Source organism: Corynebacterium sp. HMSC05C01 (assembly GCF_001807155.1).
GTDB lineage: Bacteria > Actinomycetota > Actinomycetes > Mycobacteriales > Mycobacteriaceae > Corynebacterium > Corynebacterium coyleae.
The window spans coordinates 51,235-108,464 of the sequence record NZ_KV787954.1 but is presented as its reverse complement, the minus strand read 5'-3'; the positions used below and the strand labels follow the sequence as shown (position 1 = coordinate 108,464).

53 protein-coding genes and 1 riboswitch (1 of these 54 running past the window's edge) are annotated in these 57,230 nt (G+C 61.4%); of the genes, 12 read left to right on the top strand and 41 right to left on the bottom strand.

Annotation, left to right across the window (positions count from 1 at the left end):
* On the top strand, positions 1-123 hold the 3' end of the coding sequence (locus HMPREF3145_RS05310) for an asparaginase (protein WP_070422379.1). It extends 771 nt beyond the left edge of the window; 123 of the gene's 894 nt are visible here — the last part of the coding sequence; its start codon lies beyond the left edge, outside the window; the stop codon is at positions 121-123.
* Here HMPREF3145_RS05310 and HMPREF3145_RS05305 read toward each other — a convergent pair.
* Together HMPREF3145_RS05305 and HMPREF3145_RS05300 are read right to left on the bottom strand one after the other, a co-directional pair.
* Positions 112-1,494: a DNA polymerase IV gene (locus HMPREF3145_RS05305; protein ID WP_070422206.1), complete on the bottom strand. Its 1,383-nt coding sequence runs from the start codon at positions 1,492-1,494 to the stop codon at positions 112-114. The two genes, HMPREF3145_RS05310 and HMPREF3145_RS05305, sit on opposite strands and share 12 nt — an antisense overlap.
* Positions 1,495-1,536: 42 nt before the next feature.
* Complete coding sequence (locus tag HMPREF3145_RS05300; RefSeq protein ID WP_070422205.1) at positions 1,537-2,835, bottom strand: HNH endonuclease signature motif containing protein; 1,299 nt, start codon at positions 2,833-2,835, stop codon at positions 1,537-1,539.
* A 217-nt stretch (positions 2,836-3,052) separates the two neighbouring features.
* Between HMPREF3145_RS05300 and HMPREF3145_RS05295 the strand changes: the two genes are divergently transcribed.
* Positions 3,053-4,216: a S1 family peptidase gene (locus HMPREF3145_RS05295; protein WP_070422204.1), complete on the top strand. Its 1,164-nt coding sequence runs from the start codon at positions 3,053-3,055 to the stop codon at positions 4,214-4,216.
* Between the two features lie 74 nt (positions 4,217-4,290).
* Here the strand turns inward: HMPREF3145_RS05295 and ileS are convergent, their stop codons facing one another.
* The 21 genes from ileS to HMPREF3145_RS05190 all read right to left on the bottom strand — a co-directional run bounded on the left by ileS (position 4,291) and on the right by HMPREF3145_RS05190 (position 28,383).
* The gene (ileS, locus tag HMPREF3145_RS05290) at positions 4,291-7,455 is read right to left on the bottom strand and encodes an isoleucine--tRNA ligase (RefSeq protein ID WP_070422203.1); all 3,165 of its coding nucleotides are present in this window, start codon (positions 7,453-7,455) and stop codon (positions 4,291-4,293) included.
* 218 nt (positions 7,456-7,673) lie between these two features.
* Positions 7,674-8,633 carry a DivIVA domain-containing protein gene (locus HMPREF3145_RS05285; protein ID WP_070422202.1) on the bottom strand — a complete coding sequence of 320 codons (960 nt, stop codon included), beginning with the start codon at positions 8,631-8,633 and terminating at the stop codon, positions 7,674-7,676.
* A gap of 131 nt (positions 8,634-8,764) precedes the next feature.
* Positions 8,765-9,073 (bottom strand): YggT family protein, encoded by a 309-nt coding sequence (locus HMPREF3145_RS05280; protein WP_070422201.1) that lies wholly within the window; start codon positions 9,071-9,073, stop codon positions 8,765-8,767.
* A gap of 22 nt (positions 9,074-9,095) precedes the next feature.
* Positions 9,096-9,578 (bottom strand): cell division protein SepF, encoded by a 483-nt coding sequence (locus tag HMPREF3145_RS05275; protein ID WP_070422200.1) that lies wholly within the window; start codon positions 9,576-9,578, stop codon positions 9,096-9,098.
* 35 nt (positions 9,579-9,613) lie between these two features.
* Entirely contained in the window at positions 9,614-10,300 is a 687-nt protein-coding gene (locus tag HMPREF3145_RS05270; protein WP_070422199.1) for a YggS family pyridoxal phosphate-dependent enzyme, read from the bottom strand.
* Complete coding sequence (pgeF, locus tag HMPREF3145_RS05265; protein WP_070422198.1) at positions 10,293-11,018, bottom strand: peptidoglycan editing factor PgeF; 726 nt, start codon at positions 11,016-11,018, stop codon at positions 10,293-10,295. Before pgeF ends, HMPREF3145_RS05270 begins: the two co-directional genes overlap by 8 nt.
* Before the next feature lie 14 nt (positions 11,019-11,032).
* Positions 11,033-12,247 (bottom strand): cell division protein FtsZ, encoded by a 1,215-nt coding sequence (gene ftsZ, locus HMPREF3145_RS05260; RefSeq protein ID WP_070422197.1) that lies wholly within the window; start codon positions 12,245-12,247, stop codon positions 11,033-11,035.
* Positions 12,248-12,379: 132 nt separating this feature from the next.
* Entirely contained in the window at positions 12,380-13,057 is a 678-nt protein-coding gene (locus tag HMPREF3145_RS05255; protein ID WP_070422196.1) for a cell division protein FtsQ/DivIB, read from the bottom strand.
* Positions 13,058-13,074: 17 nt separating this feature from the next.
* Positions 13,075-14,496: a UDP-N-acetylmuramate--L-alanine ligase gene (gene murC / locus HMPREF3145_RS05250; protein WP_070422195.1), complete on the bottom strand. Its 1,422-nt coding sequence runs from the start codon at positions 14,494-14,496 to the stop codon at positions 13,075-13,077.
* Positions 14,496-15,572: an undecaprenyldiphospho-muramoylpentapeptide beta-N-acetylglucosaminyltransferase gene (gene murG / locus HMPREF3145_RS05245; protein ID WP_070422194.1), complete on the bottom strand. Its 1,077-nt coding sequence runs from the start codon at positions 15,570-15,572 to the stop codon at positions 14,496-14,498. Before murG ends, murC begins: the two co-directional genes overlap by 1 nt.
* Positions 15,573-15,584: 12 nt before the next feature.
* Positions 15,585-16,979 (bottom strand): FtsW/RodA/SpoVE family cell cycle protein, encoded by a 1,395-nt coding sequence (locus HMPREF3145_RS05240; RefSeq protein ID WP_070422193.1) that lies wholly within the window; start codon positions 16,977-16,979, stop codon positions 15,585-15,587.
* Positions 16,980-17,022: 43 nt separating this feature from the next.
* A complete protein-coding gene (murD, locus tag HMPREF3145_RS05235) occupies positions 17,023-18,417 on the bottom strand; it encodes a UDP-N-acetylmuramoyl-L-alanine--D-glutamate ligase (RefSeq protein WP_210384153.1) in 1,395 nt (464 codons plus the stop codon).
* Positions 18,414-19,520, bottom strand: a complete 1,107-nt coding sequence (gene mraY / locus HMPREF3145_RS05230; protein WP_070422191.1) for a phospho-N-acetylmuramoyl-pentapeptide-transferase — start codon at positions 19,518-19,520, stop codon at positions 18,414-18,416. Before mraY ends, murD begins: the two co-directional genes overlap by 4 nt.
* A 39-nt stretch (positions 19,521-19,559) precedes the next feature.
* Complete coding sequence (gene murF, locus HMPREF3145_RS05225) at positions 19,560-21,080, bottom strand: UDP-N-acetylmuramoyl-tripeptide--D-alanyl-D-alanine ligase (protein ID WP_070422190.1); 1,521 nt, start codon at positions 21,078-21,080, stop codon at positions 19,560-19,562.
* Complete coding sequence (locus HMPREF3145_RS05220; RefSeq protein ID WP_070422189.1) at positions 21,077-22,582, bottom strand: UDP-N-acetylmuramoyl-L-alanyl-D-glutamate--2,6-diaminopimelate ligase; 1,506 nt, start codon at positions 22,580-22,582, stop codon at positions 21,077-21,079. Before HMPREF3145_RS05220 ends, murF begins: the two co-directional genes overlap by 4 nt.
* A 24-nt stretch (positions 22,583-22,606) precedes the next feature.
* Positions 22,607-24,559, bottom strand: coding sequence for a peptidoglycan D,D-transpeptidase FtsI family protein (locus HMPREF3145_RS05215; RefSeq protein WP_083279395.1), 1,953 nt, complete (start codon positions 24,557-24,559; stop codon positions 22,607-22,609).
* A 109-nt stretch (positions 24,560-24,668) separates the two neighbouring features.
* The gene (locus HMPREF3145_RS05210) at positions 24,669-25,376 is read right to left on the bottom strand and encodes a cell division protein FtsL (RefSeq protein ID WP_141739360.1); all 708 of its coding nucleotides are present in this window, start codon (positions 25,374-25,376) and stop codon (positions 24,669-24,671) included.
* 47 nt (positions 25,377-25,423) lie between these two features.
* Positions 25,424-26,437: a 16S rRNA (cytosine(1402)-N(4))-methyltransferase RsmH gene (gene rsmH / locus HMPREF3145_RS05205; RefSeq protein WP_070422187.1), complete on the bottom strand. Its 1,014-nt coding sequence runs from the start codon at positions 26,435-26,437 to the stop codon at positions 25,424-25,426.
* 175 nt (positions 26,438-26,612) lie between these two features.
* Positions 26,613-27,047 carry a division/cell wall cluster transcriptional repressor MraZ gene (gene mraZ / locus HMPREF3145_RS05200; RefSeq protein WP_070422186.1) on the bottom strand — a complete coding sequence of 145 codons (435 nt, stop codon included), beginning with the start codon at positions 27,045-27,047 and terminating at the stop codon, positions 26,613-26,615.
* Positions 27,048-27,474: 427 nt separating this feature from the next.
* On the bottom strand, positions 27,475-27,867 hold the full coding sequence (locus HMPREF3145_RS05195; RefSeq protein WP_070422185.1) for a DUF3040 domain-containing protein: 393 nt from the start codon (positions 27,865-27,867) through the stop codon (positions 27,475-27,477).
* Between the two features lie 81 nt (positions 27,868-27,948).
* Positions 27,949-28,383, bottom strand: a complete 435-nt coding sequence (locus HMPREF3145_RS05190) for an SAV_6107 family HEPN domain-containing protein (protein WP_070422184.1) — start codon at positions 28,381-28,383, stop codon at positions 27,949-27,951.
* 167 nt (positions 28,384-28,550) lie between these two features.
* On the opposite strand from HMPREF3145_RS05190, the gene HMPREF3145_RS05185 reads away from it, so the two are divergent.
* The 3 genes from HMPREF3145_RS05185 to HMPREF3145_RS05175 are packed head-to-tail and all read left to right on the top strand — an operon-like array spanning position 28,551 to position 31,719.
* Complete coding sequence (locus HMPREF3145_RS05185) at positions 28,551-29,138, top strand: GNAT family N-acetyltransferase (protein WP_070422377.1); 588 nt, start codon at positions 28,551-28,553, stop codon at positions 29,136-29,138.
* A gap of 44 nt (positions 29,139-29,182) precedes the next feature.
* Positions 29,183-30,274, top strand: a complete 1,092-nt coding sequence (locus tag HMPREF3145_RS05180; RefSeq protein WP_070422183.1) for a polyprenyl synthetase family protein — start codon at positions 29,183-29,185, stop codon at positions 30,272-30,274.
* Positions 30,274-31,719: an alpha-(1->6)-mannopyranosyltransferase A gene (locus HMPREF3145_RS05175; RefSeq protein ID WP_070422182.1), complete on the top strand. Its 1,446-nt coding sequence runs from the start codon at positions 30,274-30,276 to the stop codon at positions 31,717-31,719. The genes HMPREF3145_RS05180 and HMPREF3145_RS05175 overlap by 1 nt, the downstream gene beginning before the upstream one ends.
* Here the strand turns inward: HMPREF3145_RS05175 and HMPREF3145_RS05170 are convergent.
* Positions 31,688-32,077: an Rv2175c family DNA-binding protein gene (locus HMPREF3145_RS05170; protein ID WP_070422181.1), complete on the bottom strand. Its 390-nt coding sequence runs from the start codon at positions 32,075-32,077 to the stop codon at positions 31,688-31,690. The two genes, HMPREF3145_RS05175 and HMPREF3145_RS05170, sit on opposite strands and share 32 nt — an antisense overlap.
* On the opposite strand from HMPREF3145_RS05170, the gene HMPREF3145_RS05165 reads away from it, so the two are divergent.
* Positions 32,076-33,377, top strand: a complete 1,302-nt coding sequence (locus tag HMPREF3145_RS05165) for a protein kinase domain-containing protein (RefSeq protein ID WP_070422180.1) — start codon at positions 32,076-32,078, stop codon at positions 33,375-33,377. The genes HMPREF3145_RS05170 and HMPREF3145_RS05165 overlap by 2 nt on opposite strands.
* Positions 33,378-33,412: 35 nt before the next feature.
* Here the strand turns inward: HMPREF3145_RS05165 and HMPREF3145_RS05160 are convergent, their stop codons facing one another.
* The 14 genes from HMPREF3145_RS05160 to HMPREF3145_RS05090 form a co-directional block, all read right to left on the bottom strand.
* On the bottom strand, positions 33,413-34,801 hold the full coding sequence (locus tag HMPREF3145_RS05160) for a class II 3-deoxy-7-phosphoheptulonate synthase (protein ID WP_070422179.1): 1,389 nt from the start codon (positions 34,799-34,801) through the stop codon (positions 33,413-33,415).
* 78 nt (positions 34,802-34,879) lie between these two features.
* Positions 34,880-35,392 carry a polyadenylate-specific 3'-exoribonuclease AS gene (locus HMPREF3145_RS05155; protein WP_070422178.1) on the bottom strand — a complete coding sequence of 171 codons (513 nt, stop codon included), beginning with the start codon at positions 35,390-35,392 and terminating at the stop codon, positions 34,880-34,882.
* Positions 35,393-35,401: 9 nt separating this feature from the next.
* Positions 35,402-35,617 carry a hypothetical protein gene (locus HMPREF3145_RS05150; RefSeq protein WP_070422177.1) on the bottom strand — a complete coding sequence of 72 codons (216 nt, stop codon included), beginning with the start codon at positions 35,615-35,617 and terminating at the stop codon, positions 35,402-35,404.
* A complete protein-coding gene (locus HMPREF3145_RS05145; RefSeq protein WP_070422176.1) occupies positions 35,617-36,369 on the bottom strand; it encodes a lysophospholipid acyltransferase family protein in 753 nt (250 codons plus the stop codon). Before HMPREF3145_RS05145 ends, HMPREF3145_RS05150 begins: the two co-directional genes overlap by 1 nt.
* A 14-nt stretch (positions 36,370-36,383) precedes the next feature.
* Positions 36,384-37,346, bottom strand: a complete 963-nt coding sequence (locus HMPREF3145_RS05140; protein ID WP_070422175.1) for an ROK family protein — start codon at positions 37,344-37,346, stop codon at positions 36,384-36,386.
* Between the two features lie 35 nt (positions 37,347-37,381).
* Positions 37,382-38,509, bottom strand: coding sequence for a glycosyltransferase family 4 protein (locus HMPREF3145_RS05135; protein ID WP_070422174.1), 1,128 nt, complete (start codon positions 38,507-38,509; stop codon positions 37,382-37,384).
* Between the two features lie 7 nt (positions 38,510-38,516).
* Positions 38,517-39,545 (bottom strand): C40 family peptidase, encoded by a 1,029-nt coding sequence (locus HMPREF3145_RS05130; RefSeq protein ID WP_246817513.1) that lies wholly within the window; start codon positions 39,543-39,545, stop codon positions 38,517-38,519.
* 194 nt (positions 39,546-39,739) lie between these two features.
* Positions 39,740-40,486, bottom strand: coding sequence for a C40 family peptidase (locus tag HMPREF3145_RS05125; RefSeq protein WP_070422172.1), 747 nt, complete (start codon positions 40,484-40,486; stop codon positions 39,740-39,742).
* 14 nt (positions 40,487-40,500) lie between these two features.
* Positions 40,501-40,643, bottom strand: a riboswitch (cyclic di-AMP (ydaO/yuaA leader).
* A gap of 391 nt (positions 40,644-41,034) precedes the next feature.
* A complete protein-coding gene (locus tag HMPREF3145_RS05120) occupies positions 41,035-42,657 on the bottom strand; it encodes a cytochrome bc1 complex cytochrome b subunit (protein ID WP_070422171.1) in 1,623 nt (540 codons plus the stop codon).
* Positions 42,657-43,877 carry a cytochrome bc1 complex Rieske iron-sulfur subunit gene (locus HMPREF3145_RS05115; protein ID WP_070422170.1) on the bottom strand — a complete coding sequence of 407 codons (1,221 nt, stop codon included), beginning with the start codon at positions 43,875-43,877 and terminating at the stop codon, positions 42,657-42,659. The genes HMPREF3145_RS05120 and HMPREF3145_RS05115 overlap by 1 nt, the downstream gene beginning before the upstream one ends.
* On the bottom strand, positions 43,874-44,722 hold the full coding sequence (locus HMPREF3145_RS05110; RefSeq protein WP_070422169.1) for a cytochrome bc1 complex diheme cytochrome c subunit: 849 nt from the start codon (positions 44,720-44,722) through the stop codon (positions 43,874-43,876). Before HMPREF3145_RS05110 ends, HMPREF3145_RS05115 begins: the two co-directional genes overlap by 4 nt.
* A 62-nt stretch (positions 44,723-44,784) precedes the next feature.
* Entirely contained in the window at positions 44,785-45,405 is a 621-nt protein-coding gene (locus tag HMPREF3145_RS05105; RefSeq protein ID WP_180950032.1) for an aa3-type cytochrome oxidase subunit III, read from the bottom strand.
* A gap of 417 nt (positions 45,406-45,822) precedes the next feature.
* Positions 45,823-46,254, bottom strand: a complete 432-nt coding sequence (locus tag HMPREF3145_RS05095) for an aa3-type cytochrome oxidase subunit IV (RefSeq protein ID WP_070422166.1) — start codon at positions 46,252-46,254, stop codon at positions 45,823-45,825.
* A gap of 18 nt (positions 46,255-46,272) precedes the next feature.
* Positions 46,273-47,367, bottom strand: a complete 1,095-nt coding sequence (locus HMPREF3145_RS05090; RefSeq protein ID WP_070422165.1) for an aa3-type cytochrome oxidase subunit II — start codon at positions 47,365-47,367, stop codon at positions 46,273-46,275.
* A gap of 405 nt (positions 47,368-47,772) precedes the next feature.
* Between HMPREF3145_RS05090 and asnB the strand changes: the two genes are divergently transcribed.
* Positions 47,773-49,695: an asparagine synthase (glutamine-hydrolyzing) gene (gene asnB / locus HMPREF3145_RS05085; RefSeq protein WP_070422164.1), complete on the top strand. Its 1,923-nt coding sequence runs from the start codon at positions 47,773-47,775 to the stop codon at positions 49,693-49,695.
* 74 nt (positions 49,696-49,769) lie between these two features.
* Positions 49,770-50,756 (top strand): S41 family peptidase, encoded by a 987-nt coding sequence (locus HMPREF3145_RS05080; protein WP_070422163.1) that lies wholly within the window; start codon positions 49,770-49,772, stop codon positions 50,754-50,756.
* A 72-nt stretch (positions 50,757-50,828) separates the two neighbouring features.
* Here the strand turns inward: HMPREF3145_RS05080 and HMPREF3145_RS05075 are convergent, their stop codons facing one another.
* Complete coding sequence (locus HMPREF3145_RS05075; protein ID WP_070422162.1) at positions 50,829-51,173, bottom strand: HesB/IscA family protein; 345 nt, start codon at positions 51,171-51,173, stop codon at positions 50,829-50,831.
* Between the two features lie 137 nt (positions 51,174-51,310).
* Between HMPREF3145_RS05075 and HMPREF3145_RS05070 the strand changes: the two genes are divergently transcribed.
* Both HMPREF3145_RS05070 and HMPREF3145_RS05065 read left to right on the top strand, forming a co-directional pair.
* On the top strand, positions 51,311-52,027 hold the full coding sequence (locus HMPREF3145_RS05070) for a DUF3043 domain-containing protein (protein ID WP_070422161.1): 717 nt from the start codon (positions 51,311-51,313) through the stop codon (positions 52,025-52,027).
* A 3-nt stretch (positions 52,028-52,030) separates the two neighbouring features.
* A complete protein-coding gene (locus HMPREF3145_RS05065; RefSeq protein ID WP_070422160.1) occupies positions 52,031-53,017 on the top strand; it encodes a nicotinate-nucleotide--dimethylbenzimidazole phosphoribosyltransferase in 987 nt (328 codons plus the stop codon).
* Here HMPREF3145_RS05065 and HMPREF3145_RS05060 read toward each other — a convergent pair.
* Positions 53,014-54,120, bottom strand: coding sequence for a branched-chain amino acid aminotransferase (locus HMPREF3145_RS05060; protein WP_070422159.1), 1,107 nt, complete (start codon positions 54,118-54,120; stop codon positions 53,014-53,016). The genes HMPREF3145_RS05065 and HMPREF3145_RS05060 overlap by 4 nt on opposite strands.
* A gap of 72 nt (positions 54,121-54,192) precedes the next feature.
* On the opposite strand from HMPREF3145_RS05060, the gene HMPREF3145_RS05055 reads away from it, so the two are divergent.
* Positions 54,193-55,677 carry a leucyl aminopeptidase gene (locus tag HMPREF3145_RS05055; protein WP_070422158.1) on the top strand — a complete coding sequence of 495 codons (1,485 nt, stop codon included), beginning with the start codon at positions 54,193-54,195 and terminating at the stop codon, positions 55,675-55,677.
* A 200-nt stretch (positions 55,678-55,877) separates the two neighbouring features.
* Here HMPREF3145_RS05055 and HMPREF3145_RS05050 read toward each other — a convergent pair whose 3' ends face one another.
* Positions 55,878-56,273, bottom strand: coding sequence for an oxidoreductase (locus tag HMPREF3145_RS05050; RefSeq protein WP_070422376.1), 396 nt, complete (start codon positions 56,271-56,273; stop codon positions 55,878-55,880).
* A gap of 120 nt (positions 56,274-56,393) precedes the next feature.
* Between HMPREF3145_RS05050 and HMPREF3145_RS12010 the strand changes: the two genes are divergently transcribed.
* On the top strand, positions 56,394-57,230 hold an 837-nt coding region (locus HMPREF3145_RS12010; RefSeq protein ID WP_305764334.1), incomplete at its 3' end, for a biotin/lipoyl-containing protein.

Here is a 57,230-nt window from a genome sequence, read left to right as displayed (position 1 = left end):
GGTGGCGGTTTTACCCTCGGCGACCTCGGCGCGCTGCCCGCCGGCCATCTCTCCCCCGGCCAAGCTCGTATCGCACTGCTCACCGCCCTGGCCACCGGTGTGAATCCCAGCTCACTGCTCTGACAGCCAGTCCTCCCACGCCAACGAATCGACGGGGTCGGCCGGGACGAGCGCGGGATCGTCGCTACGCAAGCTCTTGACCCTGCCAGGCCCCGTCGCGCGAGTTTCAAACCGCACCGTGACCCACCCTTTGCCGGCCCCTTGCACCCAACCGTGCCCAAACTCAGGGTGAAACACGTCCTGGGTAGCCCGCCACTGCCCTGGCGTGTCTCCCATCTCTGAGACCACCTCGAGTCCAGCCGGTGCGGCATGATCACTCACCCCAGTTTCGTAGTCCTCCGCCACCGGCGCCGGCTTCACAATCTCCTGATCCAACTCCGGAAACAACACATCCTGCAGCGCATCCTCCAGGCCCGAATACGACACCCCCACAAGCCTGATTGGCCCGACTTCGTCCGGGTAACGCACCAGTCGAAACGCCGTTGCGAGCAGGGTTTCCGCATCGTCGGTTGCATACGGCAGGGTCGCCGAGCGGGATTCGATGCGAAAGTCCGCCATCCGCAGCTTCACTGTCACCGTGCGAGCCCCTCTCCCGTCCTTGAGCAACCGTCGATGCGAATCCGCTGCCGCACGTTCCAGCGCAGTGTCTACCTCCGACGGCTGGGTTAAATCGTTCGGGTAGGTGTGCTCGGAGGAGATCTGCTTCGCCACAGCACGCGGGGCAACCGGCCGCTCATCCACACCGCGAGCAAGCCACCACAGCTGCTTGCCCACCGCACCACCAATCGCGATATCGAGTTCTTTCTCGGTCAGCGCCGCCAAATCCCCAATCGTCTCGATCCCCGCCGACGCTAACTTCGCCTCCGTCACCGGCCCCACACCCCACAACTCATTGACCGGCATCGGATGCAGGATCTCTAACTGTTCTTCATGCGGGATGACAAACACTCCGTCCGGTTTCGCGCGGCCCGAACCAATCTTGGCGTATTGCTTGCCCGCCCCAGCTCCGATCGAGCTCGGCAAGCCAGTCTCCTCCTTGATCTCCGCGCGCAACTGGTTCGCCCACTCACGCACCTCGTCAGGGGTAGCACCAATGAGCTCAGCTGGCTCCATGAAGGCTTCATCGATGGACAGTTGCTCCACCACATCAACGTGCTTGCTAATCACCTCGAACACTCGCCTCGACGCGGTCGTGTACACCTCCCGCCGGGGTGCCACAAGAACTGCTTTTGGCCCCACCAGACGTGCCGCCCGGTGTGTTGGCATGGCGGAGCGCGCCCCATACTTTCTTGCCTCGTAACTGGCGCCCGCCACGACCCCGCGGCCGGTCACACCCGCAACGAGCACTGGCCGCCCTTTCAGCGTGGGACGGGTGAGCTGCTCACATGACGCGTAGAACGCGTCCATGTCGATATGCAGCACCCAGCGAGTCATGCCACCACTGTGCACCACCGCTACCGCCGAGTTCCAATTTCGTCATTCATCGAATGAGGTACCCGTGATGAAATCCAGGCGACGCGGCAACCCTCGCCCGCGGGAAACAAACCGCGCACCATCGTTAAACGTGAAGAACAGGTCGGTTCCCCTGCTTTCAATTGTGATCGTCCCGTGGCTAACCTGCGAGTGACAACTCGAGCACAGTGGAATGAGGTTATCCATGTTGGTCGAGCCACCATGCTCCCATTCTCGGATGTGGTGGATCTCAATAAACCGGCGATGCGAGCACCCAGGCATGGCACATTGATACCCCCACGTTGCTAGCAACGCCTGCACCTGGCCGTCAGTGGCGAACCGCTGTGCACGGCCGACGTTGATGGTCAGCCCATGTTTGTCCATCAAGTGCAACCGCACCACGGCGTTAGCAAGGTAGCTTCGCACATCCTCTGACCGTGCGGCACGGTTTTCGGGCATCCAACAGCCCCCGCCCTGATTCACCATGAGATTGACCTGCACACCGGGGCTACGAAGCGGACTAATCGGGTGAGCCCGCACCATATCCACCATGGCCAGCAACGCTGCGTAAACGTCCTGTTTCTCCGGAGGCCCGTAGCGCGAAACCGTCTTCGCGATGTCTTCGGCGGTGATCTTTGTCCGTTTCCGTGGTTCGCGATCCTGCTCAGAGGCGACAGCATCCTTGGCGTTGGTGGCGTCGTCGATAAGCAGTTGCACCTTTTCAGGATCGTTGAGATCCTCCGGATCGACGTCCTCCAGACCAAAACTGGCCAACTGCGCCATTTTCAGCGCGGTCAGAAGTTTCTGCCCAGCCACGGCGGGAAGACGGGCCTCGAACGCAAGCATGCCATCGTCGCACTCGCTGGCCCGGGCGAAGGGCTCGGTCGGCTCATCGTCTTTCGGCCCGGCACCGGCGAGCACAAGTTTCAGGTCCGAAAACGCCAGAGACAACGCAAGAGCGACAAGCTCCTCTTCGTTTTGCTCGTCCAGAAACTGCAGGACAAAACGAACCGTCGAATACGGCATCACCCCAGACTCAAACGCCTCGAATAACCGGCGATACCTGCGCAGGCCCCGGGCAACCCTCACATACTCAAAGGCCGTCGGTTCGGGCAGGTTGAGTTCCCTACGCAACCACGTCGCGGTCGACTTCTCCCCATACTGCGACGCGAGATCCTGCTCATCGAACTGCCCGACTGCTTCAAGCATCCGCGCACGATGGTGATTGGCCGAAAGGTGGTTGACCTTAATCCGGTCTTCGAGCACCTCTGCCGACAAATCATTCGTTCGATCAGCCACCCACTGGCTCACTGCAACTGTCATGTTCACACCCCTTGTTTACAAACATTGACACCTTTATATATCGTATAGGTGTTCGAGTCAATAGTTTTCCTCAAATCTACCCAAAGAGGCCATTCCCCCACCTTGGCTGCGCAGCTTTTTCACTATGCCGCTGCATAGTTTGGAGCAGACGGCGGTTCTTTGTTCGAAAAACTATGCCGCTGCATAGTCGACACATTCGTCGCCACGATGTGTCACCATGACATCTGTGAAGATCATCCAAACGTTAATCTCGGTAGCGCTCGCATCCGCGACCACGCTCACTGCGCTCACTGCCTGTTCCGGTGCAGAAGATATCGCCGCCGATGCTCCCGAGACCAAACTGACACCGACTGAGGTCGCCGAATTATGTCAGAACGCCGCCAGAAACGCGTCCACCGCCGACGGCGTTGCCTACGACGCCCTAACGGTCTATGCACACGAGGTGCCCACCGACGCAATCACGGGACAGTCGTTCGACAGCGAGATCTCCGGTTTTCTCAGCAATGACGAATACATCGGTGAATTCACATTCCGTTGCAGGATCGACGACTCCGACGCCCAAGTGAGCAATTTTTATTTCCCTCCCGAGAACTTTCTCGCCCCGCAATCGGAATCCAGCCCCACAAGGCAAGCACAGCGACAGCACGCACAGCCGCAGCAACCACAGGCGCAGGCCGTGGACCCGCAGCGCATCGACCCACGAAACAACGGCGCGGGAGTAACCGGCAGGGACGACAACCTGGGCATTTACTATCACAACAAACAGGACTGGCTGTTTCTCGAGGCTCCGGGCAAGGTTGTACCTGGCGCGAAGATTTACAACGTGAACAAAAGCTACTGCTCTACTGGTTTTATCGCGTCGCGGGAAAACCGCACATTCATCGTTACTGCCGGGCACTGCGGCGATGTGGGTGACCAGTTCTACGTCAATGACCAATACGGCGGGTCACTGGTTGTGGGCGAGATGGTCGAATCCTTCTACGAGCGCGACAACACGGGCTTTATCGGCACCGACATCGGACTGATTGAGATTTACGACGATGCCAAGCCGTACGTGGATTCCGCACTGCCCGTAAATTCCCGATTGAAGGGCTGGATCACCCCAGCCCAAGCGGGGCAAGGCAACATGACCATTTGCCGTCTCGGTGCCACCACTGGCTACTCCTGCGGCAAATTCGTCGAGGTAGATAGGGCCGGCCAATTCGTGTTTCGCAACATCGCTGACAGAGGCGATTCCGGAGGCGCGATCTTCGCGTTCGACGGCACGGACGCATGGGCACTAGGGGTGACGTCGAACGGCAGCGACTACAACAAGACGCTCACCAGCGGCATGGAAATCGCCGGCGCAATGCAGCACTGGGGCCTCACGCTTCACGGCTAGCCCCTAAAAACACTATGCCGCTGCATAGTGGTCCGGGTCAGGATCCACTATGCAGCGGCATAGTCCGTCAGCGCCTAATTCTTGCGAACGGTGGCGGTCACACCGTCGACAACATCATGGCCTTCGACTGGTTCGGTGACCACATCGAAGGAGGTTGCCAACGTTTCAGCGGCGATGTGCTCTGCGTGACGACGAGCCCACTCCTCCTTCTCAGCCGGCACCGCAAGCACAACCGCAATGCGATCGGAGACCTCAAGGCCCTCACGCTTGCGCGCATCCTGCAGGCCACGGATGACATCGGCGGCCCAGCCTTCAGCCTCGAGTTCCTCAGTGACGTTGGTGTCCAGGACGACGAGGCCGACGGCGGCGTCGGCGTCGACACGCGCAGTGCTCTCCGGGTTCTCGGCGACGAGACGCTCGGTGTAGAGCTCCGGAGTCAGCACGATGTCGCCGTCGACCACAACGTCGTCGCCACGACGCTCATAGTTGCCAGCCTTGACGTTCTTGATCGCGCGCTGGACATCCTTGCCCAGCTTCGGACCAGCAACCTTCGCATTAACGACGACCTCGAACGAACCAGCCGAGTCCACATCCGCGGTGAGCTCAACGTCCTTGACATTCACCTCGTCGCGAATGGTGGAGCGGAACGGCTCAAGTAGATCAGCCTCTGGCAGAGCAACAGTGAGCTTCGGCAGTGGAAGACGGTTACGCAGCTTGTTCGCCTTGCGTACCGACGACGCCGCCGAACACACCGCACGCGTCGCATCCATCGCAGCGACCAGGTCAGCATCCGCCGGCAGGTTGTCTGCCTTCGGGAAGTCAGTCAGGTGCACGGAACGGCCACCGGTCAGGCCACGCCAGATCACCTCAGAGATGTACGGCAGCAACGGCGCGACGGTACGGGTCACGACTTCAAGCACCGTGTAAAGCGTATTGAACGCCTCCGGGTGCGCCTCCTGGCCTTCCCAGAAACGATCACGGGAGCGACGCACGTACCAGTTGGTCAGGGTGTCCGCGAAGCGACGCACCTCATCGCAAGCATCGGCGATGCGCGTGTCGTCGAGAGCCTCGCCCACGGCCTCAACCAAGTCGTGGGTCTTGGCCAGGATGTAACGGTCGAGCACGTTGTCGGAATCCACCGACCACTGAGCGTCCTCAGAGGAGTACAGCTGCAGGAAGGTGTACGCGTTCCAGATCGGCAGCAGCGCCTGGCGCACGCCCTCGCGGATGCCCTGCTCAGTGACGATCAGGTTGCCACCACGCAGGATCGGCGAAGACATCAGGAACCAACGCATCGCGTCGGAACCGTCGCGGTCGAAAACCTCGTTGACGTTCGGGTAGTTGCCCTTGGACTTGGACATCTTCTGGCCGTCGGAACCAAGCACGATGCCGTGGGCGACGACCTTCTTGTACGCCACACGGTCGAACAGCGCGGTAGACAGCACGTGCTGGACGTAGAACCAGCCACGGGTCTGGCCCGAGTACTCGACGATGAAGTCAGCCGGCTGGCGAGCGTCGTGCTCCTCGCGGTTCTCAAACGGGTAGTGGTACTGCGCAAACGGCATAGAGCCGGATTCGAACCAGCAGTCGAGCACGTCCGGCACGCGGCGCATCATGGACTTACCGGTCGGGTCGTCCGGGTTCGGACGCACCAGTTCATCAATGTGCGGACGGTGCAGCGACTTGGGGCGCTCACCGAAGTCACGCTCGAGCTCATCGAGGGAACCGTAGACATCCACGCGCGGGTACTCCGGGTTATCGGATACCCACGCCGGCACCGGGGAGCCCCAGTAGCGGGTACGCGAAATGTTCCAATCGCGAGCGCCTTCGAGCCACTTGCCAAACTGGCCATCGCGGATGTGCGACGGGATCCAGTCGATCTCCTGGTTGAGCTCGACCATGCGGTCGCGGATGTCCGTGACCTTCACAAACCAAGCCGGCAGCGCCATGTAGATCAGTGGCTCGCCGGAGCGCCAGGAGTGCGGGTAAGAGTGGACGATGGTCTGGTCACGCACGACACGGCCCTTGGCGCGCAGGTCGCGGATGATGTCGCGGTTCGCGTCGAAGACCAACTTGCCTTCGTAGTCCGGAACCAGCGAGGTGAACTTGCCGTCGGCGTCGACGGGGATGACCAAATCGATGCCGTAGTCCTGGCAGGTGAACATATCGTCTTCACCGAAGGCGGGCGCCTGGTGGACGACACCGGTGCCGTCCTCGGTGGTGACGTAGTCCGCGTTAAGCACCATGAACGCGTTCTCATGATCGCGGAAGTAATCGAATACCGGCTCGTACTCCAGGCCCTCGAGCTGGGCGCCGGTGAACGTGGAGATGACCTCGTACTCGCCGAGTTCCTTCGCGTATGCGCCGAGCAGGTTCGTCGCCAAGAGCAATGGCGTATCGACGACACCCTCATCCCCCGGCTTCACCAACGAGTACTCAACCTCCGGGTGAACCGCCAACGCCAAGTTCGACGGCAGCGTCCACGGCGTAGTGGTCCAGGCGATCGCAGCCGCATCGTGCAGTTCAGGGTGCTCAGCCCACGTCTTCTCCGCAGCGTAGCCGGCGCGCCCGCCGGTGAACGGCATGGTGACGGTGACGGTAGGGTCCTGGCGGTCGCGGTAGGAATCGTCGAGACGCGTCTCCTGGTTGGACAGCGGCGTGTGCTCTGCCCAGGAGTACGGCAGCACACGGAAGCCCTGGTAGATCAAGCCCTTGTCGTAGAGCTCCTTGAACGCCCACATGACGGATTCCATGTACTCCGGGTCCATGGTCTTGTAGCCGTTCTCAAAGTCCACCCAACGAGCCTGACGGGTGACGTACTCTTCCCACTCGCCGGCGTAGTTCATGACGGACTTCGCGCAGTATTCGTTGAACTTCTCCAGGCCCATGTCCTCGATCTGAGCCTTGTCGGTGATACCGAGCTGCTTTTCCGCCTCAAGCTCCGCAGGCAGACCGTGGCAGTCCCAGCCGAACACACGCGGCACATGGAAGCCAGTCATCGTGCGGTAGCGCGGAACGATGTCCTTGACGTAGCCCGTCAGCAGGTGGCCGTAGTGAGGCAGACCGTTAGCAAACGGCGGGCCGTCATTGAACACGTATTCTTCGCAACCTTCACGCTGCTCAAGCGATGCCTGGAACGTTTCATCCTTGTTCCAGTAGTCGAGCACAGCGCGTTCCATCTCGGGAAACTTGTCGCTGCCTCCGGTCATATCGACCTTAGGGTAGACGTTGCCAACCATGACACTCCTCCACACACAATCTGCAGGGACGCATGTGCTGCGCGGTACCACCCTGCTTGGGGCGAAAGCCCCCACTTCATTTGTGGTGAAGGAAGTGACGTCTTCCCATTTAACGTCCGGTTCTAATAAGCGTAATGCCGTTCTTCCGGAATGCTCCCCGGTGATAGCCGGATCAAAGCGTTACGCCCGGAAGTGTAGCACTCCCGGGCGTTGAGGTTTTACTTCTCGTTCGGCGCCGTAGTTGAGCGGGCCTCGAGTTCCTCGAGCTGGGACTCAAGCAGCGTCTTCAGGCGAGTACGGTACTCGCGCTCGAAGGTGCGCAGCTCCGCAATGCGATTCTCCAGCGCAGTCTGCTGCTGCTTCACCGTGTTCATAATCTCGGTGTGCTTGCGCTCTGCATCTGCCTTGAGCTTGTTGGCCTTCTCCTCCGCTTGGCGGATCTGGGCCTCGGCGCGGGAAGCGGCCTCGCCAGTGGTCTCCTCGGCCTTCTTCTGGGCCTCGGCGACGAGCTGCTTGGCGCGAGTCTCCGCCTCCTGCAGCTGAGACTGGGAGCGGGTCTGAGCATCCTGCAGCTGCTTCTTCGACTTCGCCTCGGCGTCAGCCACCTCGCGCTCGGCAGCGCTGCGTGCGTCTGCCAGCATGGAGGTTGCCTCTGCCTGGGCATCGCTGGTCAGACGGTCTGCCATCTCCTGTGCAAGGCCGAGCACCTTGGCAGCCTGGATGTGCGAATCCTGCGAAGGCTCTGCCTTCTGCGGGGCGGTGTTGACCGCCTTGGACACGCCTTCAGCCGGACGCTTCGCAGCCTGTGCGCGAGCTTCCTCAGCCTGCTTGCGGGCTGCTGCCGCATCTTCCTTGGCAGCCTTAGCCTCAGCCTCAGCCTTGTCCTTGGCTTCCTTCGCGGAACGCAGCTGCGCCTCGTAGTCAGCGCGGATCTTCTGCTCCACCTCGCGGCGGATTGCAGCCTCGTCTGCGGAAGAACCGGCTGCTGCCGGTGCCGCTACGCCAGCGCCACCCTCTTCGAGTCGTGCGCGGAGCTCTTCGTTTTCATCCTGGAGCTGTGCAAGCGCGTCTTCAACCAGGTCGAGGAACTGATCAACTTCGTCCTCGTTGTAGCCCCGCTTGCCAATCGGGGGCTTGCTGAAAGCGACATTGTGCACGTCAGCTGGCGTCAACGGCATTTGCGTTCCCTTCATGTTCTTGTAACGGACCCGCGTCTGCGGGTCGCGAATGCGCCCCACGTTACGGGAACGTACTTAATTTGTCTGCTGAATTGTAACTGTTTCGTCTACACAACGCACATGACAGCGCGCTAATGCAGTGCCGGAACGATCATCGTCGCCCGGATAACCATCTGGAGCAGGGAAAGTGCCAGGAAAAGCACGATCACGCTCACATCGAGCCCTACTCCCCCGTTCAACCTCAACGGGGGGATGAGCTTGCGTAATGCAAACACTGGAGGGTCGGTAATTTTGAACAGTGGTTCCGCCACCATGATGAACCAGTGGGGCGGGTCGAAGTGCTTCGAAAATGCCTGAATCATCTCAATGATGATGCGCACGACGACAATCAGCGAGTAGATGCCGATGACGGCGTAAAGAATTGCTCCGATAAGTGCCACGCGTTCACACCCTACAGGTTGTCTAGCGCAGGCCCGCGGAGCGCTTCAGCGCTTCCTTGTCCACATTGCCGTGCTCCGGGACGATCGCGAACAGACGCTTGCGGGTCTCCTCGCCACGGGACAGGTTGTGCATGCTGCCACGCAAGCCAAAGCATAGGCCGGCGGCGAAGTCGACGATGCGCTTTGCATCGGCGGTGTCCAGATCGGTGAGGTCCATCACCACGGCGTCGCCATCGCGGAACGGCTCGCCGATCTCCTTGGCATCGTTGTAATTACGCGGAGACACGTTGACGATGCGCGGGGTCGGACGGTAGCTGGCGCGTGTCGACGACACCTCGCGGTGGTCACGCTCATAACGCGACGGACGCTCAGCACGGTCGTACGCGCCAGCGCCAGCAGTCGAGGAAGTTTCGGAGTAGCGCGAATCCTCAAAGTAGGCGTCGTCCTCGTTGTTCTCGATCGGACCGAGGCCGAAGAATTCCTTTGCGCTGCCAAAGAAGGACATAGTGGGGCTCCTTGGGGGTGGTTTTGCGATGAAGGTCAGCCTACGGGGCGGGGTCCAAGCAGCGCTGTTCCGACACGCACGAGATCGGATCCGCACGCGATTGCTGTCTCAAAGTCCCCGCTCATACCGGCCGACAAGATGAGGTCGCGGCCGAGGTGGGCGGAGGTCTCGTCGACAAGCGCACGTGCCCTGCGGAACACCGTCTCGGGGTCGGAGTTCAACGGGGGCACGACCATGAACCCGTCGAGGCGAAGATGCTCGGAGTTTTCGACTGCCTCGATGATTTCCGGCACGTCGTCGTAGGAGGCGCCGCCACGGGCGGTATCGCCGTCGTCGGAAAGCTGAATCAGGCACGGCAGGATGGCTGTGGTGCGGTCGCCGCGCTCGAGGGCAAGCGCCATGCCACGGTCAAGGCCGTGGGCGAGTTTGACCGAGTCGAGCGAGTGGACCTGAGCCGCCCAACGCGCGACGGCGTTAGCTTTCTTGGACTGGATCTGGCCGATCATGGCGATCTGGCACCGCCCATCCAGAGCTTCAGCCTTCGCGCGGGCCTCCTGCTCGCGGTTCTCACCGACGAGGGTGATGCCTGCCTCGGCGAGTTCAATAATGCGCTCAACGGGGTGGAATTTGGTCACGGGCAAGAGTTGCACGCTGCCTTCCGGGCGGCGGGCGGCGCGCTCAGCATCGTGAATCTGCTTGGTTACGGTTTCAAGGTTATGCATCTGGCATCCAAATCACGCCGGCCTGACGTCCGGTGACGCCCTCGCGGCGATGGGAGAAGAAATCGGTATCGGTGATGGTATCGCGCGGATCTGCGTCGATGTGGGTCACGCCCATGCTCATCAGTTGGCGCACAAGCCCGGCACGGACGTCGATGCCCGCGGTCCCCTGCTTGGTGGTTGTGCGCGAGCCGGGCAAATGCTTTTCGACGTCCGCAGCCATCTCGGCAGGCACCTCATAGGACTCACCTGCCGCCGCCGGCCCGAGCAGCACCTGGATACGCTCCGGGGCTGCGCCAAGCGCCACCATCTCCTCGACGGTGCGGTGCACAATGCCGTTGCGCGCTCCCATACGGCCCGCGTGGGCTGCGGCGATCACACCTGCGCTGTGGTCGGACAGCAGCACGGGGGTGCAGTCCGCAACCAGCACGCACAGTGCGAGGTTTTTCTCGCGAGTCACGATCGCGTCAGTGGCCGCAACCGGCTCATCCGCGGGCCCGTCGACCACGGTGACGGTGTTGGTGTGGAGTTGTTCCATCCACACGAAACGCTCGGCGGGAAGGCCCAAGATGTCGGCGAGACGCTGGCGGTTCGCAGCGACGTCGGCTGGGTCGTCGCCAACATGCGTTCCCAGGTTGAACGCATCGTACGGAGAACGCGAAACCCCGCCAGCACGGGAAGTAAACACCATGCGGACGGGGCGGTTGGAAAGATCTGGCATGCCAGCCAGTCTAACTAGCGCATGAAATCAGGCACATCCAAGTCGTCGAAGCCGCCGCCGAACTCCTCGTCGCGGCGCGGACGGGAGTCCTCACGGTCCGTAAACAGGCCACGGTTTGGCTCGTAGCGGTGACGAGCCTGGTAGCTCTCCGACGGCTGCTCGGCGCGGGTCTCGGTCCGGGTCTCAGTGCGTGGCTCGGCCGGCTTCTCCGGCTGGGACTCAAGCTCCTCGGCCGGAGCGACGACGCTTGCCTGCGGGGCGTCCTCGGCAGGACGAGCGTTGGCCTTCTCGTCGAAGCCGGTGGCGATGATGGTCACGCGGACCTCGTCGCCCAGGTTGTCGTCGATAATCGTGCCGAAGATGATGTTGGCATCGTCGTCGGCCTTCTCCTCCACGATGGAAGCAGCGTTGTTAACTTCCATCAGGCCGAGGTCGGAGCCACCGGCGACGGAGATGAGCACGCCCTTGGCGCCCTCCATGGTGGTCTCCAGCAGCGGGGAGTTGATGGCCTGCTCAGTTGCGGTCATCACACGGTTCTCGCCGCGCGCAGAGCCGACGCCCATGAGCGCGGAGCCAGCGTCAGCCATAACGGAGCGCACGTCCGCAAAGTCGACGTTGATCATGCCCGGGATGGTGATCAGATTGGTAATACCCTGAACACCGTTGTAGAGCACCTCGTCAGCCGCGCGGAACGCTTCCATCATGGAGAGCTCCGCGTCTCCCAGCTGCAGGAGGCGGTCGTTCGGGATCACGATGACGGTGTCGCAAACTTCCTTCAGGTTCTCAATGCCAGCCAGCGCCTGGCGGGTACGGCGCTTGCCCTCAAAGGTGAACGGGCGGGTCACAACACCAATAGTCAGTGCGCCCATCTTCTTTGCAATACCTGCGACGACCGGGGCCGCACCAGTACCGGTGCCGCCGCCTTCGCCTGCGGTAACGAAGACCATGTCGGAGCCCTTCAGGGACTCCTCAATCTCCTGCTTGTGGTCCTCGGCGGAAGTGCGGCCAACCTCGGGGTTCGCGCCTGCGCCCAGCCCACGGGTGGCTTCTCGACCAATGTCGAGCTTGGTGTCGGCATCGGTAAACAGCAGCGCCTGCGAGTCAGTGTTGATGGCGACGAATTCGACGCCCTTCAACCCCTCCTCAATCATTCGGTTCACAGCGTTGACGCCGCCCCCGCCGACACCGACGACGCGGATCATGGCGAGGTAGTTGGCGGGAGAAGTCATAGCGTAAGTCTCGCCTTTCAAAACTCGGGTGTTCAGTTGCGTCCCATCATGTTTGAAAGCGAAGCATTTTTTGTGTTCTCCCCCGGCGTGTCACAACCCTAAACCTGTACTTTAGGGTTGTGACCTGGGGTTTTAGCGCGAGGTCACCAACTCGGGGTTAGAAATATTGAACTCGTGGCCTTCCAACTGGAGCACGGTTTCGAGCGCCAGCGCCTTATTCGCATTGTCGGTTGCAGCTCCCCACTGGACTACGCGGTCGTCGTCAAGCACGAGCGTGTAGGTGTAGTCACCGTTGGCTTTGAGCGCGCGGACGCGAGGCCGGGCAACATCGCTAATCGACGACGCCACCTCCACCGCCTGCGCAAACCGCTCCTGGGCCACCCCCTGGATCTCCACAGCGCCTGCGGGCGGCGCCGCAACGATGAAATCGCGGCCCTCCCGGTCGATCAGGTGCGGCTGGCCATCAATGTCCACCCACGCCACCGGATCATGCTCTGTGATCTCCACACTGACACCGTTCGGCCACGCGCGCGACACTGTTGCGGAATCCACCCAGGGGTTTGCGGCAACATTCTCGGCGGCTCGGCGCGGCTTCACCTTGCCTATCGGCGTGCCGTAATCAATCCCGGTGAGGTTGCGTACTTCCTCCTCGGGCAGGTTCACGGACCCCTCGACGGCAATATCGTTCACGCTCATCAGCGGCGTGAACGGCACGGCCGCGCACACAGCCACAACAATGGCCACCGTTGCTGCGATCGCACCGTACGGGATCTTCCGGTGCTTCGGCTGCTCCTCGGTTGAGTCAGGCATGGGAACTTTTGTGGACATTACTTGCCCGCCAACGCATCCAGGATCTCGTCTGCCAGCATGGTCACACTGCCCGCCCCCATCGTGAGCACCAAGTCACCCGGCTCGGTCACGGACGCAACGGTTGCAGGAGCAGCAGAGAAGTCCGGTTCAAGGTGCACCGGGATGGTCATTTCGTCGCTAATAATGCGCGAAGTCACACCCTCAACCGGGGTTTCACGGGCACCGTAGATATCTAACAGCACGCACTCGTCTGCCAGCGACAATGCCTTAGCAAACTCGCTGGAGAACTCCTGGGTGCGCGAGTACAAGTGCGGCTGGAAGCACACGACCACACGCGCACCGTTGCCTTCTGCCTCCACCTTGTCGCGGGCCGCGGTAAGCACCGCCTCCACCTCGGTCGGGTGGTGGGCGTAGTCGTCGTACACGCGAGTCTCGCCGACGCTGCCTTTGTACTCGAAACGACGGCGCACGCCCGTGAACTCGCTGAGCCCCTGGGCGAGCTTCTCCGGATTCGCGCCGACGAGTACCCCACCGAGCAGCGCTGCTGCCGAGTTGAGCACCATGTGGCGGCCCGGGATAGCCATGCTGTAGGTGACCTCGCCGGAGACATCAGGCGTGCGCAAACGCACACCGACTGCGGTGTGCTCGCCTTCCTGGCGCTCTTCGGTAATCACCGCCGCTGCCGGCACGCTCGGGTGGCGCTTCGCGGCTTCTTCAGTGCCGTATCCGTAAACCGTCAGACCACGCTCGATTGCGCGCTCACCGCAAGCTGCGGCGTGTTCGTCATCAAGGCACACCACGATGTTCTTCGCAATGTCCGCAAAATCATCGAACACCTTGAAATACGCCTCACGCGTGCCGTAGAAGTCCAGGTGATCCGGCTCAATGTTCGTAATCACGGCGACATCTGGGGAGTAACGCAACAGCGACGCGTCCGACTCGTCGGCCTCCGCGACAAAAACCTCGCCCTGGCCGTGATGAGCGTTCGTGCCAGCACGGTTGAGTTGCCCGCCGATCGCGAACGACGGGTCTTGCCCTGCTGCTTGCAACGCCACGACCGCCATCGACGTCGTCGAAGTCTTGCCGTGCGTGCCAGCGAGCAACAGCTGAGTACGGCCCTCCATCAACTCGGCCAGCAGGTCCGAGCGGCGCAGCAGCGGAACACCCTCCCGCTTGGCGCGGACGAGTTCCGGGTTGTCCTGCGGGATAGCAGCAAAGCTCGTCACCACCGCGGTGGGCAGCTCGCCTGAGAGCTGCAGGTTGGCCTCGTCGTGGCCAAGCGCCACCTTCGCGCCCTTGGCCTTCAGCGCCCGAACCGGACGGGAGTCCTTCGCGTCAGAGCCAGTCACGGTTGCGCCTCGGTCCAACAAGATATGCGCCACGCCCGACATGCCGGCACCGCCGATGCCAATGAGGTGCACGCGTGAGAGATCCGTCATCAGTTTTCCTTTCCAGCCGCATCAGCAATGCGGCGCGCGAGGTCCTCGGCAACATTGCCGGCACCGGATTGAGCAATAGCGTGGCGCATCTCGGCGCGCACGTCGTCGTTATTCAACAAAGGCAGCAGCTTCTCGACGAGTACGTCGCCGGTCAGCTCCGCGTCGTCGATACGCAATGCCGCCCCTGTGGCCACCAAGTGTGCAGAGTTCAACCCCTGCTCACCGTTACCGTGCGGCAGCGGGATGTAAATCGCAGGCACACCGGCCGCAGAGTTCTCCGCAACCGTCATCGCCCCCGAGCGGCACACCACCACATCTGCGACCGCATAGGCCGCCTCCATGTCGTCGATGTACGGCACAGCCGTATAGCCATCGTGGGGTGCAGGTGCGTCGTTCTTGCGCCCGTAGGCGTGCAGCACCTGGTGGCCGGCAGCGGTGATGCGCTCCACTGCATCGGCGAGCGCCGTGTTGATGCTCACCGCACCCTGGGAACCACCAGTGACGAGGACAGTCGTCTTCTCCGGATCCAGCCCCCACGTGCGTAGGCCACGCTCACGCTTTGCCCCATCCGGGTCGACCCCGACACCGGGACGCACCGGAATGCCGACGACGTCGCCGGCCATGCCCGAGTTCGCCACCGCATTCAAGCCCACGCCGCCGAGCTTGACCCCAAGCTTGTTCGCCATCCCCGCAAGCGCGTTTGTTTCCAGCACGAAAAACGGCAGCCGCAGCGACTTCGCCGCCAAGTATGCCGGCGCCGACACATACCCTCCGGTACCGAGCACCACCTGAGCATCCGAAGATTTCATCGCTTGCTTCGCCTGATTCACGGAACGAAGCAACTTCGCCGGCACCGTGGCCAGCTTCCACGGCTTCTTGCGCGGGATGGGAACCGGGTCAATCAACGCCAGCTCGAACCCGCGGGCGGGAACGATTGTGGTTTCCAAACCACGCTCGGTGCCTAACGCAACGACGTTCGCGCCAAACTGATCGCGCAACACCTCCCCCACGGCGAGCGCCGGCTCAATATGGCCTGCGGTGCCGCCGCCTGCCAAGACGACGTTGAGTTCACTCATGTAATCCTCCTGCTATCTACGCACGCGGCGCGGCCCACCAGTGGCTTGACGCACCGGCGCCGTCGGGCGGTGATTGCGCTGTACCTGCTCACGTGGGTGCTCGCGAGGCTGGCGTTGCTGTGTGATCGGACGGGGCTCCTGGACGCCAAGCATGCGGTCGAACACTGGGCGGCCGTAGTTCTGCATCGCGGAAATCGCATCCGGCTCGTGGCGAGCCACGTTTGCCAACACACCCATCGCACCCAGGGTGATCACCGCCGAGGTACCGCCGGCAGAGAGCATCGGCAGCTGAATGCCGGTCACCGGCAGCAGACCGATGACGTAGCCGATGTTGACAAACGCCTGCGAAACAACCGCTGCCGTCAGCGCCGCCGCCATCAGCGTCTGGTACTGCGACTGCGCACGCCGAGCGGTACGGAAACCGAAAAAGCCGAGCAAGGCGAACAGGGAAATAACCAAGGTGCCGCCCCACAGGCCGAGCTCTTCGCCGATGATCGCGAAAATAAAGTCGTTGCGTGCCTCAGGCAGGTAGAACCACTTCGCGCGGGACTGGCCAAGACCGACACCGAAAATGTGACCGTCTGCGAGCGACAAAAAGCCTTGGTGGGACTGGAACGCAATACCTTGCGTGTCATCGAAGTGGCCGCGCAGTGCGTCGAAGTACACGTGGAAACGCGCAGAGCGGAAACCTCCGGACAAGAACGCCACAATCAGTGAGAACGCGCCACCAATTCCCAGGTAAACGATTGCCTTCTTTGGCACACCCGCGAAGATCAGGATGAAGGCGACCACAACCGCGAACGACAAAGCCATACCCATGTCGCCCTGTGCGGCAATCAGCGCGACACAGATTGCAGCCACGATAAAGAACGCGAGGAAACCGTTGTTGGCCTGGAACAAACGTTGCGGATTTCTGTGTTCGAGCACCTTCGCGCCCCACATCGCGATAGCCACACGGGCCACCTCCGATGGCTGCAGGCGCAGCGGGCCCAGCACAATCCACGACTGGGAACCTACCTCTTCGCGGCCGGTGCCCAAGGGCGTGAGCACCAAGATCAGCAAAATAACGGAAGCGGCCATCAGGACAGCGGAGAAGCTGCGCAGCCGCTCAGGCGGCGTTTTCAGCGCCACCCAAAACGCGATCAGGCCACCGATGACCATGACGGTTTGGCGGATGGCCACGCCCCAGACGCTCTCGGAATCTGCGAACGACGTCGCCATTGACGACGACATCACCATGACCACACCAAGACCTGCAAGCACCAGGACAATGCTGCGGATCATGGTGTAGTCGATGAGCGGCCGGGAATCCAGAAACTCCTCGAATTTGCGCACCTTAAGTGCCAATTTTGAGGTTGGCTCGGTCGATCGCGGGGCACGCCGCGTTGTCCCCTGTTGCACCGCCATGCAGCTGCCCTTTCATTCGAGAAGTCTCAACGTGAAGTTGAGCTTACTTGTTATCCGGGCTCCAGTGTCGCATCGCTGCCGCTGCGAAGGCGTCGCCACGCGCTGACATGCCCGAAAACATATCCAAGCTCGCAGCAGCCGGCGCCAACAGCACCGTATCGCCCGGCTGCGCCTGGGTCGCCGCCCACGCAACAACCTCATCCATGGCTTGTTCCGGATCCGTGGAGTCAGAGACAAACACCGGAACGTCCGGGGCGGCCGCGTTGACAGACGCGCGGATGAGCTCACGATCCACACCGAGCAGAGCAACGGCGCGGAACTGATCAGCGTGTGCTTTGACGACACCGTCGACGGCAGCGCCTTTGAGCTGTCCTCCCGCGACCCACACCACCGTGCCCGCACCGGTGAGCGCAGAATCCGCCGCGTGCGGGTTCGTGGCCTTGGAGTTATCCACCCAATCCACACCGCCGCCGGAGTGCACCACCGCCCCACGGTGACCGGCCACGCGGTACTTCTCCAGTGCCCGCTGGATGTGATGCGGCTTGGCCCCCTGGGTCAACGCCACCGCAGCGGCCGCGAGTGCGTCAAGCAGACCGGCGGCTCCGGCGGGCTCGATGCCGTCGGCACTTGCAACGTCGATAGTTTCGCCGCCGAGTTTGGCCACGATCCTGCCGCCCGAAACACCGACCTGGTTGTCGCCAGGCTCTTGAAGTGTGAACCCGATGATGTCGTCGCGACCAGTCTGCTCAGCTAAACGCTGCACCTCCGTATCGTCGATACCTGCAACCGCATGCGTTGCTTGCAATACCTTCGCCTTCGACGCGGCGTATTCCGCAAACGAGCCGTGCCAGTCAATGTGGTCTTCAGCCAGGTTCAGCAGCACGCCAGCATCCGGCACGAGCTCGGAGGACCAGTGCAGCTGGAAGCTGGACAGTTCGGCAACGAGGACATCGACGTGTTCGTCGAGAAGCAGCACCTCTCCGACCGCGGTGCCGATGTTGCCGCAGGCACGTGCGATACGGCCGGAGTCGGCGCCGACTTCGGTCATCATCGCCGCCAGCATGCCCGTAGTCGTGGTTTTGCCGTTGGTGCCCGTGACGACGAGCCACGTCCGCGGTGCGCCAAACACGCCGGCGCGGTCAAGGCGGAAGCACAGTTCAACATCGCCGATGACGTCGATGCCGGCGGCGGTGGCGTCGACAAGCAATGGCGTATCAGGTCGCCACCCGGGCGAGGTGACCACAAGGCCAGTGTCAGCGAAGCGCTCGCGCGCTTCAGCGCTGGAACACACCGCGAAGCCTTTTGCGGTAGCGGCTGCGCGCCCATCCGGGTTGTCGTCGACAACCGTGCAATTCGCACCCGCCTTCGTCAGCAAGTGTGCTGCGCCGAGACCAGAAACACCAGCACCGGCGACTAAAACATGATCTGGCAGCGTCACAGGCCCGCTCCCTTCAACGAGAGCCACTCCCCATAAAACGCCGCGAGGCCAAGCATGACCGACATCCCGGAGATGATCCAGAAACGCACCACTACGGCAGTCTCTGGCCAGCCGCCGTTTTCAAAGTGGTGGTGGAACGGCGCCATGCGGAACACTCGCTTGCCGGTGGTCTTGAAGGACGCAACCTGAATCACCACGGAGGCGGCCTCCAGGACGAACAACGCGCCGATGACAACCATCAGCAACTCGGTGCGCGAAGCAACCGACAGGCCCGCAACAAGGCCACCGAGTGCCAGCGAGCCAGTATCCCCCATAAAGATCTTCGCGGGTGCGGCATTCCACCACAGGAAACCCACGCAGGCACCAAAACCGGCCGCCGCGAGGATAGCCAGGTCCAACGGGTCGCGCACCGAGTAACAGCCAGCGGTCGCGACAGCGTCACAAGAGTTACGGAACTGCCAGAACGTAATGCCCGAGTAGGCAGCCATCACAAGTGCCGTCGTACCAGCGGCCAACCCGTCGAGACCGTCAGTCAGGTTCACTGCATTCGACCACGCGGCCAGCAGGATGTAGATGAACACCAGGAAGATGATGGCCCCCACCACACCCCCGCCGATGGCGAGGTTGATCGTGTCGATGTCGCGCACGAACGACAAGAACGTCGAGCCAGGTGTCAGACCGTTCTCGTCCGGGAACTGCAAGATAAGCAGCCCGAAGGCGATCGAAATGACAAACTGCGCCACAAGCTTCGCTGTCTTATTGAGCCCAAGGTTGCGGTGCATGAACAACTTAATGCCATCATCGGCAAAACCTACGAGGCCGAGCGACAGCGTAAGCCCCAGCACGATCAGGCCCGAGGCAGTAAACGCCGTGTGGCCCGTAGCCAAGGCTGAGAGACTGCCGCCGACGTAGCCAAGCGCGATTGCTAACAAAATAGCGATGCCGCCCATTGTTGGCGTGCCACGCTTGCGGGCGTGCGACTTCGGGCCGTCCTTGCGTATCTCCTGCCCCATCTCGCGGCGATGGAAATATCTAATGAGCAGCGGGGTCACAAAAATCGAGACCAGGAAACTAAGAATCCCGGCGCAAATGACTTGAACCATGAAGTGTTACCTCGCTGCTGTTTCGTTATTCATGTTGAACTATCTAAGCGTATGCCCTTGCAGTAGCGCCTCGGCCACTGCCCACAGTCGCGCAACGTTTGATGCTTTTACCAGCACGACATCGCGGTCGGTGCGCGACTGCCAGTCGTCGATACCCGCTGGCGGCATAGCCAACAGTTCGCGCACTACCTCGCTGGCTTCGGCAGCATCGGCGACGCTGCTGGTGCGGATGCCGAATTGCTCAGCACGCTCGGCCAGCGCTTCCATCGACGCATTATTCCCGACAGTGATGAGGTCGGTGACGCTGTAGCGCGCCAACTCATCGGCAAGCGCCGCGTGCTCGTGTTCCGCACCGGCGCCAAGTTCGCCCATCTCCCCCAGCACCGCAAGAGAGCGCACACCTGGGCGCGCCGCGGCGGTGTAACCCAACGCGGCAATGGCAGCCCGCATCGATTCAGGGTTGGCGTTGTAGGCATCGTTGATCACGGTCACGCCATCGGCGCGGGTGTTGACGTCCATGCGGTTGACCGACACGGAATGTGCATCAGACAACGCCTGCGCGACAGTTGCGGCATCCATGCCCGATTCAATGCCGACTGCAGCTGCAGCCAGCGCATTGCCCACCTGGTGCGCACCGAACACGTTGAGGGTTACGCGCTGCGGATCGCTCTTCGGGGTGTGCATGATAAACGACGCACGCGCCACCGCATCCAGTTCCACATCGGTGGCGTAGTAATCCGCTGCCGTATTGCCGATGGCGGAAAAGCGCACCACGCGTGCCTTCGTCCGCGGAGCCATCGCGTTGACCAGGTCGTCGTCGGCGTTGAGCACCGCGATGCCATCGGCAGGCAGCGCCTCAACGAGTTCGCCCTTGGCCTGCGCGATGTTCTCGCGGGAGCCGAACTCCCCCAGGTGCGCCGAACCCACGTTAAGCACCACACCGATCTGCGGTGGTGCAATCGTGGCCAAATGCGCAATATGCCCGATACCGCGCGCCGACATCTCCGCGACCAGGAACTTCGTCTCCTCCGTGCAGCGCAGCACCGTGTACGGGTGGCCGATCTCGTTATTAAACGACCCCGGAGGAGCCACCGTCTCGCCCGCACGCTGCAGGACCGCCGCGATCAGGTCCTTCGTCGAGGTCTTGCCGGCAGAACCAGTCACGCCGATGATCCGCAACCCGTGGTTCTCCGTCAGTTCGCGGGCCACATAGGTGGCCAACTTTGACATCCCATCCACAACGCCTGCTGCGGAGCCAGTTGGATCGTTGACCGCCAGGTCCGAGTTGTCGTCGGCACTGGGCGGTCGCTTCTCGACGACCACAGCCGGCCGACCGACCTCCCTCGTGGTCAACGACGCCGTGGCACCCGCCGCAGCCGCCTTACCCACAAAATCGTGGCCATCCACGTTCGCACCCGGGAACGCAACGAATAGCCCGCCGGGGCCAATCTTGCGGGAATCAAACTCCACAAACCCGGTCACCGAGGCGTCCGGATCAGCCTCCGGGCTCAAATGTCCTCCGGTGATCTCCGCGATCTGGCGAAGCGTCAGTGCAATCATGCGTTCCTCTTCTCTCGGCGGGCGCGAAGTGCGCGCCGCATCTCTTCGCGGTCATCAAAATGGTGCTTGGTGTCGCCGATGATCTGTCCAACCTCGTGGCCTTTACCCACGACAATGATGGCATCGCCGGGCTTTGCCCACTCGACGAGCGCGTCGATCGCCCTCGCACGGGAGCCTTCCTGGATGATCTCGGCTGCCGTTTCTGCGTCGCGTGCGCCTTGAAGCACCGCTGCGCGGATCGCTGCCGGGTCTTCGGTGCGCGGGTTGTCATCAGTCACCACAACAAAGTCTGCGCCCTTCGCTGCTTCCGCTCCCATGAGGGGGCGTTTCGAGGAATCTCTGTCACCACCAGCGCCGATCGCCACACCAATCCGGCCATCGACCTGTCCACGCAGCGTCTGAAGCACTGCTGCGACAGCGGCCGGCTTGTGGGCGTAATCCACAACAGCTACAAAATCCTGGCCTTCATCAATTCGCTCCATGCGCCCCGGCACCGCCGCCTGCTCCAGGCCTGCGACAAACGCTGCTACATCGACACCAACCTGCGCCGCAAGCGTGGTGGCAAGGGCGGCATTGGCGACGTTAAACGCACCCGGCATCGGCAGAGCAAACTCCACCTGACGCTCTGGAGTGTGAAGTCGAATGTGCTGGGTTCCGGTGTCGTCGATACGCAATAGCTCCGCAGTGACTTCTGCATGCTCACCGCGGGTTGCCACCGTCACCGGGTGCTCCGCGCGCGCGGCCATCTTCTGACCCCAAGAATCGTCAACACAGATCACGCTGCGCTTCGCATGGAGGTCGCTCGACGGGTCAAAGAACAAGGCTTTCGCCTCGAAGTAGTCCTCCATCGTCGGGTGGAAATCAAGGTGATCCTGCGACAGATTGGTAAAACCAGCGACGTCGAACTGGGCTCCCGTCACGCGCCCAAGCATGAGCGCGTGGGAGGAAACCTCCATCACCACATGCGTAACGCCCTCGTCGCGCATACGGGCAAACAGTGCCTGCAACGTCGGCGCCTCAGGCGTAGTCAACTCGGTGGCCACATCGCGGCCCATGATCTTCGTGCCCGTCGTACCAATCAGGCCGACCTTGCAACCAGCCTGTGTCAGTCCACGCTCCAGCATGTACGTCGTGGTGGTCTTGCCCGACGTCCCAGTCACGCCCAGCAGCGTGAAGTCCTTCGACGGATGCCCGTACACCTCCGCGGCAACATGGCCAAGAATCGCGCGCACATTATCGACGACTAACACCGGCCGGCGATCCGACGTGTGCTGGATGATCGCAAGACCTTCCTCGTCAGTCAGAATCGCACCTGCGACCGAATCAAACGCGTACGACGCGCCATGCACCCGCGTGCCAGGCAGCGCAGCAAACAAGCCACCGGGCTCCACATTTTGGGAATCAAGACCAATAAACGACACCTCAAACGGTGCCTGCGGCGCATTGACGATGCGTGCCCCCGCAATCTCAGCGAGGGATGTCAGCGTGGGCGCTGAGGACATGATAATTCCTTCCTTTCAGGGCCGTTACTGGGCTTGCAGAACAAACGGTTCCGCGGGCGGACTCGGCGGGATATTTTCCTTATCCAACATCCAGCTCGCAATCTGACGGAACACCGGCGCCGCAGACTGGCCACCGGCACCGCCGTCGAGTACACCGCGCTGCGGCTCGTCCAGCATGACCGCCACAACAAATCTCGGATCGTTCGCCGGGGCAATACCCGCAAACGTAATCCAATACTGGCTCTGTGAGTATGCGCCCGTTTCCGGGTTCACCTTCTGTGCAGTACCTGTCTTGCCAGAGAACTGGTAGCCCTCTAGCGCATTTCCTTGTGCAGTACCCGACTGGTTGCCGGTCGGGTCTTCTTGGAATGCGGCACGGAACATATCCACCGTTGTACGCGCCGCCTCCTTGCTCACCACTTGGTTGCGCTGCGGCTCATCCTGCGGGATATCTTGCCCGTCCGGTCCGACGATGCGCTCGATGATGCGTGGCTGGATGCGCTCGCCGTCGTTGGCCAACGCCTGGTACACACTCGCCATCTGCAGCGCAGTCCAGCTCATGCCCTGACCGATTGGCAAGTTGGCAAAGGTACCGCCCGACCACTGTTCAAGCACCGGCAGCAGACCCGGCGACTCATTGGGCAACTCAATGCCGGTCGGAGCACCGATACCGAAACGGTTGAGGTAATCCCAGTAGCGCTCCTCGCCGAGGCGCTGCGCCAACTGCAATGTGCCCACGTTGGAGGACTTACCGAAGATGCCTGCGGTGGTGTACGGCAGAACATCGTGCTGCCAGGCGTCGCTCACTGTCACACCGGCCATGTCGATCGAGCCCGGCACCTGGTGCACCTCGAACGGGTCAGTCACCCCCTGATCGATTGAAGCCGCTGCAGCGATGACCTTTGCCACCGAGCCTGGCTCGAACGGGTGCGAGATCGCTGGGTTTTCAAAATCCTTACCCTGCTTGATCTGCTTTTCAATATCCCCGTTCGGGTTGATGGTGTCTGTATTTGCCATCGCCAACACCTCACCCGTGTGAGCGTCAAGGACGACAGCCTCAGCCGACTTTGCCAAAGAGTTTGCCTTTGCCTGCTCAAGCACTTGCTGCACATACGTCTGCAGGTCGAGGTCTACCGTGAGCTCAATGCGCGCACCAGGTACCGCTGGCACCACATCGCGCAGGGAGCCCGGAATGGACTGCCCACCTCCCGAGACGTCCTCGGTCGAGCGGCCGTCGATACCGGTAAGCACCGCATCGCTAGAGGCCTCAAGGCCGAACTGACCGTGCCCGTCCATGGAAACCTTGCCAATGATGTTCTCCCCCACAGCACCGTTCGGGTACTGGCGGATGTCCTGCTGGTCAGCAGCCACACCGTGGAACTTCGCCGCCACCTTCGCAGCGACATCGGGGTCAACGTTGCGCACTAAGACTTCGTACGACGTGTCGGCGTGGAGCTTGTCCAAAATCTCCTTGGCACTGACACTGCCCACAGTGCGCAACTGCTCTGTGTCTGTACCCGTAGGCTGTGGATCAGTTTCGCCACCGATCATGCCGGGGATCTCATTCGCCATTGTGCGCAGCACGTCTTCAACGCGGGCGTCGAGCTGCGCGTCGATATCTGCCTTGGGGACGCCGTCGATACGCATCTGCAGCTCTTGCTGCTGTCGCAGTTCCTCACGCAACTGCTTCGGCGAGACCGTCAACGACCTTGCCTGCATCGTGTACGCCAACTGCTTGCCGTCACGGTCCACGATCTCACCGCGACGCGCTGGCTCAACATACTCGCGCTGGCGTTGCACCTTGGCAACTTCACGCAACTCGCCGCCGATGATCACTTGGACCCAAAACAGGCGTGCGATCAGCAAGGCTGCAACGCTGAGGAACACAAGCGTCAAAAGGAATACACGGTGGTTGGTGATGTGACGCTGACTCTTCCGTGGCGCCGGACGCTTCCGGGGTGTGCCCGTGGATGTCACGTGCCCTCCTCACCTACCAAATCTGCTCATCGACTCGTTTATCATGCCCCGCACAAATGCGAAACGAGGTTGCGCCACACGCCTGCGGCACAACCCCCACCGTTAACGTCTATTCGCCGGCGGGCACATTTGCCTGATACGGCGCCACGTTGGCAACCTGCGGTGCTTGCTGCGGACGAGGCGGAGCTTGATTGCCACCTGGAACCTGAGTCAGCGCATCCGCCAGCTCGCGGGTTGCACGGTCATCACTGCTTGCACGGCCCTGCCGCAACGCTTCGCCGTTAACGTCGACAATCTTGGCAACCTTTTCTGGGTTGAAAGGCCGGCGCTCTTCAGCACGACCATCTTCCATGACCTCCACTAGGCCAGGTTCTCCAGCGACCACCATGCCTGCGCCTGCAGCGCGCTGTGCGATCTCCGCAGCAGAACGACGATCCTCTAAGTCACGGTTGAGCGACTCGACCTCGTTGGCAAGTTCACGCTCCTTCGACTGCAGCTGCTGGATGGTGAAGGTTTGTGTCGTGGCCACGCCGGACAGCAGCATCGCTATAGCAATACCGATCACCAGCAGAGGCACCGCAAGTGCGGACACTGCGGAAAAACGCGACGGCGCCGCGACCGTGCCAACCCGACGCCCACGCACAGACACAACCTGCTGCGAGCCGAGGCGCCCCCGCCCTCGGGAGTGCGGCACATGCGGCTTCACACCCGGCATCGTGCGACGACGTGCCGGAGCGCTTGTACGGCTGGTGCGGGCACTGCCATCGCGCGTCAGCGTCATCGCGCGGGAGCCACCTCGTGTGTCTCGTGCTGCCATGGTGTCCGTCCTCAGATGGTTGTGTGTTGTACGTGGTTTGTTGTGGGTTATGTGGTTGTCGTTGAGTGCTTAAGCTTCTCGACGCCGCGCACCCTCACCGGTGCTGCACGCGAGTTGCGCTCAATCTCTTCCTGCGGAGCCTTTTCCGCCCCGCGGGTGATGAGTTTGAACGTTGGCTCGGTGCCCGGCAGATCCATCGGAAGTCCCGCCGGCGTCTTTGAAGCTGTCAGTTCAGCGAAGGCAGATTTGACGATCTTGTCCTCGAGCGACTGGTAACTCATGAACACTGCCCGCCCGCCGACGCCGAGCAAATCCGTAATCACCGGAACCACTCGCTCGACAGCCTCAAGCTCGCGGTTGACCTCAATCCGCAGCGCCTGGAAGGTGCGCTTCGCCGGGTGACCGCCAGTACGTCGCGTGGCGGCCGGGATGGTGCTGTACAGCAGTTCCACGAGCCGGTCCGCACGGTCAAACGGCGCACGCTCGCGCTCCTTCAGCACAGCCGACGCAATCTTGCCTGCGAAACGTTCATCGCCGTAGGACTTCAGAATCCTCGCCAGGTCTCCATGCGAGTACGTGTTAAGTACCTCGGCCGCAGTGATGCCGGTGGTCGGATCCATGCGCATATCCAGCGGTGCGTCACCGCGGTAGGAAAAGCCACGCTCCTCCTGGTCCAACTGCATCGATGAAACACCGAGGTCGAACAGCGCACCAGCCACACCGTGCTGCCTCACAAGGTCGAAGGTCTCGCCCTCCCCCGATGCGATCTCGTCGCCGATGTAGTCGAACCGGCATTGCACCGGAGTGAAACGCTCACCGAACTGAGCCAGGCGCTCAGTCGCCTGCTGCAGCGCATTCGGGTCGCGATCCACACCGATCACGCGCGCTTGCGGAAATACGTTGAGAAAGTATTCGGTGTGGCCACCAGCGCCAAGAGTTCCATCGACAATGACGGCGTTGGCGCCGAACGCCTCTACAGCTGGGGCCAGGAGTTCGGCCATGCGGTCGCGCATGACCGGCACATGCCCATGAGGGTCTGCAGCGTGTGTGCGGTACACCATCCGGGCTCACCCCTCGCGGTCAGTTAGTCGTCGGCTCCTTCTAAGCCGGGGAGTATGTAGAGCCCTGTCCGGGGCGGCTGTTCTGATGTCGGGGAAGTACACCAGAATGCTTCACGCCCCGGACAGAGTCCGTACACACTCTCCGAATTGGTTGCCCGCTGTTGGGTAGTCAGTCCTACAGCAGACCGGAGAGAATGTCGTCGTCATCCGCCGCGGAGAACGCGGCTTCAGTCTCTTCTTGATACTTATTCCAGGATTCAAGATCCCAGATCTCGAGAAAATCCACAGAACCGATAACTACGCATTCCTTGGAAAGGCCTGCGTACTCACGGTGTGCCGGCGACAGGGTGATACGTCCGGACCCATCGAGCGTTTGCTCATCCGCACTGGCAGCCAGATTGCGGATAAACGCGCGCGCCTTCGGGTTCGTCCTTGATGCTGCAGCGGCCTTGCGGGCGCGTGCAGCAAACTCGTCCCGCGGGTACACCGCGAGGGAGTGGTCCTGCCCTTTGGTCACCATCAGGCCGTCTGCCAAGTCCTCACGGAACTTCGCAGGCAGCGTCAGGCGCCCTTTGTCGTCGAGCTTGGGAGTGTAGGTTCCCAGAAACATCCGGCGACCTACCTTCCTTCACCTTCAGAGATTGGCATTTGCAGTTTTCTCGGCTTCGCTCCGCATTACGCACGTAGTCAAGATGCGCACCACGGTGCTCCGCTGTGCCCCACTTTAACCCACTTCCCCCCACAAACGCCACACTCTGAGCAACTTAGTTCCCACAACAAGAAGAACACGCAGGTCAACGGCCACAATCCCCGTGGGGCAATTACCCGCCAATGTCCCCCACTTACCGCCACATCCCCCACTACAACCCCATCAATCACCTACAGGCACACGAGACGCAACCCGCTCCGAACGTCCTTTAACAGGCAAAATGGCCGGATCAAACCAACGGGTGGGGCAAAGTGGGGAATGTGGGGCGAAGTGGGGATAAAAAATCGCCCTCCCGAAGAGACCGGGAGGGCGAAGGGAAAGCTAAAAGCTACTGACGATCCTCAAACCGTCGACGGAAGCTCTCCTCCAGGCTAACACTGCGCGGCGAGCGCGACTTGGACTGAGCCTGCGCTCGCTGCAGCGAAACACCAGCGGCAGCCGGGGTACGGAGCGCCATGATCCCCCCATAGAACATCACACCGAAGCCGACGATGCTCAACACCACAGTCCACAGACTCCACGACGCCAGCGCCACTCCCCCAAGAAGAAGGACAAGGCCCAGCACAATGAGGGCGAGGCTACGCATAGTCAGCCGGCCCGACGGGTGCGAAGCACCATACCCAGAGGACGGAGCGACCGAGGAACCGAACTTCGGGTCGTCCGCAAGGAGCGACTGCTCGATCTCGCGCAGTGCGCGCATTTCCTGCTCAGAAAGAGACACTACTTTCTCTCCAGATCCCAGCTATGAATGAACAATGTATGGATACAACGAACATCGTACCCACATTGTTCCCGCGCCTTATTACGCCGCCATCGGCGCATCACCCCCAGTGGTGTCCAGGAGAAAGTCCTCAGCCGAACCGATAAGGCTTGAGACCACGACCGGCGACGGGTTGTCGTCGATCCCAGACGCCACCCTCGCCCGGCGCGCCGAGTATGCAGAAAATACCGTCGCCCAGTGCTGGCCACTTTCCCCGGTGAGCGCGAGCTTGTCCCACGCATTAGTTGGCAGCCGCTTCCGCTTCCGGAGCACAATGCTGCGAGCGTTGCATGCGCCAGCGATGCGCAGTGCAGCCCGGTATGCGTTTTCCATCGCAAGGTCGTAGCGCCTTGCCGCAAAGTCAGCATGAGCCTGTGCAAGCAGTGCCTCCGCAGAGAAGATAAACGAGTCAAACTTTCGCGGCGCCCCCATATCCCCGTACGCCCTGCCCGTTGTGGCTGAAACTACGCTTCCCATGACACTTTCCCCTTTCGCTGTTACCAGTGCATGTCGCCTTTTGATTGCCCATGACCCTAGAAGTCACCCACGACACCACAACCAAAAATTAGCACGTTTGTTCGACTGTTCGAACGAGGATGTGTGGTCAAGCCCCGCAACAGGCACATAAGTGGTTCGATAGTGGGGTGCACATTGAGATCCAAAGGCTGACCAAGGCGGAGTTTTCTTTCCTCGTGCCACGGTTGGTGGACATCTACATGGAAGCTATGGGGTACCCCCAAACCATGCGCGCGCAGCGTTTACGCGTGTGGCGTGGAGAGGTCACCTGGCCAGGCTTTTGCGCCGTGGCCGCAATCTCGGACAACAGCGTCATCGGAGTGGCCTACGGTTTTCTCGGCGCGCGGGAGCGCTGGTGGGACCAACAACTCGTCAAAGCACTCACTCAGCAACGTTCAGACGGCATGCTTTCTGACGACGACCGTGCGCTACTGGCCAATTACTTCGAAATCGCCGAAGTGCATGTGGATCCGAGGCACCAGGGCCGCGGCATTGGTGCGGCGATGCTCAGGGAACTGCTCGCATCGACATCAGCTCGTTGGGCTGTCCTATCTACTCCCGAGGTAGACGGCGAAGCTAATAACGCATTTGGGCTTTACCGCAAGTTTGGGTTCCAGGACGTTGCTCGCAATTTTTATTACGGAAGCGACCCTCGCCCGTTTGCGATTCTCGCACTCGACATGGCGGGCACACCTCATGTCGGCGAGGCTGACTAGGGTACGTTCCAGAGAGATTTTCGTAGACGACGGTGAGGAGCAGCGTGGCTACACACGAATTGGGGATTGGGAACTTAAGTGCGGTGCCTGGTGTCGTCGAAAAGCATTTGGAGCAGTTTTTCGACGAACACGGGCCGGCAATTTCCGCGATCGGTGAGCCTGTCTCGGAAGCAGTCGCGCACTTGCGCGCGTTCACACTGGGTGGTGGCAAGCGAGTGCGTCCGCTGTACGGCTGGGCCGGTTTTGTCGGCGCCGGTGGTTTGGAAACTAGCGGCGAGGACCCAAACGCGGTCTTGCGCGCTATGAGTGCACTTGAGTTCATCCAGGCGTGTGCACTGGTCCACGACGACATCGTGGACGCCTCCGATACCCGTCGCGGAAACCCCACGGTGCACCGCAGTGTGGAGGCCCAGCACCTCGAAAACCGTTGGCTGGGCGACGCTGCGACGTTTGGCGTGAACACCGCGATTTTGCTCGGCGATCTCGCCTTAGTCTGGGCGGAAGATATGTGGCGCTACTCCGGTGTTTCGTTGGAGGCGCTGCAACGCGCCGCGGAACCGTGGGTGGGCATGCGCACGGAAGTCATCGGTGGGCAGATCCTTGATATTTCGTTGGAAAGCCGTGGCAGCGAGTCTGCGGACATGGCGGATCGGGTGAACCGGTTTAAGACCGCCGCGTACACGATCGAGCGTCCGCTTCATCTTGGTGCGACTATTGCTGGTGCCGACGATGAGACCATTGCGGCATTCCGTGGTTACGGACGCGATATTGGCATCGCATTCCAGCTTCGCGACGACCTCCTCGGTGTCTTCGGCGACCCAGCAATCACCGGAAAACCCGCGGGCGATGACCTGCGCGAAGGAAAGCGCACTGTCCTTTACGCGACGGCGCTTGAGCTTCTCGATGCCAACGATGCCGACGAGCTCCGCACCGGTGTAGGTACCGCCACCGACCCAAAGGTGCTTCAGCGCCTCGCCGATCTCATCCGCCAAAGTGGTGCGGAGGATGCGGTCGAAGAGCGCATTAACCGTCTCACCGCGTCCGGCATTGCTCACCTGGATACCGCCGGTATTACTGCTGAAGCTCGCCAGGCACTGTCCGAGTTGGCCCACAAGGCCACAGACCGGCGTATGTGATGGCCGGTAAAATCCGGCCGATCCCCCTCGGCGTTGTCGCAGCCGTTCTCATCGCGATCGGTTCCTTTGGTGCCGGAGCGACGCGTTACCGTGACGGCCTCATGCGCTCGATAGGCCTTGAGTTCCTCACTTACGGCCACGGCCGCGGCATGATGGACGGCCTCCTGATGGCGGGCACTGGTCTTCTCGTGTTTGCCTGGCTGTGGCTGTGGCGCACCCGCCCAGGCGAGCAGACCGTGCTCCGTGCGGTGTGGTCGTGGGCCGCTCCACTCGCCTTGAGCGCACCAATCATGTCGCGCGACGTGTACTCCTACCTCATGCAGGGGGCAATGCTTCGCGACGGCTTCGACCCCTACTCCGAAGGCGCCGCTATCAACCCCGGCCCGTATTTGTGGGAGGTCTCCCACGACTGGCGCAACACCACAACGCCGTACGGGCCACTGCACTTGGGCATTGGCAAAGCGGTGACCACGGTTGTCGGCGACCACGTCGCGTTTGGCGTCGTTGCCTACCGGCTGATCGCGCTGGCAGGTTTCGCGCTCATTGTCTGGTCGGTACCGCGCATCGCGCGCCTCGCAGGTGCTAGCCCCGGGTTTGCACTGTGGGTAGGTGTAGCCAACCCTGTCATGCTGTTGCACCTGATTGGCGGCATGCACAACGAGGCGGTCATGGTCGGCCTGGTGTGCGCGGGCCTGTACCTGTGCATGCGACACACGTGGTGCACCCCCGGAATCGTGCTCATCGCATGCGCGGTATCGCTCAAGGCCACGGCTGCGTTCGCGTTGCCGTTTGTGGTGTGGCTGATGGTCACGCGTCGCGCCCGCGTCCACGATGTGCCCCACCACCTCGCCGCGCTTGCCGTCTCTGGAGCCTGGGCGCTGGCGGTCTCGGTCGCCGTCATCCAGGTGGTGACGTGGGTCTGCGGCTCAACGTGGGGTTGGCTCGAGGAAATCACCGGTAACTCGAAGGTGATCAATCCGCTGGCTGGTCCGACGTTCGCCGCAGAACTGATTACCCCGCTCGTGCAGTTGGTCAACGACGACTTCAGCTACAACACAACGCTTGCAGCCACCCGCACGGTGTTCAGCTTCGCGATGCTCCTCGCGCTCGTGATCACGTGGTGGTGGTTCCGCCCGGCGCGCGGCAAGGCCTACGCGCCGCGGATGCTGGCGGGCACCACCGTGGCGTATACGGCAGCGTTTGTCACCAATGCGGTAACGCTGCCGTGGTACTACGCCTCCATCTTGGCGCTCGTGGGCACGTTCCGGGCACCGGCCTGGGTAGCTAGAATTACCACCGGCGCATCCATCGTCGTGGCACTCGCGTTTACAGGCAGCGGCAACCACAGGCTCTACGACGTGTGGTTCCTCGCCGCAGCCTTCATCGTCGCCGTGGTAGCGACTCGCTGGGTGTTTAGAACGCCATCGCTTGCGCACGACGAATAACTTCGCGCGCTTTCTGACCATGCAAGGCGTCAATCGGGCGCCCCGGCAGCGAATCCTCTTCGGTGTAGAGGAATGTGAGGATCTCCTCGTCGTTGTAGCCGCCATCGGCAAGCACGGTGATCGCGCCTGAGACGAACTTCGACAACCCATCCTCACCGATCAGCCCAGCCGGGATGAATTTTTTACCATCCCGGATGTACATGACAAGTTTGCGGGCACCGACATAGTCGTGCACACGAGTGACCGGAACGCCCAACGCTTCGGCGGCGTCGGGAAAGGCCAGCAAGGTTTCGTCGCTAAGCAATTGCTCGAGATTCGTTTGTGTGCTCACGGCGCCCGATTCTACCCTGGGGTACATGGCAACACTCGCTCCAGGCACAACTCTCGACGAACGCTACGTCGTGGACCGCGCCATCGCCCGTGGTGGCATGGCCACGGTGTATCGCTGCATCGATTCCCGCCTGGGCCGGGAAGTCGCTGCGAAAGTCATGCACGAGCAATACGTCCACGACGCGGTGTTTCGCGACCGATTCCGGCGCGAAGCCCGCGCGATGGCGCAGCTCAGCCACCCTAACTTGGTCAACGTGTACGACTTCTCCGCGTCCGGCAACAACGTGTTTCTCATCATGGAACTCATCACCGGCGGCACGCTGCGCGAATTGCTCGCCGAGCGTGGTCCGATGCCTCCCCACGCAGCCGCGGAGGTGATGCGCGGCATGCTCACGGGACTTTCTGTCGCGCATGAAAAAAGCATGGTGCACCGCGATATTAAGCCGGACAACGTGCTTATCGACGCCTCCAGCCGCGTCAAACTCTCCGACTTCGGCCTCGTGCGCGCAGCCGCCGAAAACACACATTCGACCGACCAAATCGTGGGCACCGTCGCCTACCTCTCCCCCGAACAAGTCGACGGCAGCCCCATCACAGCCGCATCGGATGTGTACTCCGCCGGCATCGTGTTGTTCGAACTCCTCACCGGCCGCACGCCATTTCACGGCGACACCCCCATCGCGCACGCGTACGCACGCCTCCATGGAGATGTGCCCGCGCCGTCCTCACTCATTGCCGGGGTGCCAATGCTTTTCGACGAGCTCGTCGCCACCGCAACCGCCCGCACCCCCGAAGCGCGCTTCCGCGATGCGGGAGAATTCCTCGCCGCACTCGACGACGTAGCAGCCGAACTTGCACTGCCGGATTACACCGTGCCTGCCCCGCGCAACGCCGCAGCCACGCGAGCCGCAGCACACCCGACTAACTTCGGACTAGTCAACAACGCCACACAGCGACGCCTCTTCCCCGATGACGAGGCGCCAACGCGAGTCGCCCCCGCAGTTGAGAGGCCAACTAAGCAGGCGTCCCCAGAACTGCCGTCACGCAGCCAATGGCCCGCTGCACAGGCGTCTCCGGCTCCGGTTCCGGCCCCCGTTCCGCCTGCAGCCGCCCCCGTGCCCGCACCCGTGCCACCACGTGCACCCCGGCCTGCCGCTCCCAATCCGGCAAAGCGCCCCGCTGTCAAGCCGGTAACTAACCGCTCTCTGATCGGTGTCGTGCTCTACACCGCTGTTGCAATCGCCGTGGTAGCTGCGGTTGGTCTGGGCGCGTGGTGGTTCGGCTCCGGGATGTATGGCGACATCCCGGAGATCGTCATCCCGCGGTAGCGCTGGCCGAGTAGCGCTGGCCGAGTAGCGCTGTCTTAGTAGCGCAGCATCTCTGCAACGAGGAAGGACAGCTCGAGTGCCTGCTCGGTGTTCAGACGCGGGTCGCAAGCGGACTCGTAACGGCCCGGCAGATCCACATCAGTGATGTCCTGCGCACCGCCGAGGCACTCAGTGACGTCTTCACCCGTGAGCTCGATGTGAATACCACCCGGGTGGCTGCCGAGTTCGCGGTGGACCTCGAAGAAGCCCTGAACTTCGTCGATGATCTTGTCAAAGTGACGCGTCTTGTAGCCATTGCTCGACGTGAACGTATTGCCGTGCATCGGGTCCGACTGCCAAATGACCTTGTGGCCGGAGGCCTCAACCGCCTTGACAATGCCAGGCAGTACTTCGCGGATCCGGTCCTGCCCCATGCGGATCACCATGGTCAAACGACCCGGCTCGCGGTTCGGATCAAGCTTATCTGCGTAAGCGACAGCCTCTTCTGGAGTGGTGGTCGGGCCCAACTTGATACCGATCGGGTTGCTGATCATCGCGGCGAAGTTGACGTGGAAATCGTCGATACCGCGGGTGCGCTCACCGATCCAGAGCTGGTGGGCGGACAGATCGTAAAGCTTCGTCTCACCCTTCGAATCCGTGGCCAAACGCAGCATCGCACGTTCGTAATCCACCAACAGCGCCTCGTGGGATGCGTACACGCTGGACGTGCGCAAGTTCGTGTCACTGACGCCACAAGCATCCATGAACGCAAGCGAACGCGAAATCTCGCGAGCAAGTGCTTCGTAACGCGCACCCGCAGGCGAGTTAGTCACGAACTCTCGGTTCCAGTTATTGATGTTGTGCAGGTCCGCAGTACCGGACGCCGTCAGGGCACGCACCAAGTTCATCGCCGCCGACGAGTTCGCGTACGCACGCACCATGCGGGCCGGATCGTGGCGACGAGACTCCTCGGTCGGATCCACACCATTGACGATGTCACCGCGGTAATTCGGCAAACCGTTCTCATCAAGATCAGACGAGCGCGGCTTCGCGTACTGGCCAGCAATACGAGCAAGTTTGACCACCGGCATCGACGCACCGTAGGTCAACACCGCAGCCATCTGCAGCAGGGTCTGCACGTTGGCACGGATGTGTGGCTCGGTGTTGGACTCGAACGTCTCAGCACAATCGCCACCCTGCAGCATGAACGCCTTGCCGTTGGCGACGTCCGCTAGATGCGACTTGAGCCCCTCAACCTCGGGCGCGAGCACGACCGGCGGGACGGACTCCAAAATCTTGCGAACATACTCAGCCTGGGCAGGGTCCCACGACGGCTGCTGCTTCGCATCGCGGGAAATAACATCTTCAAACTGCGCGTTTAAATCTCCCGGCAGCGGCGGCAGATCGGGCAGTACCTCTTTGGGGATATCAATAGTCCAGCTCACCGTTCTATATTTAGCACGGATTACTGCCCCAGTACAGGCGGTACAGCCTGCAACTTCTCACAAGGCGGTTTTATCGTCTCACATTTTGGATACGGTGCCGTCGCGGTTCAACGGCAAATGCTCCGCACATACACGAAACTTCCGCAGATTATGGCGCGCATCAACGAGAGCATCGTGGTTGCCCTCCGGCACCCGTGGCAGACGCGGCTTGCCTGCCATCTGCCAATACTGCTTCAGCTCGCAGGTGTAGCGCGGCAGCGAACGCGGCAGACCGGACATGTCACCCCATAGTTGCGCGAGCACCACGTGGTCATAGGCGCCAACCCAAGCCCACAGTTCTGGCCTGGTGTCACCCGAGGTGAGAAACTCATAGACCTCGTTACGGATGCGCTCCAGCGACTTCCACACTGGTTGGTTCTTCGGAGGGAGCTTCGACAACACGTGCGCTTTGACCCAAGCGTTGGCGCGTGCTGGGTCGAACTCATCGGACACCGCATAGTATTCGCGGCCATCCTCAGCAACAATGCCGATGGACACCAGCTCGATCGTCTCGCCGTCCTCAATGAATTCGGTGTCGTAGAAGAATCTCACTGCGTCGAACTACTTCCGTTGCTCCGATCGAATATCCCCCAACACCTCGCGCCGCGAAGGGCCCTTCTCACCCTCAACACGCCTCGGCCAAAACATCACTGCAGCCACCGCAACGACAGCAAGCGGGCCCGACAGTTTCGGGTACCAGCCCTGCTCAGACGCAATCAGGAACATCACAACAACGACGCATACCAACGCGATTCGGGTAACAAGTGGTTTATTCATTACTGCACACCTTTCGGCCCAGTTTTCGGTTCAGCACCTTCGGGGTACTTCCCCGTCTGCTCGAGGGACTTCTTCACATCGGTCGCGTAGACATCCACGTATTCCTCACCGATCATCTCTGCAATGCGATGCATGCAGTAGTCCGTAAAGGGACGCACGGCCTCGCGCGAGTCAGGGTCGTAGCCATTTTCAACCGCCCAAGCTCGCGGATCAATCGGCTCCGAAATCTTGATCTGCACCTTGACCGGCCGGATGAGCTTGGTGCCGATCGGGTTCGCGCGACCAGATCCAATCATGCCGACCAAAATCACAGGCACGCCGGTTGGCATAGCAATGCGCGCCATGCCAGTGCGCCCCTTGTACACACGCCCATCCGGCGAACGGGTTCCCTCGGCATAAATGCCGAAGAGCTCGCCGTCGTCGAAAATCTTCTTCACCGTTTCCAGCAAGACGTCCCCGGCGGTGTCGGAGCTTCGGTCAATGGGAACTTGACCCACGGCGGTGAAGAAAAACCGCTGCAAACGTCCACTGAGCCCCGTGCCAGTGAAGTACTCCATTTTGGCCGGGAACTTCAGCTGTCGGCGAACCATCAACGGCAAGTAAAAGGAATCCAGCACAGCCTGATGGTTAGAAACCAACAGGGCCGGACCTTCGTCCGGGATGTTCTCCACACCGTAAATGCGCGGGCGGTTCCACACCAACAGCGGCGGCCCGAAAATAGCCTTGAACAGGGAATACCACTTGTTTGCCATTGTTTCTCCCCTTTTTATCGCAGCTGGCGGGCCAAATCAGCAACGCCAATCATACCCGCCTTCGCTCCGAGCTCAGCACAGAGGATCTCCGGCAGCGGACGGTATCCAGCGCCGACGATGTTCGACGCCATGGACGCTTTGGCAGCGTCAAGGAAAAGATCAGCGTCTTCGCTCACACCACCGCCGAGGACGATCAGCGATGGATCCAAAATGTCGGACACCATTGCCAGGCCTCGTCCCAGCCAGATGGAGAAACTCTCCAGAGCCGCCACACCCAGCCCATCTCCTGCGCGTGCTGCGGCCATAATGTCGTGCCCGCTTGCTCGCTTTTCGACGACCTCCCGGTACAAATCGGAACCTCGATACCCTCCCCTGCTGGCAATCTCGATCGCACAATCGACCAGCGAGGTGCCAGAAGCGTAACGCTCAAGACAGCCCTGCTTGCCACACGAGCACACCCGACCACCCGGCACCACCGTGATGTGGCCAAACTCAGGCGCGGTGCCGAACGCACCACGGTAAATCTCGCCACGGTGCATCAGCGTTGCGCCGATCCCTGTGCCGACGGCGAAAAACACCCACGTCTCTGTGTCACGAGCGGCACCGAACCGATACTCACCCCAGGCCGCTGCATTCGCATCGTGCTCGAGGCGGACCGGCAGCCCCAGCGCATTCTCCAAATCTTTGCGCACCGGCTGATCATCACGCCACGGCAAATGGGGCGCAAAGCGCACGATTTCACACTCCGGGTCGAGGAAGCCCGCAACGGCAGCGCCAACTGCCCCGATCTCGTGTTTGTCCTGGAGCTGCTCGACCATCTGCACGATCGTGCGGGTCAGCCCGTCAGCGTCCTGCGGGGTCCGCGTACTCACCGTGTCGAGGATCGACCCATCCGGCGCGACCACAGATGCACGAGCGTTCGTCCCGCCAATGTCAAAGCCGACTGTCAGCGCCTGGTCTCCTCGTTGTGAAGTCATAGCCGGACAGTTTATGCCCCTGACAGCGGTCAGCCCTAACCCGCCAACACGTCGCGCAGGCGCTCCCCCAGAGTGCCCCACGAAAACTCCCGTTGTACATGTTTGCGCCCGGCGGTGCCCATGGCGGTGCGGTGGTCGTCGCAAAGCAATTGCCCAATGGACCGCGCGACCTCATTCACATCGCGACCATTGACGACGACACCGCTTTCCGGCACCACCGTCTCCGGCGCACCACCGGAATCGCCAGCGACTACCGCAACCCCACACGCCTGCGCCTCGAGATACACAATCCCCAGACCTTCCACATCAAGACCACCCCACCGCGTCCGCGCGGGCATGGCAAACACATCGGCGGCAGCCACAATGTCGCGCAACCGCTCGCGCGACACCCGGCCCGTGAATTCCACGCCCGGCGAAGACGCGGCGAGCTTGCGCAGCCGCTGCTCGTACGGCCCCTCCCCCACAATCACCAATCTCGCATTCGGCGCGTATCGACGAATCCCCGGCAACGCACGGATCAACACATCCTGTCCCTTGCGCGGGACCAACCGCGACGAACACACCACAAGTGGCGCATCACCCACGCCGAGCCAGCGCCGCGTTTCATCCCGCTTGTGCGCGCTCGCTGGCGCGAAGAAATCCGTGTCCACCCCCGACGGCAGCGCAACATAGTCGACGTCATCGCCGAACACCGCCTGCAAGCGCTCTATCGTGAACCGCGAAATGTACGTCACCACATCCGCGCTACGACCAATCCGGCGCAACACCTGACGGGCCACAGGAATCATCGCCCAGCCCACCTCGTGGCCGTGGGTGGTGGCCACCACACGTTTTGCTCCAGCACGTTTCGCCTGGGCTCCGAGAATTGCCAACGGTGCAGCCGCACCGAACCACACAGTGTCGATGCTGTGCGTTCTGATAATTCGAGCCATCTCCCGAGCAAGCCCCGGGGTAGGCAACATGATGTTGCGCGGCCAACGAATCACCGCGAAACTCTGCTCGGCGTCCCACTCGCGCGCAGCATCTGCTTCCTGGACGGAGGCGAGCACCACGATTGATTCCGGGCCTTCGCGCTTGACGAGCTCGTCGACGTAATCCCGTAAGTACGACTGAATCCCGCCGACAGTGGGCGGGAAATCATTCGTTACCAACAACGTGGTCATAATCGCGCTAGTAGCGCACAGCCCCCTGAATCGGCATGGAGTTCGCCGGCACTACCTGGATCGGAATGCCGTAGTCAGACGAGTGCACGACCATGCCGTTACCGATGTACATACCCACGTGAGTCACACCCGGGTAGTAACCAATGATGTCACCCGGCTGCAACGCATCCAGCGACACCGGCGTGCCACCCGCAAGCTGCGCTTGGGAGGTACGCGGAATGCTAATGCCGTTCTGCCCATACGCCCACACCATCAAACCAGAGCAATCGAACGCATCCGGTCCAGCAGAGCCCCAGCCATATGGCTTACCCACTTGCGCCAACGCCGCACCAACGATTCCGGAGTCCACGCCCGGAAGCGACGCGCCGCTGATCGGGTTGTCCTTATTGATCCAGCGCAGGCGATCGGCCTCGCTCAAGTTGTCTACGCGGTGTTCGATGTCACGAACCTTGTCATCCAACTCTTCACGTTCACGCTCCAGCTTCTTACGCTGAATCTCCAGCTCATTGCGCGCATGGCGTGCCTCAGCCACCGCAATATTGGCCGAGTTGGACTTCTCTGCCGCCACCCGGTTGGCATCCTCCAAGTCGATCAACGCACGCTGAGACTTGCGAGTGAGCGCCGCCAAATAAGCGGAACGGTCGATCGCCTCTTGCGGGTTGCCCGAATCCAGGGTGGTCAGGATCGCGTCAGATTTCGGGATACGGTAACGGGACTGCGCAATGTCACCGACATTCCTGCGATGCTCGTTGCTTACCTCTTGAATAGCGGCAAGTTCCTGTTTCGCCTCTGCAGCGCGGCCATTGGCTTCCTCAACCTTGCGCTCTGAATCGGCGATTTTCTCTTCGAGTCCCTTAATTTCTTCCGACTTCGCAGTGGCGTCGTGGGAGATCTGCTCCATCTCATCGATGAGAGCATCGACATCATCGGCCTTCACAGGGGCCGCTACGCCGCCGGCGAGAATGGCGCCGACGAGCGCGGACACCGCGGTCTTCTGAGCAGAAGGACGACGAGACTGAAAAGAGTGCTTACCCACGACCAAAACCTTTTCGCAATACTTGTGAGAACACAAAAACTATAGCGACATCGGCCCCACCGTCCAAGCAAAAAACATGGCCACACAGCATATTGTGAATCAAGAGCACTGGTGTGACGCACGAGGTGTCAAGGTCCCCAAAACGCACGAAAGCCCCAACTCCAAACACAGAGTCGGGGCTTGAAAACGTGCCGTTAGAAGCGAACCACAGAGTGGATCGGCATGAGGTGCAGATCGCGGTAGCCCACCGGGATACCGGAGTTCAGCGCATCGATGATCTGGCCGTTGCCAACATAGATGCCAACGTGGGATGCACCACCGTAGTAAACAACGATGTCACCCGGCTGGATGTTGCTCAGCGCAACCTGCTGGCCAGCAGCAGCCTGAGCCTGGGAGGTACGCGGGATGGACTTGCCAGCCTGAGCGTAAACCCAGGAGGTGAAGCCGGAGCAGTCGAATGCGTTCGGGCCAGCCGCACCGTAAACGTACGGGGAACCAACCTTGGACTGTGCGATGGACACGACGCGCTCAGCGAAGGACGGCTGCGGGGCCGGAGCCGGCTGCGGCGCAGCGGCCGGTGCCGAGTAGTTGGTTGCGGCCTGTGCCGGCAGAACCTGCTTCTCGACGTTCGCGATGAAGGCGCTGAAGCCCGGAACGTTGTTCACGCCCGGCAGAGCCTTCACGCGAGCGATAGCAGCCTGAGCGTCGCCCGTAGCGGCTGCACCCTTCAGCGACGGGATCCAGGCGTCAATGCCCGGGATTGCCGCTACGCCTGGAATGGTCTCAATACCCGGGACCTGTACTGCGATCGGCGAGTTGGGGACGCGGACCTCTGCTGCGGAGGCGGCGGCCGGCGCGATGAGCGCAGCGCCTGCTGCGAGAGCGGTGGTGGCCGCTGCTGCGCGGGCTGCGGTGTTGGTCTGGCGACGGTGCTTTGCCACTTTAGATTTTCTCCATATCTTCTCTTCGCCAACCGGGTTAGCTGTCGGGCGGGGTGTTGAGAAATGACCCTCGGTCCGAACGACCTACGCCCCACGGGAGCAGGTGCTCCACTCTGGTTCCCCGGTCCCCTTCGGCTTCGATCGGCTTTTCCGATCTCCACTTCAGAGTTACGGCTCATATGTTGTTTTCGATCCATGCTTCCAACGGCTGTTGTCGCAATGTCTCGAACAGGTTACGAAACGGCAACAAGAGTGTCCAGCCAACACGCCGTTACAGTTCCGTTATCAAAAGATTTGATGAGAAACAGCGTCGAAGTCTGCGTTTCTAAATGAAAACTAAGAACGGTCCAACAACCTCAAAACACGGCCATACGCTGCACATTTATCCGCCGAACCAAGAAGCAAGTTGATCCCCGCAAAGTTAAAGACAACCCAATTAAAACGGATTGTGTGATCTTACTCACACTCGCTTGTTAACCTCATTGTTACAAAGAAAATCGCCCCGCACCACAGTGTGGTGCGGGGCGATTCACGCAACTACTTACATGCTAGCGAGGCGATACGTCGCGGTCGTCGCGATCCTTGTTGGCCTCGAGAGCACGCAGCGTCTCGACAGCTTCCTCGTGCTTCTGCTTCTCTGCATCGCGTACACGCTCAGACACGCCGATCTCGGCGGGCGAGAACTTACCGATGGTCTCAGAGTCAGCGAAGCCAAGCTGGTTCATCTGCTTCGGCACACGAGCACCTGCGTACTCGAGCGGAACCGGGTGACCATTCTCGTCCACTGGGCCAAGCGGCTGGTGGATCTCGATGAAGGCACCGTTCGGCAAACGCTTGATGATGCCGGTCTCGATACCGTGCTCCAGCACAGCGCGGTCGGAGCGCTGCAGGCCGATGCACAGACGGTAGGTGATGAAGAATGCCAGCGGCGGCAGAACAATGATGCCGATACGTCCCACCCAGGTCATCGCGTTCAGCGAGATCTGGAAGAAGTGAGCAACGTGGTCGTTACCACCGGAGATGGTCATCAGCAGGAAGAAGGTCAGACCCATCACGCCGATGCCGGTACGTACCGGAACGTCACGCGGACGCTGCAGCAAGTTGTGGTGTGCGTCGTCGCCGGTGACCTTCTTCTCGATAAAGGGGTAGGCGATGAGCAGCGCAACCATCAGACCACAGAGCAGTGCGACCCAGAATGCACCCGGGATGGTGTAGCTACCGATGTAGAGCTCCCAAGCCGGCATGACACGGGCGGCACCATCAGTCCACAGCATGTAGACGTCAGGCTGCGAACCAGCAGACACCTGCGACGGGTTGTACGGGCCGATGTTCCAAATACCGTTGATGGTGGTCAGACCAGCCATTGCAGCCAGCACTGCGAACACGATCATCATGTAGCCGATTGCGTGCGTTGCAAACACCGGCATGATGCGGACACCAACAACGTTGTTCTCGGTGCGACCCGGTCCCGGGAACTGGGTGTGCTTCTGGAACCACACGAGCAGCAGGTGAGCTGCGATCAGCGCCAGGATGATGCCCGGCAGGATCAGCACGTGCAGGATGTAGAAGCGGTCCAGCATCAGATCGGACGGGAAGTCGCCACCGAAGATAGCCCAGTGCATCCAGGTGCCGATGATCGGCAGGCCCAGGATGATCGCGGACATAATGCGCAGACCAACACCGGAGAGCAGATCGTCCGGCAGGGAGTAGCCCATGAAGCCCTCAATCATGCCGAGGAGGACAAGGGTTACACCGATGAGCCAGTTTGCCTCACGCGGGCGACGGAACGCACCGGTAAAGAAGACACGCATCATGTGGGCGAACATGGCCATCATGAACATCAGTGCAGCCCAGTGGTGCATCTGACGAACAAACAGGCCACCGCGGACGTCAAAGGAAATGTCAAGCGCGGTTGCGTATGCACGGGACATTTCGACGCCGTTGAGCGGCAGGTATGCACCGTCGTAGATCACCTTGGTGATCGACGGGTCGAAGAACAAGGCCAGGTAGATACCGGTCAGCAGCAGGATGATGAAGCTGTAGAGCGCCATCTCGCCGAGCATGAAGGACCAGTGCGTCGGGAAGACCTTGTTGAGCTGCGGGCGCAGGACGCCCGCAACGGTAAAGCGGGAATCCGCATTGTTTGCGGCTTGCTGAAGTTTCGTACTCATTAGGACTGACGCTCCCAGAATGCCGGGCCGACGGGCTCAATGAAGTTCCCGTTGGCGATGAGGTAACCGTCTTCGTCAACCGTCACAGGAAGCTGCGGCAGTGCACGAGCGGCGGGACCGAAGATCGGCTTACCGTGCTGCAACGCATCGAACTGCGACTGGTGGCACGGGCACAGGATGCGGTTGGTCTGAGCCTCGTACAGCGAGGTCGGGCAACCAATGTGCGTGCAAATCTTGGAGTAGGCGTAGTAATCGCCGTAGTGGAAGTCTTCCTGACCCTCACGTTCGATGACGCGCTTCGCGTCCTCAGAACGCAGACGGATCAGCATGACAGCGTTGCGCGGACCGTGGATGGAGTGCATGTGGTTCTCATACACATCGCGCTTCGGGTCGTATTCCTTGCCGTCATTGACGTCCTCTGGGTAGAGCGGGAACACGGTCTCCATCGCAGCGGCGGCAAGGTCCTCCGGACGCATACGCACCAGGCGAGACACGCCGGCGGTGGTGTAGTGCGAGCCGACCTCACCCTTGTGAAGTTCTGCAATCGCACCGGTGTCGCGGCCGAGGTAAACCTTCACGCCTTGATCCTGGACGGTCCAGCCGTGGGTCCACAGGGTGCCGTCGCCGAAGTAGTTCAGCTCGTGGCGGACCTTCCACGGGTTCTTGATCATGCCGCCAAGCGGAGCGATGACCATCAGACCGGCGAGGACACCAGCGGTGCCGAGCAGACCCTTGAGCGCCTTGCGACGACCAAGCGTCGAGGTCTCCCAAGCATCGTTCAGCAGTGCGGTCGTAGTGCGACGATCCAGCTCGCTGGACGGGCCGTCGTGGCGACGCTGTACAGCGATCTCTTCAGGGACGAACTTCTTCACGTACTGGATGATTGCAACACCCAGGCCGAGAAAGGCCAGGCCTGCAGTCAGACCAAGCAGTGGCGTGTAGAAGGTGTAGATCCAGAGACCTTCGTCGCCGTGGAACTTCGGCTCCCACGGCCAGAACAGGTAAACACCGAGGAAAGCAATCGCGGCGAGAACCGAGATGGCCAACCAAATCTTGATGCCACGCTCAGAGGACTTCTCGCGAGGGTCACCCTCGACCGGGAAGCGCTCCTTACGGTAAGCAACCGTTACGTCGTCAAGCTCCGTGCCGAGAGCAGCGAGCTCCGCATTGCTCATGCGGTCAAGCTCTTCCTTCGTGTAATTCTTCTTCACATCACTCATGAGCGGGATCCAATCCACATAGCACCAGCGGCGACCAGCGAGATGCCGATCATCCACATCGCAATACCTTCAGAAACCGGGCCGAGGCCACCGAGGGACCAGCCACCCGGGGACGGGGTCTCCTTGGTCGACTTAATGAAGGCAATGATGTCCTTCTTCTCATCAGCGCTGAGCTGACGGTCAGAGAACTTCGGCATGTTCTGCGGACCAGTGAGCATCGCCTGGTAGATCTCCTGCTCGTTCGCAGGGTCGAGCACCGGGGCGTACTTACCAGAAGACAATGCGCCACCACGACCGGTGAAGTTGTGGCAGGAGGCGCAGTTCAAACGGAAGAGTTCGCCGCCACGTGCGACGTCTGCTTCCTGAACCTTGCCGTCGTAGTTCTTGCCGCGCAGCTCTTCCTTAGCCAGGGTGCCGTCCGGGTTGTACACGAGCTCCGGGCCACCACCGTTGGCTGCGACATATGCAGCCAAGGCGAGAGCCTGGTTCTCCGTGTAGCGCGGCTTCTTACGCTCAGCCTGCGCGTCGTTCGACATCATCGGCATACGGCCAGAGTTGACCTGGAAGTACACGGCGCCTTCGCCGGTACCGATCAGAGACGGACCACGGTCGGCAACGCCCTGCAGGTTCGCACCGTGGCAGGTGATGCAAGCGACGTCGTAGATTTCCTTACCCTCCTGGATAAGGGCCTGGTCGTCACGCTGGGCGGTGGCCACCTGTGCATTAGGGGCCAACGCCGATGCGAGAAGACCCGCGCCGGACAAGCCCAGCGTCAACGCAGCAGCACCTGCGAAGGTGCGCTGCGCCTTGCGTGCGCGACGCTTCTTGTTGGGTGAGTTTTCCATTTTGTTCCTTATTAACGAGTTTTCAGAACACGTCTGCAGCCCGGGTTATACCCAGGGCACGGCTACTGGACGAGGTACAGGGTGATGAACACGCCGATCCAAATGGCGTCGACGAAGTGCCAGTAGTACGAAACCACCATGGCAGCAGTTGCCTGTGCCGGGGTGAACTTCGACTTGGCTACTCGCATCAGCACAACGATGAACGCGATGATGCCTGCAGTCACGTGCGCCATGTGGAAACCGGTGATGATGTAGAACACCGATCCATAAACGCTGGACTGCGGGGTCACGCCGTGCATGACCATCTCGGTCCATTCGAATGCCACCAGACCGAGGAAGATGACGCCAAGCACAACGGTTACGGTGAACCACTTGCGCAAGCCGTATACGTCACCTCGTTCTGCAGCGAACACGCCGAACTGAGAGGTGAAAGAGGAACCAATCAGCACGACGGTAATGATTCCGCCGAAAAGGACGTTGAGGTGGTCCGTCTGGTTGCTCCAGTCACCTGCGGCGAGGCCGTTTGCACGCGATGTGAAGTACATCGCGAACAAGCCGGCAAAGAACATGAGCTCTTGGGCGAGGAACGCGATCGTGCCAACGCTGACCATGTTCGGCCGGTTCAGCGCCGGAAGACGATTCTGCGGAGTCGCCATATTTGGGTTAGTAGTTGCGGTCGTCACGCATGCGATTATCCCCTATTTCTTCCTGATATTCATCTCATTCACCCCCACGATTTCCCTGTGAGACAGGGCCCAACCAGCAGCATTTAAAAACATTTTGGTTGCAAAAATAATTTTTAGAATTTCGGGAACTTTTTATAGCGTCTATCCGACGCATATCAACGCAGGTCATTGCCCCGCCACCCAAAGTCGCCGGCTCCCCCACAAGATAGTTCCTCCAATTACTCGAGCAAATAGGAGTCGCGCTGGGGTTCCAGAAAGTTCCCAAGTGTGCCCGACATCACATTGTGGCACACCCCCGCTTCGTGCCTAAACTTTCGATTGATTGATATCTCTTTAACAACAAAAGTGCCCCTTCCGATAACTCGGAAGGGGCACTATCGTGGGCCGGGAAGGCCGCGACCCACTCTTTCTGCGTTAGTGCTTCTCGCGCGGAATGCCGTACTGCAGGTTCAGCTGGGCGGTAGCCCAGATCAGCATGACCGCACCAAAGGCGATCAGCCAGAACTGCCAGAAGGCAATGCCGAGGCCGAGGAACAGAATCGATGCAGACATCGTAAACGGCCAGATCGAGCCCGGCGAGAAGAAGCCCAGCACGCCAGCGCCGTCTTCAATCTCTGCCTCTTCCCAGTCTTCCGGGAGGACGTCAGAGCGGGACTCCGCAATGTGGAGGTAACCGCCGAGCATGAAGCAGAGTGCGGTAGCAAGCACGAGGCCCACTGCGCCGATCCACTCAACACCGAAGAGGTATGCATCTTCGCCGATCCACGCCGTTGCGAGGATGTAGAACACTGCCATCAGGGCAAGAAATGTGCCAATGGCGTAGAAAACTTTTGAACCGGTTCCCATGGCTACGTTCTCTCTTTCTTAAACGGTCGCGTTCGGATCGACAGTGTTGACGCCGTCACGAGAACCCTCGCGCTCGGACACAAACGGACGGGTGCTGGTTGCGTACGGTGCTTCACCGATGGAGCGCAGTGCCTCGGAGTTCGGTGCCTCCGGGTTCTGGCGACGGAATTCGATGTACTGCTGGAACTTCTCGGGCGTGACTGCACGGATCTCGAAGTTCATCATTGCGTGGTAGGTACCGCACATCTCAGCACAGCGGCCGACGAATGCACCTTCCTTGTCGATGCGCTCAATCTGGAACTCACGCTGCTGCTGGTTCGACTCCGGGTGCGCGTAGACGTCGCGCTTGAAGAGGAACTCCGGAACCCAGAATGCGTGGTTCACGTCACCGGACGCGAGACGGAATGCAATCGGGGTGTCGGTCGGCAGAACCAGGACCGGAACTTCCTCGGTGGAGCCAACGGTCTCGATCTCGTTGAAGTTGAGGTAGGACAGGTCGCCCATCGAGGTGCCGTGGATCGGGTTCGCGTTGTGCATGTCCTCGTCGTCGTACTTCGTCGCCTCTGCAAGAGCCTGGCGCTCAGCGTCAAGACCGTCGTAGTCGCGACCGTCTGCAGTCAGATCGCCTGCGACCTCTGCGTAGCCGAACTTCCAGTTCCACTGGTAGCCGGTGACGTCAACGGTAACCTTCGGATCCTTATCCAGGGCGGTCGTGCGGGTCTGTGCCTGAACCGTGAAGAAGAACAGGACCATAACGATGACGATCGGGAGGATCGTCAGACCGAGCTCGAGCGGCACGTTGTACTGCAGCTGCTTCGGGAACTCGCCGGCACCCTGCTTTTCGCGGGCCTTGTGGTTCCACCGAACGATGGACCAGAGGAAAAGACCCCACATAATGATGCCGATTGTCCAGGCTGCTACCCAGACCCAAACCCAGAAGTTGTACATCTGGGTACCTTCAGGGGTGACCGGGTCCGGCCAGCCCATGTCGAGGATGCGCGCGACTGACTCCGGCGGAGCTACATCACAGCCCGTCAGCGCAAAGCTTCCGAGGAGCAGCGAACCGGCGACGGCAGCCTTCTTGGCGAATCCGCGCTTAACTTCCTTTTCCACGTGTGTTTGCCTTCCTGTCCACACTAGAACCATCGAATGCACATGCCGATGGCAGAACATTCCTACGGAGCCAGAATAGTTCAAACAGATCGTCGCTACGGAATCTTGTCGAGCCTCACGCTTTTCGACGATCGCCCCTCCGAACAAAACCACCTCTCCCCCGCAAATTAACCCGCAGTGCTGGGCATTAAGTTCATAAGCAAGGCGTTGCGAAGATCAGTCGAAATCTTCGCTTTGACCCCTCAACCATTAGTTGGCCCCCTTATGGGGCACCGCAAAAGGTGGACACTCCGCGACGCGTTCGGTTCACGAGTTCGCCGTTGAAAACCCTATTGTGGAATGCGTCATGACGGTGCCGCACGGTTCGAGGCGGCGCACCTTATATATAGGAGAGGTTTCACAACGATGTGCGGTCTTGTTGCACTGTTGACTGCCCGCGGCGATGCCCCAGTGTTTACCGACGCGGTCGGTCGCTCGCTTTCCTGCATGTATCACCGCGGCCCTGACGCTGCGGGAACATGGAACGACGATGACGCTGTTTTCGGCTTTAACCGCCTGGCGATCATCGACATCGAGCACTCCCACCAGCCACTGCGCTGGGGGCCGGCAGAAAACCCCGAACGTTACGCCCTGACGTTTAACGGCGAGATTTACAACTACGTGGAGTTGCGCGAGGAACTCACCAAGGCCGGATACACCTTCAACACCGCAGGTGACGGTGAGCCGATCGTGGTGGGCTACCACCACTGGGGCGCCAACGTGGTTGAGCATCTGCGCGGCATGTTCGCCTTCGCTATTTGGGACACCGAGACCAAGACGATGTTCGCAGCGCGCGACCAGTTTGGCATCAAGCCACTGTTCTATGCGACGACCGACAAGGGCACCGTTTTCGCCTCTGAGAAGAAGTCGATCCTGGAGATGGCAGACGACCTTGGTCTAGGCCTCGACCTTGATCGTCGTGCGATCGAGCACTACGTGGACCTGCAATACGTCCCGGAGCCGGAGAGCCTGCACCGCGAGATCCGTCGCGTGGAGTCGGGCTGCACCGTGACTATCAAGCCTGGTGGCGAGGTCCACTCGGACCGCTACTTCAAGCCACACTTCAATTCCCAGCCTGTGCCAAAGGGCAAGGAGCAGGACCTGTACGACAGGATTGCCCGGGCGTTGGAGGATTCCGTCGAAAAGCATATGCGCGCTGACGTGACGGTTGGTTCCTTCTTGTCTGGCGGAATCGACTCCACGGCGATCGCGGCGCTGGCGAAGCGTCACAATCCGAACCTGTTGACCTTCACCACTGGTTTTGAGCGGGAGGGCTATTCCGAGGTGGACGTCGCTGCAGAGTCTGCTGCGGCGATTGGTGTGGAGCACATCGTGAAGATTGTCTCCCCGGAGGAGTACGCCGACGCGATTCCGAAGATCATGTGGTACCTCGACGATCCGGTGGCTGACCCTTCACTGGTGCCGCTGTTTTTCGTCGCGCAGGAGGCACGCAAGCACGTCAAGGTTGTGCTGTCCGGTGAGGGCGCGGATGAGCTTTTCGGTGGGTACACCATCTATAAGGAACCGCTGTCGCTGGCACCGTTTGAGAAACTGCCGAGCGCGCTGAACAAGGGGTTGAACCGCCTCAGCCGCCTACTTCCGGAGGGCATGAAGGGCAAGAGCCTGCTCGAGCGAGGCACTACCCCGATGGAAGACCGTTACTACGGCAATGCGCGCTCGTTTAACTTTGAGCAGCTCCAGCGCGTCCTACCGTGGGCGAAGCGCGAGTGGGACCACCGCGAGGTCACCGCACCGATTTATGCAACGTCGACCGAGATGGATCCGGTGGCACGTATGCAGAACCTTGACCTGTTCACCTGGATGCGTGGTGACATTCTGGTCAAGGCAGACAAGATGAACATGGCGAACTCGCTGGAGCTGCGCGTTCCGTTCCTGGACAAGGAAGTTTTCGAGGTCGCGCAGACGATCCCGTACGACCAGAAGATTGCCAACGGCACCACGAAGTACGCGTTGCGTAAGGCGATGGAGCAGATCGTTCCGCCACACGTGCTGCATCGCAAGAAGTTGGGCTTCCCGGTGCCGATGCGTCACTGGCTGGCGGGCGACGAGCTCTTTGGTTGGGCGCAGGACACGATTCGCGAGTCGCAAACCGACGACATCTTTGCCAAGGACCAGGTCCTGGAGATGCTCAAGGAGCACCACGATGGTGTGTCCGACCACTCGCGTCGTCTCTGGACGGTGCTGGCGTTCATGGTTTGGCACGGCATTTTCGTGGAAAACCGCATCGACCCCCAGATCGAGCACAAGGATTACCCGGTCGAGCTGTAGGCAGTGCCAGCACTACCTCGATTGGGCAGTTGCCTGTATTGCCGGGCTGCCCGCGCACCGGTTGAATGTGGTGCATGTCAACCGCAAAGAAAGTACTCACCACCATCGCCGCGGTGTTCGGCGTGCTGCTGATCGCCGCCGGCGCCGCCGCCTATGTGTACGGGCCGACCATGACGGCCATGTTCACCGGCACCGCCAAGTTCATGGGTACCGATACGCCGAAGCGTTACGCTTCAACGGTGCTCGACCTGGCAGAACAGGGCATTTACGCGGACTCCCCCGAGTTTGCCGAGGCTAGTGACAAGGCACGCGAGGCCGCGAAACAGGCGGATTCGCTCGACGAGATCCGTCCGGCGCTCAACGACGCGGTCCAGGCTGCTGGCGGCAAGCACTCGGAACTTATCGACCCGAACGTCGAGCAGGAATACGCCGAGATGGAATCCACACGTGCGGCCGTCGAACGCAACGGGAACGTAGCGTGGGCAACGGTGCCGGGCGTCAGCCGCCACGACGATATCCAGTCCTACGCCGACACGCTGACATCCGGCCTAGTGCAAGCGCGCGACAACGGCGCCTGTGGCGTGGTTGTGGATCTGCGCGGCAACGACGGCGGCGACATGGGCCCGATGGTCGCCGGCCTGTCCCCTGTGCTGCCCGACGGCACGGTGCTCGAGTTCGTCTCGGCAGGCGGTTCGTCGCCGGTGACGGTAAGCGGCAACGCTGTCAGCGGTGGCGGCAGCCCCGTAGAAACCTCCGGCGGCAAATGGGACGGCGTGCCAGTCGCAGTGCTTGTCGACGACCTCACCGCCTCGTCCGGCGAAGCCACTATGCTGGCCTTCCGCGGCCTGGATCAGTCGCGTAGTTTCGGCACCCCCACCGCCGGATACGCCTCGGCGAACACCGTCTACGACTTCCCGGACGGCAGCAGCCTAATGCTGACCATCGCGAAGGATAAGGCCCGCACCGGCGAAACGTTTGCGGAAGACCCGATCGAACCCGATGTTCAAGGTGGCCAGGAACAGGCGCTGCAGTGGCTCCGGGACGAACACAACTGTTCGTAGCGGCACTACAGCACAGAAAAATCCCCGTACTGGCGTGATGGCCGGTACGGAAATTCGTCGATAAGCAGTGGCTTAGTTGAAGCTGTCGCCACAAGCGCAAGCGGAACCTGCGTTCGGGTTGTCGATGGTAAAGCCCTGCTGCTCAATGGTGTCGGCGAAATCGATCGTCGCGCCCATGAGGTACGGCACGCTCATCTTGTCCACGACAAGACGCACGCCGCCAACCTCATCGGCCTTGTCGCCGTCCAGGTCGCGGTCGTCGAAGTAGAGCTGGTAGCGCAGACCAGCGCAGCCACCAGGCTGAACGGCGATACGCAGGGACAGGTCGTTGCGCCCCTCCTGGTCAAGCAGGGCCTTTGCCTTCGCCGCCGCTGCCTCGGTGAGGTTCACGCCAGTTGCGGAAGTAGGTGCAGTCATTGGGTACTCCTTCGTGCTACGCGTTCGAGTGGCGCCCATGCTACGCGCGCCCCTTCATAGCCGGTGTAACGGTTCTCCCCCGCAATCTATTCCCACTGGTTACAGGAATGTCGCGGTGGCCTTGTAGCCTAGGTGGCGTGAAACTACCCTGGCAAAAATCCGAGCAGACCGCTGAGGCTGGTTCGACCAAGGCCGAACTGCCTCAGACCGACAACGCGCCCGCGGCAGACACCCCAGAGGCCGCAGAGCAGAAGCTTCCGAAGGGCTACACCCCGCCGAAGGGCAAGCCGACGCCGAAGCGACTTGATCAAGAGATCAAGCGCGGTGTTGTGCGCGACCCGAATGCGGCCACCCCGGCGCAGATTCGTCAGCGGGAAAAAGAGCTGAAGAAGTCCATGACCAAAGAGGAGTGGAAGGCACACAAGAAGCAGGTGCGCGAGGAGAATCGGGCCCGCAACCGCGAGATGCAGGCCAAGATCGACTCGGGCGACGAGCGCTACCTCATGGAGCGCGACAAGGGCGAGGAGCGTCGCTTCATCCGTGACTGGGTGGACTCGCAGCGCTTCTTCAACAACTACGTCATGCCGATGGCGCTGGTGCTGCTAATCGTGATGTTGATCGGCACGTGGCTGCCTCGCGTCGCGGCGGCATTGTCTTTGGTGAGCCTGTTGTTTATCGTCACCATCTTCATCGAGGGCATCATCATCGGCATCCGCGCCAACCGTGCGGTCCGTGCAAAGTTCCCAGAGGCGAACACTGGTTTCAGCCTGGGTATGTACGCGTTCTCCCGCGCTACTCAGCCGCGTAACTGGCGCTCCCCCAAGCCACGGGTGGCGTTGGGCGCGAAGGTATAGCCCATGCAGTTTCCCCCGGTTGAGCCGCCGAAACGCGCGCATGCCCGTGCGGTGGCGGATGCGTTGGCAGGTGGCACGAGTGGCGTTGCCCTTGGAAGGCTGGGGGCGATCGGTGCGTGGGTTGCCTCCGTACAAGGCCGTGACGTGCCCACACCGTTTCTGCGCCCGCGTGCCGTGATCGTCGCTGGCAATCACGGCATTGCTACGCGAGGTTTGTCGGCGTGGACATCGGATGCCGGCGCCGCTCAGGTTGAGCAGCTGCGCGCCGGTGTCGGCCCTGCCTCCACGACGGCGCGGGTTGCGGGAGCGAGCATCAGGCTTATCGACGACTACCTGGACACCCCCACCGGCGCCATCGACGTGGGACCCGCCGTGTCGCAAGACGTGTGGGATGCGGCGTTGGCTGCGGGTGCAGAGATCGCCGATAGTGAAATCGACGGCGGTGCTGACCTGCTGATCCCCGGAGACATCGGCGTTGGCAACACCACCGTCGCCGCGGCGGTGTACGGCACGTTTACGCGCACTGAGCCCGCAAAGGCGATCGGGCGTGGCTCCGGCATCAACGATGAGGTCTGGAAGATCAAGGTCGCCGCTATTCGCGACGCGATGTTCCGCGTGCGCTGGTTCCGCGACGACACCGAACGCGTCTGCGCCGAACTCACCGGACCGGATTTCGCCTGCCTGGTCGGCTTCATCGCCCAGGCCGCCGCGCGCCGCACGCCGTTGCTTATCGACGGCGTCTACCCCGCCGTCGCCGCATACGTCGCCGAACGCCTCGCACCCGACACCAAAGACTGGCTCATGGCAGCGCAGGAGGCGAACGAGCCGGCGCAGGCTGGCTGTTTCGAAGCGCTCGGGCTTCGACCGTTGCAACACCTGGATATGAAAACGGGCCAGGGCGCTGGGGCCCTGGCCGCGTTGCCGCAGTTAAACCTGGCGGCGGAGATGGTTGGCGAGGTGCTCGCCGGGGGATCGTCGATAAGCGACTAGCCCTCGACGAGCGTGAGGTTCCAACCGTGGGTGTCCTCGACCTCGCCGGTCTGGATGCCGCGCAGACGCTCGCGCATTGCCAGGGTGATCTCGCCGGCCTCGTTGTTATTCACCGTGAACTCGCCCTCGTTGCTGAGCACGCGGCCAACCGGGGTGATCACAGCTGCGGTGCCGCACGCCATGGTCTCGGAGATGGTGCCGTCCTCGGCACCAGCACGCCACTGCTCGACGGTGATCTTGCGCTCCTCGCTGGTGTAACCCAGGTCTTCTGCGACCTGCAGCAGCGACTTACGCGTAATACCCGGCAGGAGCGAACCGGACAGGGACGGGGTGATGATCTTCGCGTCCTTGCCGGAGCCCTCGACGAACATGAGGTTCATGCCACCCATTTCCTCGATGTACTTGCGCTCGATCGCGTCCAGCCACACAACCTGGTCGCAGCCCTTGTCCGCAGCCTGCTGCTGCGCAAGCAGGGACGCCGCGTAGTTGCCGGCGAACTTCGCATCGCCGGTGCCACCAGGTGCTGCACGGACGTAGTCCTCGGAGATCCACACGCTGACCGGCTTGACGCCACCCTTGAAGTAGGCGCCTGCCGGGGAGGCGATGATGTAGAAGGAGTACGACGAGGACGGCTTCACACCCAGGGTCTTCTCCGTGCCGATCATGAATGGACGCAGGTACAGCGACGCCTCGCCGCCAGCTTCAGGTACCCACTTCTGGTCGATGGTGACCAACTGGCGCACGGCCTCCAAGAAGTCCTCATCCGGCAGTTCCGGCATTGCCATACGACGCGCGGAGCTGCGCATACGCTCAGCGTTTTGCTCCGGACGGAACGCGGTGATGCGCCCATCGGTGTGGCGGTACGCCTTCAGGCCCTCGAAGATCGCCTGGCCGTAGTGGAAGACGTTGGCGGCCGGGTCGAGCGCGATCGGTTCGTACGCGCGCACCTGGGCGTTGTGCCAGCCTTTGTCTTCGGTCCAGTCGATGGAAACCATGTGGTCGGTGAACTCCTGGCCGAACGCCGGGTTAGCGAGGATCTTTTCACGCTCAGCATCGGTTGCGGGGTGGTCTGACGGGGTAACTGCGAATTCGAGGTTAGACATGTGGCCCACGTTACTCCGTGGCTATGTACCCTCGGGAGGCAATCCTGTTCAATTGTCAGAAAGGTGTTGTTTATGTCGTTCGATGTCACACTTCCTGCCCGCGGTACGACGGTGCGCGCGGTTGCCGGTTCTGCCGCCCCTGAGGGCGCTGTGCTGCTGGTTCCGGTCGCACAGGGCGAAGACGGAGTCGAACTTCCTGTCACCCAACTTGCCCCGAAGGGCCTGCTTGAAGCCCTCGTTGCGGTCGGCGCGAAGGGTACGGCTAACGAGGTCACCCGCGTTGTCGTCGACGGCACGCTGGTCATCGCGTACGGCCTCGGCGACGCGAACGACATTGACGACGAAGCCGTGCGCCGCGCCGTCGGCGCCGCCACCCGCACCCTCAATGGGGTGGAAAAGGCAGCTATCTCCGCCGAGTTCGGCGTCCAGCCGGTCGTCGAGGGCCTCCTGCTCGGCGGCTACGTTTACAACGGTCTGAAGTCCACCGCCAACACGCTTGACGACGACAACACCGACGCCGAACTCCCCCAGACCACCGAAGTCACCGTGGTCGGCGCAGACGAGAAGGCGTTCGAGCAGGCCGTCATCGTCGCCGAGTCGGTCAACCTGGCCCGCGACCTGGTCAACACCCCGTCAAACTTTCTCTACCCGGAGTCCTACGCCGCCGTCATGGGCGAAGTCGCCTCGACGGCCGGCCTGGACATCGAGGTACTCGACGACAAGGCGCTTGAAGATCAGGGCTTCGGCGGCATCCTCTCCGTCGGACGTGGCTCCGCCCGCACCCCGCGCCTGGTGCACCTGACCTGGGCACCTTCGAGCGCAACGAAGAAGGTCGCGCTCGTGGGCAAGGGCATCACCTTCGACACCGGCGGCATCTCGCTGAAGCCGGGCTCCGGCATGGAGGACATGATCTCCGACATGGGCGGCTCCGCAGCACAGCTCGGCGTCATCGCCGCTGCCGCCCGCCTTGAGCTGCCAGTGCGTATCGACGCCTGGCTGCCCCTGGCCGAGAACATGCCATCCGGCACCGCCACCCGCCCGGGCGACGTGATCACCCACTACGGCGGCATCACCAGCGAGGTCATCAACACCGACGCCGAAGGCCGCCTCGTCCTTGCCGACGCCATCGCCCGCGCCTGCGAGGACAACCCCGATTACCTCATCGAAACCGCAACCCTCACCGGCGCACAGCTGGTTGCTCTGGGCAACCGCACCTCCGGCGTGATGGGGTCCGACGACCTGCGCGACCTCATCGCCGAGACAGGCCGTGCCGTCGGTGAGCAGGCTTGGGCTATGCCGCTTCTCGAGGAGCAGGAAGACGAGCTGAAGTCCCCCATCGCTGACATCCGCAACACCCACAACGCCCGCACCGGCGGCATGCTCTTCGCCGGCCTCTACCTCTCCCGCTTCGTGCCGGAGAACGTCGAGTGGGCTCACATCGACATCGCCGGTCCGGCCTGGAACGGCGGCGGCGCCTGGGGCTACACCCCGAAGCGCGCAACCGGCGCCCCGGTCCGCACAATCCTCGAGGCGCTCAACCGCCTGGCTGCGAAGTAGGGGTTTGAGGCAATACGGCCACTATGCCGCTGCATAGTCCCCCGCTCTCGAGCCGACAGGACTATGCCGCTGCATAGTCCTGCTAGGCCTCCCCACCTAAACGGCACACCGTACACGGTACATTTCGCTATTTTTCGGTGAAATGTACCGTCTTTGATGTGCCGTTTAGCCGTATGGGCCGGGCGGGGGGCACCAGCCGTCTAGCTGTACGGGTTTTCGCCGCGCTCGAACCGGGCGCGGCGTTCTTTTTGTTCCTCACGCTTGCGCAGAATGCGTTCTTGCTCCATTTTCTTGCGCATACGGTCGGGGTAGCCGGTCTCTTCGACGTCGTAGAGCAGAATGCCCAACATGTCGGAGACGGCGTCGATGCCTTTGGGCCCGCCGATGCGACGTCGGGTGTAGTTGCCGTGCTCGTCGACAAGAACGACGGACATCTCGTTGACCATGGTTTCTGGCTCGACAAAGCCTTCCACGAACGTGCGGCCGGCGACCCAATCGCGCAAGTATTGTGCGTCGTCGGGGCGGATTGTCTCGCCCGGTGCCCGTGGCGGTTTGAACGTCGTGGACTTCTTGCCTTTGCCGAACAGGTTGAACACGCCCCACATCATACGGGCCTGTCTAAGCAATTAGGTCACCCCTTGGGCAACGAACGTGTGTGGATGCAGGTACGCTTTGTGCCGTATAGCTTCCAACGTTTCAATGAGGAGACTTTAAACATGGCGCACTCTGTTGAGATGCCCGAGCTGGGCGAGTCAGTCACCGAAGGCACGATCACTACGTGGCTGAAGGAAGTCGGCGACACGGTTGAGGTCGACGAGCCGCTGCTCGAGGTCTCCACTGACAAGGTCGACACCGAGATCCCCTCCCCTGTCGCTGGTGTGATCCTGGAGATCAAGGCTGAGGAGGACGACACCGTCGAGATCGGCGACGTCATCGCGATTATTGGCGACGAGGGCGAAACCCCGGCCGGCGACGACAAGTCCGACGACTCCGCCGACGCCAAGGAAGAGGCGAAGGACGAAGAGCCGGCTGAGGAGCCGAAGGAAGAGAAGAAGGCTGCTCCGAAGCAGGCTTCCGGTTCCGCTACCGATGTTGAGATGCCGGAGCTCGGTGAGTCCGTCACTGAGGGCACCATCACTACGTGGCTGAAGGAAGTCGGCGACGAGGTTGAGGTCGACGAGCCGCTGCTCGAGGTCTCCACTGACAAGGTTGACACTGAGATCCCGTCGCCGGTCGCTGGCACGCTGATCGAGGTTCTGGCTGAAGAGGACGACACCGTTGAGGTCGGCGATGTCATCGCCCGCATCGGTGACGCTGACGCGGCTGCTTCCTCCGACGACTCCAACGAAGACGAGGCCGAGGCTGAAGAGGCACCGGCTAAGGAAGAGGAGCCGAAGGAAGAGAAGAAGGCTGCTCCGAAGAAGTCCTCTGGTGAGGGCACCAAGGTTGAGATGCCGGAGCTCGGTGAGTCTGTCACTGAGGGCACCATCACCACTTGGCTGAAGGAAGTCGGTGACACGGTCGAGGTCGACGAGCCGCTGCTCGAGGTCTCC

What these genes read in the sequence shown, in the direction of transcription:
- HMPREF3145_RS05305 (WP_070422206.1), bottom strand. Translation starts at nt 1,494, where the DNA reads ATGACTCGCTGGGTGCTGCATATCGACATGGACGCGTTCTACGCGTCA.
- HMPREF3145_RS05300 (WP_070422205.1), bottom strand. Translation starts at nt 2,835, where the DNA reads ATGACAGTTGCAGTGAGCCAGTGGGTGGCTGATCGAACGAATGATTTG.
- HMPREF3145_RS05295 (WP_070422204.1), top strand. Translation starts at nt 3,053, where the DNA reads ATGACATCTGTGAAGATCATCCAAACGTTAATCTCGGTAGCGCTCGCA.
- ileS (WP_070422203.1), bottom strand. Translation starts at nt 7,455, where the DNA reads ATGGTTGGCAACGTCTACCCTAAGGTCGATATGACCGGAGGCAGCGAC.
- HMPREF3145_RS05285 (WP_070422202.1), bottom strand. Translation starts at nt 8,633, where the DNA reads ATGCCGTTGACGCCAGCTGACGTGCACAATGTCGCTTTCAGCAAGCCC.
- HMPREF3145_RS05275 (WP_070422200.1), bottom strand. Translation starts at nt 9,578, where the DNA reads ATGTCCTTCTTTGGCAGCGCAAAGGAATTCTTCGGCCTCGGTCCGATC.
- HMPREF3145_RS05270 (WP_070422199.1), bottom strand. Translation starts at nt 10,300, where the DNA reads ATGCATAACCTTGAAACCGTAACCAAGCAGATTCACGATGCTGAGCGC.
- pgeF (WP_070422198.1), bottom strand. Translation starts at nt 11,018, where the DNA reads ATGCCAGATCTTTCCAACCGCCCCGTCCGCATGGTGTTTACTTCCCGT.
- ftsZ (WP_070422197.1), bottom strand. Translation starts at nt 12,247, where the DNA reads ATGACTTCTCCCGCCAACTACCTCGCCATGATCCGCGTCGTCGGTGTC.
- HMPREF3145_RS05255 (WP_070422196.1), bottom strand. Translation starts at nt 13,057, where the DNA reads ATGCCTGACTCAACCGAGGAGCAGCCGAAGCACCGGAAGATCCCGTAC.
- murC (WP_070422195.1), bottom strand. Translation starts at nt 14,496, where the DNA reads ATGACGGATCTCTCACGCGTGCACCTCATTGGCATCGGCGGTGCCGGC.
- murG (WP_070422194.1), bottom strand. Translation starts at nt 15,572, where the DNA reads ATGAGTGAACTCAACGTCGTCTTGGCAGGCGGCGGCACCGCAGGCCAT.
- HMPREF3145_RS05240 (WP_070422193.1), bottom strand. Translation starts at nt 16,979, where the DNA reads ATGGCGGTGCAACAGGGGACAACGCGGCGTGCCCCGCGATCGACCGAG.
- mraY (WP_070422191.1), bottom strand. Translation starts at nt 19,520, where the DNA reads ATGGTTCAAGTCATTTGCGCCGGGATTCTTAGTTTCCTGGTCTCGATT.
- murF (WP_070422190.1), bottom strand. Translation starts at nt 21,080, where the DNA reads ATGATTGCACTGACGCTTCGCCAGATCGCGGAGATCACCGGAGGACAT.
- HMPREF3145_RS05220 (WP_070422189.1), bottom strand. Translation starts at nt 22,582, where the DNA reads ATGTCCTCAGCGCCCACGCTGACATCCCTCGCTGAGATTGCGGGGGCA.
- HMPREF3145_RS05210 (WP_141739360.1), bottom strand. Translation starts at nt 25,376, where the DNA reads ATGGCAGCACGAGACACACGAGGTGGCTCCCGCGCGATGACGCTGACG.
- rsmH (WP_070422187.1), bottom strand. Translation starts at nt 26,437, where the DNA reads ATGGTGTACCGCACACACGCTGCAGACCCTCATGGGCATGTGCCGGTC.
- mraZ (WP_070422186.1), bottom strand. Translation starts at nt 27,047, where the DNA reads ATGTTTCTGGGAACCTACACTCCCAAGCTCGACGACAAAGGGCGCCTG.
- HMPREF3145_RS05190 (WP_070422184.1), bottom strand. Translation starts at nt 28,383, where the DNA reads ATGGGAAGCGTAGTTTCAGCCACAACGGGCAGGGCGTACGGGGATATG.
- HMPREF3145_RS05175 (WP_070422182.1), top strand. Translation starts at nt 30,274, where the DNA reads ATGGCCGGTAAAATCCGGCCGATCCCCCTCGGCGTTGTCGCAGCCGTT.
- HMPREF3145_RS05165 (WP_070422180.1), top strand. Translation starts at nt 32,076, where the DNA reads ATGGCAACACTCGCTCCAGGCACAACTCTCGACGAACGCTACGTCGTG.
- HMPREF3145_RS05170 (WP_070422181.1), bottom strand. Translation starts at nt 32,077, where the DNA reads ATGTACCCCAGGGTAGAATCGGGCGCCGTGAGCACACAAACGAATCTC.
- HMPREF3145_RS05150 (WP_070422177.1), bottom strand. Translation starts at nt 35,617, where the DNA reads ATGAATAAACCACTTGTTACCCGAATCGCGTTGGTATGCGTCGTTGTT.
- HMPREF3145_RS05145 (WP_070422176.1), bottom strand. Translation starts at nt 36,369, where the DNA reads ATGGCAAACAAGTGGTATTCCCTGTTCAAGGCTATTTTCGGGCCGCCG.
- HMPREF3145_RS05140 (WP_070422175.1), bottom strand. Translation starts at nt 37,346, where the DNA reads ATGACTTCACAACGAGGAGACCAGGCGCTGACAGTCGGCTTTGACATT.
- HMPREF3145_RS05135 (WP_070422174.1), bottom strand. Translation starts at nt 38,509, where the DNA reads ATGACCACGTTGTTGGTAACGAATGATTTCCCGCCCACTGTCGGCGGG.
- HMPREF3145_RS05120 (WP_070422171.1), bottom strand. Translation starts at nt 42,657, where the DNA reads ATGAGTACGAAACTTCAGCAAGCCGCAAACAATGCGGATTCCCGCTTT.
- HMPREF3145_RS05115 (WP_070422170.1), bottom strand. Translation starts at nt 43,877, where the DNA reads ATGAGTGATGTGAAGAAGAATTACACGAAGGAAGAGCTTGACCGCATG.
- HMPREF3145_RS05110 (WP_070422169.1), bottom strand. Translation starts at nt 44,722, where the DNA reads ATGGAAAACTCACCCAACAAGAAGCGTCGCGCACGCAAGGCGCAGCGC.
- HMPREF3145_RS05095 (WP_070422166.1), bottom strand. Translation starts at nt 46,254, where the DNA reads ATGGGAACCGGTTCAAAAGTTTTCTACGCCATTGGCACATTTCTTGCC.
- asnB (WP_070422164.1), top strand. Translation starts at nt 47,773, where the DNA reads ATGTGCGGTCTTGTTGCACTGTTGACTGCCCGCGGCGATGCCCCAGTG.
- HMPREF3145_RS05080 (WP_070422163.1), top strand. Translation starts at nt 49,770, where the DNA reads ATGTCAACCGCAAAGAAAGTACTCACCACCATCGCCGCGGTGTTCGGC.
- HMPREF3145_RS05075 (WP_070422162.1), bottom strand. Translation starts at nt 51,173, where the DNA reads ATGACTGCACCTACTTCCGCAACTGGCGTGAACCTCACCGAGGCAGCG.
- HMPREF3145_RS05065 (WP_070422160.1), top strand. Translation starts at nt 52,031, where the DNA reads ATGCAGTTTCCCCCGGTTGAGCCGCCGAAACGCGCGCATGCCCGTGCG.
- HMPREF3145_RS05060 (WP_070422159.1), bottom strand. Translation starts at nt 54,120, where the DNA reads ATGTCTAACCTCGAATTCGCAGTTACCCCGTCAGACCACCCCGCAACC.
- HMPREF3145_RS05055 (WP_070422158.1), top strand. Translation starts at nt 54,193, where the DNA reads ATGTCGTTCGATGTCACACTTCCTGCCCGCGGTACGACGGTGCGCGCG.